42 protein-coding genes and 2 pseudogenes are annotated in these 47,495 nt (G+C 70.8%); 20 read left to right on the forward strand and 24 right to left on the reverse strand.

Annotation, left to right across the window (positions count from 1 at the left end; genetic code table 11):
• Positions 1–119 precede the first annotated feature (119 nt).
• Both FH608_RS49470 and sigJ (FH608_RS49475) read right to left on the reverse strand, forming a co-directional pair.
• Positions 120–998, reverse strand: coding sequence for a sigma-70 family RNA polymerase sigma factor (locus tag FH608_RS49470; RefSeq protein ID WP_139638174.1), 879 nt, complete (start codon positions 996–998; stop codon positions 120–122).
• Between the two features lie 82 nt (positions 999–1,080).
• Positions 1,081–1,968, reverse strand: a complete 888-nt coding sequence (gene sigJ, locus FH608_RS49475; protein ID WP_139638175.1) for an RNA polymerase sigma factor SigJ — start codon at positions 1,966–1,968, stop codon at positions 1,081–1,083.
• Positions 1,969–2,042: 74 nt separating this feature from the next.
• Here sigJ (FH608_RS49475) and FH608_RS49480 point away from each other — a divergent pair, with 74 nt between their 5' ends.
• Both FH608_RS49480 and FH608_RS49485 read left to right on the forward strand, forming a co-directional pair.
• Complete coding sequence (locus tag FH608_RS49480; RefSeq protein ID WP_139638176.1) at positions 2,043–2,495, forward strand: nuclear transport factor 2 family protein; 453 nt, start codon at positions 2,043–2,045, stop codon at positions 2,493–2,495.
• 47 nt (positions 2,496–2,542) lie between these two features.
• Positions 2,543–3,088: a YceI family protein gene (locus FH608_RS49485; protein ID WP_139638177.1), complete on the forward strand. Its 546-nt coding sequence runs from the start codon at positions 2,543–2,545 to the stop codon at positions 3,086–3,088.
• 215 nt (positions 3,089–3,303) lie between these two features.
• Here the strand turns inward: FH608_RS49485 and FH608_RS49490 are convergent, their stop codons facing one another.
• The 10 genes from FH608_RS49490 to FH608_RS49535 form a co-directional block, all read right to left on the reverse strand.
• Complete coding sequence (locus FH608_RS49490) at positions 3,304–4,188, reverse strand: carbohydrate ABC transporter permease (protein ID WP_139638178.1); 885 nt, start codon at positions 4,186–4,188, stop codon at positions 3,304–3,306.
• Entirely contained in the window at positions 4,185–5,102 is a 918-nt protein-coding gene (locus tag FH608_RS49495) for a carbohydrate ABC transporter permease (protein ID WP_226900616.1), read from the reverse strand. The genes FH608_RS49490 and FH608_RS49495 overlap by 4 nt, the downstream gene beginning before the upstream one ends.
• A gap of 98 nt (positions 5,103–5,200) precedes the next feature.
• Positions 5,201–6,562, reverse strand: coding sequence for an ABC transporter substrate-binding protein (locus FH608_RS49500; RefSeq protein ID WP_139638180.1), 1,362 nt, complete (start codon positions 6,560–6,562; stop codon positions 5,201–5,203).
• A 176-nt stretch (positions 6,563–6,738) separates the two neighbouring features.
• Positions 6,739–8,907 (reverse strand): alpha/beta hydrolase, encoded by a 2,169-nt coding sequence (locus tag FH608_RS49505; RefSeq protein ID WP_139638181.1) that lies wholly within the window; start codon positions 8,905–8,907, stop codon positions 6,739–6,741.
• Between the two features lie 183 nt (positions 8,908–9,090).
• A complete protein-coding gene (locus FH608_RS49510) occupies positions 9,091–10,107 on the reverse strand; it encodes a LacI family DNA-binding transcriptional regulator (RefSeq protein ID WP_139638182.1) in 1,017 nt (338 codons plus the stop codon).
• 237 nt (positions 10,108–10,344) lie between these two features.
• Positions 10,345–11,367 (reverse strand): C-terminal binding protein, encoded by a 1,023-nt coding sequence (locus tag FH608_RS49515; RefSeq protein ID WP_193319079.1) that lies wholly within the window; start codon positions 11,365–11,367, stop codon positions 10,345–10,347.
• A complete protein-coding gene (locus FH608_RS49520; protein ID WP_139638183.1) occupies positions 11,354–13,114 on the reverse strand; it encodes an IlvD/Edd family dehydratase in 1,761 nt (586 codons plus the stop codon). Before FH608_RS49520 ends, FH608_RS49515 begins: the two co-directional genes overlap by 14 nt.
• Positions 13,114–14,484, reverse strand: a complete 1,371-nt coding sequence (locus FH608_RS49525) for a glucose-6-phosphate dehydrogenase (protein WP_139638184.1) — start codon at positions 14,482–14,484, stop codon at positions 13,114–13,116. Before FH608_RS49525 ends, FH608_RS49520 begins: the two co-directional genes overlap by 1 nt.
• A 264-nt stretch (positions 14,485–14,748) precedes the next feature.
• The gene (locus FH608_RS49530) at positions 14,749–16,569 is read right to left on the reverse strand and encodes a glycoside hydrolase family 15 protein (protein ID WP_139638185.1); all 1,821 of its coding nucleotides are present in this window, start codon (positions 16,567–16,569) and stop codon (positions 14,749–14,751) included.
• A gap of 249 nt (positions 16,570–16,818) precedes the next feature.
• Positions 16,819–17,496 carry a sulfotransferase family protein gene (locus FH608_RS49535; RefSeq protein WP_139638186.1) on the reverse strand — a complete coding sequence of 226 codons (678 nt, stop codon included), beginning with the start codon at positions 17,494–17,496 and terminating at the stop codon, positions 16,819–16,821.
• Positions 17,497–17,611: 115 nt separating this feature from the next.
• Between FH608_RS49535 and FH608_RS49540 the strand changes: the two genes are divergently transcribed.
• Positions 17,612–18,241 (forward strand): TetR/AcrR family transcriptional regulator, encoded by a 630-nt coding sequence (locus tag FH608_RS49540; RefSeq protein ID WP_139638187.1) that lies wholly within the window; start codon positions 17,612–17,614, stop codon positions 18,239–18,241.
• A 99-nt stretch (positions 18,242–18,340) separates the two neighbouring features.
• Here FH608_RS49540 and FH608_RS49545 read toward each other — a convergent pair whose 3' ends face one another.
• On the reverse strand, positions 18,341–18,970 hold the full coding sequence (locus FH608_RS49545) for a TetR/AcrR family transcriptional regulator (RefSeq protein ID WP_226900620.1): 630 nt from the start codon (positions 18,968–18,970) through the stop codon (positions 18,341–18,343).
• Positions 18,971–19,053: 83 nt separating this feature from the next.
• Between FH608_RS49545 and FH608_RS49550 the strand changes: the two genes are divergently transcribed.
• On the forward strand, positions 19,054–19,998 hold the full coding sequence (locus tag FH608_RS49550) for an aldo/keto reductase (protein ID WP_139638188.1): 945 nt from the start codon (positions 19,054–19,056) through the stop codon (positions 19,996–19,998).
• 454 nt (positions 19,999–20,452) lie between these two features.
• Here FH608_RS49550 and FH608_RS49555 read toward each other — a convergent pair whose 3' ends face one another.
• Positions 20,453–21,058 (reverse strand): TetR/AcrR family transcriptional regulator, encoded by a 606-nt coding sequence (locus tag FH608_RS49555; protein WP_139638189.1) that lies wholly within the window; start codon positions 21,056–21,058, stop codon positions 20,453–20,455.
• Positions 21,059–21,174: 116 nt separating this feature from the next.
• Here FH608_RS49555 and FH608_RS49560 point away from each other — a divergent pair, with 116 nt between their 5' ends.
• The 3 genes from FH608_RS49560 to FH608_RS49570 all read left to right on the forward strand — a co-directional run bounded on the left by FH608_RS49560 (position 21,175) and on the right by FH608_RS49570 (position 24,430).
• Positions 21,175–21,735 carry a hypothetical protein gene (locus FH608_RS49560; protein ID WP_139638190.1) on the forward strand — a complete coding sequence of 187 codons (561 nt, stop codon included), beginning with the start codon at positions 21,175–21,177 and terminating at the stop codon, positions 21,733–21,735.
• Position 21,736: 1 nt separating this feature from the next.
• Positions 21,737–23,176: a dihydrolipoyl dehydrogenase family protein gene (locus FH608_RS49565; protein ID WP_139638191.1), complete on the forward strand. Its 1,440-nt coding sequence runs from the start codon at positions 21,737–21,739 to the stop codon at positions 23,174–23,176.
• 249 nt (positions 23,177–23,425) lie between these two features.
• Positions 23,426–24,430: an MBL fold metallo-hydrolase gene (locus tag FH608_RS49570; RefSeq protein WP_139638192.1), complete on the forward strand. Its 1,005-nt coding sequence runs from the start codon at positions 23,426–23,428 to the stop codon at positions 24,428–24,430.
• A 125-nt stretch (positions 24,431–24,555) separates the two neighbouring features.
• Here the strand turns inward: FH608_RS49570 and FH608_RS49575 are convergent, their stop codons facing one another.
• Together FH608_RS49575 and FH608_RS49580 are read right to left on the reverse strand one after the other, a co-directional pair.
• Positions 24,556–25,002 carry a Clp protease N-terminal domain-containing protein gene (locus tag FH608_RS49575; protein WP_139638193.1) on the reverse strand — a complete coding sequence of 149 codons (447 nt, stop codon included), beginning with the start codon at positions 25,000–25,002 and terminating at the stop codon, positions 24,556–24,558.
• Positions 25,003–25,120: 118 nt separating this feature from the next.
• The gene (locus FH608_RS49580) at positions 25,121–25,429 is read right to left on the reverse strand and encodes an alpha/beta fold hydrolase (RefSeq protein WP_226900622.1); all 309 of its coding nucleotides are present in this window, start codon (positions 25,427–25,429) and stop codon (positions 25,121–25,123) included.
• A 249-nt stretch (positions 25,430–25,678) separates the two neighbouring features.
• Between FH608_RS49580 and FH608_RS49585 the strand changes: the two genes are divergently transcribed.
• The 3 genes from FH608_RS49585 (at position 25,679) to FH608_RS49595 (ending at position 28,851) form a co-directional block, all read left to right on the forward strand.
• Entirely contained in the window at positions 25,679–27,133 is a 1,455-nt protein-coding gene (locus FH608_RS49585; RefSeq protein ID WP_139638194.1) for an MFS transporter, read from the forward strand.
• Entirely contained in the window at positions 27,096–27,935 is an 840-nt protein-coding gene (locus tag FH608_RS49590) for a dienelactone hydrolase family protein (protein WP_226900624.1), read from the forward strand. The genes FH608_RS49585 and FH608_RS49590 overlap by 38 nt, the downstream gene beginning before the upstream one ends.
• A 466-nt stretch (positions 27,936–28,401) precedes the next feature.
• On the forward strand, positions 28,402–28,851 hold the full coding sequence (locus FH608_RS49595; RefSeq protein WP_226900626.1) for a hypothetical protein: 450 nt from the start codon (positions 28,402–28,404) through the stop codon (positions 28,849–28,851).
• Between the two features lie 225 nt (positions 28,852–29,076).
• Here FH608_RS49595 and FH608_RS49605 read toward each other — a convergent pair whose 3' ends face one another.
• Both FH608_RS49605 and FH608_RS49610 read right to left on the reverse strand, forming a co-directional pair.
• The gene (locus FH608_RS49605) at positions 29,077–29,610 is read right to left on the reverse strand and encodes an alpha/beta hydrolase (protein WP_139638196.1); all 534 of its coding nucleotides are present in this window, start codon (positions 29,608–29,610) and stop codon (positions 29,077–29,079) included.
• 312 nt (positions 29,611–29,922) lie between these two features.
• Complete coding sequence (locus FH608_RS49610; protein ID WP_139638197.1) at positions 29,923–32,367, reverse strand: hypothetical protein; 2,445 nt, start codon at positions 32,365–32,367, stop codon at positions 29,923–29,925.
• A 464-nt stretch (positions 32,368–32,831) separates the two neighbouring features.
• Here FH608_RS49610 and FH608_RS49615 point away from each other — a divergent pair, with 464 nt between their 5' ends.
• Positions 32,832–33,332, forward strand: coding sequence for an anthrone oxygenase family protein (locus tag FH608_RS49615; protein WP_193319080.1), 501 nt, complete (start codon positions 32,832–32,834; stop codon positions 33,330–33,332).
• A 365-nt stretch (positions 33,333–33,697) separates the two neighbouring features.
• Complete coding sequence (locus tag FH608_RS49625; RefSeq protein ID WP_139638198.1) at positions 33,698–34,552, forward strand: alpha/beta fold hydrolase; 855 nt, start codon at positions 33,698–33,700, stop codon at positions 34,550–34,552.
• Positions 34,553–34,781: 229 nt separating this feature from the next.
• Here FH608_RS49625 and FH608_RS49630 read toward each other — a convergent pair whose 3' ends face one another.
• The gene (locus FH608_RS49630) at positions 34,782–35,717 is read right to left on the reverse strand and encodes a LysR family transcriptional regulator (protein WP_139638199.1); all 936 of its coding nucleotides are present in this window, start codon (positions 35,715–35,717) and stop codon (positions 34,782–34,784) included.
• A 137-nt stretch (positions 35,718–35,854) separates the two neighbouring features.
• Here FH608_RS49630 and FH608_RS49635 point away from each other — a divergent pair, with 137 nt between their 5' ends.
• Together FH608_RS49635 and FH608_RS49640 are read left to right on the forward strand one after the other, a co-directional pair.
• The gene (locus FH608_RS49635; RefSeq protein ID WP_139638200.1) at positions 35,855–37,090 is read left to right on the forward strand and encodes an MFS transporter; all 1,236 of its coding nucleotides are present in this window, start codon (positions 35,855–35,857) and stop codon (positions 37,088–37,090) included.
• Positions 37,091–37,289: 199 nt separating this feature from the next.
• Positions 37,290–37,679, forward strand: coding sequence for a cysteine hydrolase (locus FH608_RS49640; RefSeq protein ID WP_264372964.1), 390 nt, complete (start codon positions 37,290–37,292; stop codon positions 37,677–37,679).
• A 38-nt stretch (positions 37,680–37,717) separates the two neighbouring features.
• Here FH608_RS49640 and FH608_RS49645 read toward each other — a convergent pair whose 3' ends face one another.
• Complete coding sequence (locus FH608_RS49645) at positions 37,718–38,554, reverse strand: SDR family NAD(P)-dependent oxidoreductase (protein WP_139638201.1); 837 nt, start codon at positions 38,552–38,554, stop codon at positions 37,718–37,720.
• A gap of 42 nt (positions 38,555–38,596) precedes the next feature.
• On the opposite strand from FH608_RS49645, the gene FH608_RS49650 reads away from it, so the two are divergent.
• Both FH608_RS49650 and FH608_RS49655 read left to right on the forward strand, forming a co-directional pair.
• Positions 38,597–39,196: a TetR/AcrR family transcriptional regulator gene (locus FH608_RS49650; protein WP_193319081.1), complete on the forward strand. Its 600-nt coding sequence runs from the start codon at positions 38,597–38,599 to the stop codon at positions 39,194–39,196.
• A gap of 91 nt (positions 39,197–39,287) precedes the next feature.
• Positions 39,288–40,175, forward strand: coding sequence for a GNAT family N-acetyltransferase (locus tag FH608_RS49655; protein ID WP_139638202.1), 888 nt, complete (start codon positions 39,288–39,290; stop codon positions 40,173–40,175).
• 20 nt (positions 40,176–40,195) lie between these two features.
• Here FH608_RS49655 and FH608_RS49660 read toward each other — a convergent pair whose 3' ends face one another.
• Both FH608_RS49660 and sigJ (FH608_RS49665) read right to left on the reverse strand, forming a co-directional pair.
• Positions 40,196–41,359 carry an NAD(P)/FAD-dependent oxidoreductase gene (locus tag FH608_RS49660; protein ID WP_139638203.1) on the reverse strand — a complete coding sequence of 388 codons (1,164 nt, stop codon included), beginning with the start codon at positions 41,357–41,359 and terminating at the stop codon, positions 40,196–40,198.
• Positions 41,360–41,427: 68 nt separating this feature from the next.
• Complete coding sequence (gene sigJ / locus FH608_RS49665; RefSeq protein WP_139638204.1) at positions 41,428–42,300, reverse strand: RNA polymerase sigma factor SigJ; 873 nt, start codon at positions 42,298–42,300, stop codon at positions 41,428–41,430.
• An 87-nt stretch (positions 42,301–42,387) separates the two neighbouring features.
• Between sigJ (FH608_RS49665) and FH608_RS54650 the strand changes: the two are divergent.
• Positions 42,388–42,843: pseudogene (locus FH608_RS54650) on the forward strand (phosphotransferase); the annotation flags it as partial.
• Positions 42,809–44,308: a helicase HerA-like domain-containing protein gene (locus FH608_RS49675; protein ID WP_139638205.1), complete on the forward strand. Its 1,500-nt coding sequence runs from the start codon at positions 42,809–42,811 to the stop codon at positions 44,306–44,308. The pseudogene FH608_RS54650 and the gene FH608_RS49675, both read left to right, overlap by 35 nt.
• 166 nt (positions 44,309–44,474) lie before the next feature.
• Here FH608_RS49675 and FH608_RS49680 read toward each other — a convergent pair whose 3' ends face one another.
• Complete coding sequence (locus tag FH608_RS49680) at positions 44,475–44,708, reverse strand: hypothetical protein (RefSeq protein WP_152315455.1); 234 nt, start codon at positions 44,706–44,708, stop codon at positions 44,475–44,477.
• A gap of 527 nt (positions 44,709–45,235) precedes the next feature.
• Positions 45,236–45,718 (reverse strand): GbsR/MarR family transcriptional regulator, encoded by a 483-nt coding sequence (locus FH608_RS49685; RefSeq protein WP_139638206.1) that lies wholly within the window; start codon positions 45,716–45,718, stop codon positions 45,236–45,238.
• A gap of 122 nt (positions 45,719–45,840) precedes the next feature.
• On the opposite strand from FH608_RS49685, the gene FH608_RS49690 reads away from it, so the two are divergent.
• Both FH608_RS49690 and FH608_RS53620 read left to right on the forward strand, forming a co-directional pair.
• Positions 45,841–46,314 carry a DUF6653 family protein gene (locus FH608_RS49690; RefSeq protein WP_226900629.1) on the forward strand — a complete coding sequence of 158 codons (474 nt, stop codon included), beginning with the start codon at positions 45,841–45,843 and terminating at the stop codon, positions 46,312–46,314.
• 194 nt (positions 46,315–46,508) lie between these two features.
• A pseudogene (locus tag FH608_RS53620) lies at positions 46,509–47,371 on the forward strand (IS5 family transposase); the annotation flags it as partial.
• Between the last annotated feature and the right edge of the window lie 124 nt (positions 47,372–47,495).

The following is a 47,495-nucleotide window of genomic DNA, read 5'->3' on the forward strand; positions in this document are numbered from 1 at the left end:
GTCCGGTGAGTGCACATGAGCGCTTCCCGGCCAGGGCCGACAGATCCCGTTGAGGACCACAAGGTCAGTCAGCCGATGGGTCAGACCCTGCCGGGAAGCGCTCATCTACATCATCACTGTCAGCCGATGAGGCCGGCCAGGTCCAGGCCGGGCAGGCGGTCGTGGTCGGCCAGGATGTCGATCGCGACGATCCGGCCGCCGGCGATGACGAAGCTCATGACCGAGACCGGCCGCCCGTCGATGGTGTTGACCAGGCCGGCGACGCCGTTGACCAGCGCGGGGTGGCCGACGGCCGCCGAGACCTGGCGCCGGAAGGACGCGGCCTGACCGGCCACGGCCGCCGCGCCGCGCACGATCTGCAGGCCGACGCCGGCGTCGGCGCGCAGCACCACGTCGGGGTCGAGGACGGCCAGCAGCCCCTCGAAGTCGCCGCCGCCCGCGGCGGCCAGGAACGCGTCCACCACCCGGCGCTGGGTGGCCAGGTCGGGGTCGGGGCTCGGGGTGGCGCCGCGGACCCGCTGGCGCGCCCGGCTGGCGAGCTTCTTGGCCGTCGCCGGTGTCCGGTCCACGATGGGCGCGATCTCGTCGAACGGCAGGCCGAACATGTCGTGCAGGACGAACGCCAGCCGCTCGGCGGGCGTCAGCGACTGCAGCACCACCAGCAGCGCCAGCCCGACGGAGTCCGCCATCACCGCGTGCTGCTCCGGGTCGACGGCGTCCTCGCGGCTGACCACCGGGTCGGGCAGGCGGTCCTCCAGCGGCTCCTCGCCCCGTACCTTCCTGAGGCGCAGCATGTCCAGGCACACCCGGCCCACCACGGTGGTCAGCCAGCCGCCGAGGTTGTCGATGTCGTCGGCGTTGGAGCGGGCCAGGCGCAGCCACGCCTCCTGGACGGCGTCCTCGGCCTCCGTCAGCGAGCCCAGCATGCGGTAGGCCACGGCCTTCAGGTGGGCGCGGTGGTCCTCGAACTGGACGGCCAGCACATCATCAGGGTTCACGGTCACGTTTCCTCTTCCTCAGGCCACTCGTACAGCTGACGGATCAGACCCGGAAAAGGTGACATCAGCCACTGCGTGGCACTCAGCCGTCGAGGACGGCCAGGTCGAGCCGGGAGAGGCGGTCCTGGTCAGCGACGGCGTCGATCGCCACGATCCTGCCGTGCGCGACGGTGAACCCGATGACCACGAGCGGCCGATCCCCCAGGGTCACGACGGCGCCGGCCGCCCCGTTCACCAGGGCCGGCCGTACGACGCCAGCGGGCTCGTGGAACCGCAGCGCCTGGGCGGCGACGTTCGCCGCGCCGCAGACCACCACGGACGCGTCCGGACGCGCCGTCCCCCCGTCCGAGCGCATCACGACGTCAGGGTCGAGGAGCGCGACGAGCGCGTCGAGGTCGCCGCCGCGCGCCGCGGCGTAGAAGGCGTCGACCACTTCGCGCTGGCGGCCGACGTCGGGCTCGGGGGCCTGGACCTCGGCTCCCCGCACCCGGCGCCTGGCCCGGCTGGCGAGCTGCCTCGCCGTGGCCGGGGTCCGCCCCACCATGGGGGCGATCTCGTCGAAGGGCAGGTCGAACATGTCGTGCAGGACGAACGCCAGCCGCTCGGCCGGGGTCAGGGTTTCGAGCACGACGAGCAGCGCCAGCCCGACCGAGTCCGCCAGCAGCGCCTCGTCCTCGGGATTCGTCCCGTCCGCACGGGTGATGACCGGATCCGGTACGTGGACGCCCATGAGCTCCTCGCGCCGGGTCCTGCGCGAGCGCAGCACGTTCAGGCACACGCGGGCCACGATGGTGGTCAGCCAGGCGTCGAGGCTCTCGACGCCTTCGGCGTTCGACCGGCTGGCCCGCAGCCACGCCTCCTGGACGGCGTCATCGGCCTCCGCCGGCGAGCCGAGCATCCGGTAGGCGACCGCCCGCAGGCGCGTCCGGTTCCTCTCGAAGCCCTCCGCGAGCCATTCGGACTCCGTCATCGGTCACATTCCTCCGCTGCTAGGTGTCACCTGGGTGACCCCTCCCAACCATCTGATGTGACAAGGAGAGACTGATGCGCGATATTTCGGTCATAGCGGACCGCGTCGAGATAGAGGCGCTGCGTGGCGAGTTCACCGACGCGGGGACGCTGCACGACTGGGACCGCTTCGCGGCGCTGTTCGCGGAGGACCGCGCGTGGCGGATGCCCCACATCGGTGTCGCGTTCGTCGGCCGCGAGGAGATCCGCGCCGGGCTCGAACGGCTGCAGGACCTCTGGGACTTCTTCGTGCAGACGGTGCACCCCGGCATGATCCGGCTCGACGGCGACACCGCGACCGGCCGCGCCTATGTCGCGGAGTTCGGTCGCATGCACGACGGCGACTCGCACCTGAACTACGCCATCTACCACGACCGCTACCGGCGCACCTCCGACGGCTGGAGGTTCGCCGAGCGCGTCTACGAGGTCAGATACCTCGACACCACCCCGCTGCCCGGCTCGGCGCCGGCGTCCGCACACATGTCATGACCGGCCCTGAAGATCGACGACCTCTTCCCTTCCTGGAGTGAATCACCATGACGACCATGACCGGGCTCGGCGAGCTGACCGGCGACTACGTCCTCGACACCACCCGTACGCGGATCGGGTTCGTCGCCCGGCACACGATGGCCACCAGGGTGCGCGGGCACTTCGACGCGTTCGAGGGCGGGGCGTACCTCGACGGCGACGACCCGTCGAAGTCCAGCGTCCGGCTCACGATCCAGGCGAACAGCATCCGGACGCGCAAGCGGCAGCGCGACGGCTACCTGCGCGGCAAGTTCCTCGACACCGACCGGCACCCGGCCATCACGTTCGCCTCGACCGAGGTGAGGCAGGCCGGCGAGGCCGCCTACCAGGTCACCGGGAACCTCACCATGCGCGGCGTGACCAGGCCGGTCACCGTGGACTTCGAGCTGACCCGCGCCGAGAAGGACCGCCACGGCACCGTCCGGGCCGGCTTCCGGGGCCGGGTCACCATCGACCGCAACGACTGGGGCGTGAACTGGAACGCCGCGACCACGGTCCTGGTCAGCCCGGAGGTGATGCTGGAGCTCGACGTCACCGCCGTCCGCCGGTCCTGAACGGCGGCGGGACGGGGCCGGCCGCTCACGGTCTGCGCGCCTTTCCGCCCGTCGTGCCCGGCGATTTCAGTCCGCGATAGGCGGGTCGGTCACCTCGGCGAGCCGGTCGCCGTTCGCGCGCCGCGCACAACGACCCGGATCGCCGCGATGACCAGAGCCGCTGTGCACCCACCGCCTGGCGTTCAACCCGTGGTCCCGGTAGGGCCGATCCCGGCCTACCTCAGGCCGCCGACGGACAGCCCTCCGCGCCAGTGTCGCTGCAGGCTGAAGAAAGCGATGACGAGCGGGATGACCGACATGAGCGCACCCATGATGATGAGGCTCCAGAGGGAGGTGCTGCCGGCGTTGTTCGCCGACGCGATTCCCTGCCAGAGGCCGAGTCCGACGGTGACGGGGAAGAGGCGGTTGTCGGAAAGCATGGCGAGGGGCAGGAAGTAGTTGTTCCAGGAGGCCACGGCGGACAGGAGCAGCACTGTGACCACGGCAGGCCGCATCAGCGGGAATGCGACCTGGAGGAACGTCCGTATCTCGCCCGCGCCGTCGGCCCGCGCGGCGTCCAGGATCTCGTCGGGAACGGCGTCGCGCGCGTATACGTGCATCAGATAGACGCCGAACGGGTTGAGCAGTGACGGGAGGATCACCGCCCAGACCGTGTTGGTCAGGCCGAACTCGGAGAACATCATGAAGGTGGGAATCACCAGGGCCGTCGCCGGCACCATCAACGCGCCGAGCACGAGTGAGAAGCTGAAGCGCCTGGCTGCGAATCGGTACTTGGCGAATCCGTAGCCGGCCATGACGGCCAGGATCGTGGCGCCGACCCCGCCCGCGAGCGCGTACAGCGTGGAGTTGAGTATCCACCTGCCGTAGATCCCGTTGTCGTAGGTGAACAGCTGCTCGAGGTTGCCGAGGAAGTCGATGCGGTCGGCGAACCACAGGGTGTTGCCGCCGCCGAACAGGCCGGGTGCGTCCTTGGAACTGTTGACGATGACCCACCAGAACGGTACGAGAAAGTACACGACCAGGAAGCCGAGGAGCACCTGCAAGGGCAGATGACGCTGCGGCCGGCGGCGGGCGCCGGCGCGAGAGAGGTCACTCGTCACAGGAAACTCCTCCGCTTGCGGGTGAGGAACAGGAAACCGTAGACGCCGACGAAGACGACCCCGCCGAGAGCGAAGGAGATCGCCGATCCGTAGTTGAAGTTCGCGAGCGCGAATGCCTGCTGATATGCGTACATGTTGGGGGTGAAGTCCGGCCCGATGGTGCCGGCCGCGAGGGATCGCAAGATTTGTGGTTCGTTGAAGAACTGCAGGGTGCCGATGAGCGAGAAGACCAGGATCAGGAGCAGCGCGGGGGCGATCAGCGGAATTTTGATCCGGAGCGCGATCTGCCATTTGCCGGCGCCGTCCATGCGGGCGGCCTCGTAAAGTGCCGGGTCGATGCCCTGGAGCGCCGCGTAAAGGATGATCATGTAGTAGCCGGCCCACTGCCAGGTGACGATGTTGACCAGGCCGTAGAAGATCAGGTTGCTGCCGAGGAAATCAGGCGGGGTGGCACCGAACAGACCGAAGAGGTCGGTGAGCGGCCCGAAGCTCTTGCTGTACAGAAACCCCCACATGACGGCCCCGATGACCGTGGGGATCGCGTAGGGGAGGAAGATCATGAGGCGGGAGAAGCGACTGAACAGGGAGGTGACGGCGTCCAGGATCAGGGCCAGCGCGAGCGCCATGATGATCTGCAGCGGGATGGAGACCAGCGAGAAGCGGATGACGAACCATGACCCCGAAATGAAACTCGGGTCGGTGAACGCTTTCACATAATTGTCGAGGAAGACGAAGCTGGTGCCACCGATCAGTTTCTTCTGGAAAAGGCTGAGGTACAGCGCGTACGCGAGTGGCGCGATGAGCAACGTGAGGAAGACGATCCCGAACGGCCCGACGAAGAGCCACCCCATCACGTGCTCACGGAGGCGCACCTTGCCGCGCATCCTGTGCGTCCTGTCTTGGGTGCTTGGCACACTTTTGTCGATCATGAGGGTCAGCCTGGGCTCCGGGATGTCGATGTTGGGAGATCGCGGGTGGGCCGGCCGGTGTGAGGACGGCCCACCCTTTTCCGTCACTGAACGGTGAAACCTTGCTCTTCGGCGTACTTCGCCACGTCCTCCTGAAGCTTGTCGGCAGCCTGCACACCGGTGACTGAGCCCTCGATGAGCGCACTGACCTGCTTCGTCATGGCGTCGAAGTAGAACTGGCCGAACGGGCTGTAGGTGACGCCCTGGTAAGCGTTCGCCGCAGGGACGTAGACCTCCTTGTTTGCCTGCTGGCCGTCGAAGAAGGCGACCTTCAAGTTCACGAACTCGGGGTCGTTGAGCGCCTTGAGGTTCAGCGGGAAGATGATCTGGTTGGTCCAGCCGTGGGTGAGCGACTCCTTGTCGGCATAGAGGCCGTACGCCGCCTTCGCCGCGAGTTCAGGGTTCTTTGCCTGGCTCGTCACGGAGAAGGCGGACCCGCCCCAGTTCACCTGTACCGGATTGTCGGGATCCCATTGCGGGAGCGGCGCCACCGCGAACTTGCCGGTGTCCTTGCCCTTGCCGACGCCGGCACCGGTGAGGTAACCGGGCGCCCAGGCCGCCGAGACGTACGTCGCGTACTTGCCGTTGATCACGCCGGAGATGTACTCCGGGGTGAACTGGTCCTGCGTCCCGACCAGCCCCTTCTTCGCGAGGCGCCCCCAATAGTCGAGCACGTCCTTGGAGGCCTGGTCGTTCAGCTTGACGCCGATCGAGCTCTGCTGCGCCGGGTCGTAGGTGAACGGGGCTGCGCCCTTCTGGATCTGCAGCGCCATGGTGAGGGCCGACACGTTCGCGGCGAAGTCGCCGAATGCGGGACCGCCCGCATCCTTCATCTTCTGGGCCGCCTGCTCGTACTCGGCCCACGTCTTCGGCGGCGTGATGTCGTACTTCTTGAAGATGTCCTTCCGGTAGATCATCGCCATCGGGCCTCCGTCGACCGGCACGCCGTAGACCGCGTCACCGACCGAGACGTCCTTCCACGCGCCCTCGCTGTAGTCGGCCTTGACGGCGTCGAAGCCGTACTTCTTGATGTCGACGAGCGCGCTCTGGATCTGGAAGGTCGGGATCCGGTCCATCTCGATCATGATGACGTCAGGCGCGCCGGTTCCAGCAGAGACGGCCGTCTGGAACTTGTCGTACTCGTCGCTGCCCTGGCCGACGTTGGTCCAGCAGACCTGCACCTCGCCGTTCTGCTTGTTGAAGTTGTCGACGACGAGCTGCATGTTGGGGTACCAGCCCCACATCGTCACGACCGGCAGGTTCTTCTTCGGGATCGTGTTCGTGCAGTTGCTGGCGCCGCTGCCGCTCGTGGTGGTCGCGCCCCCTCCCCCGTCGGAGGAGCAGGCGACCAGCGCGGTCGTGGCGGCGAGCATGGCCGCCGCGGCAGAGAGCCGTTTCTTGTTCATTTGCATATTTCCCTTGGGATCGCGGCGCACGTACGTTCATGCGCCGCCGTTGGAACCGAGCGATCGGCTGGACGGGGCACGGGTGACGCGACCCGTGCCCCGCCCTTCGCGCCGAACCCCATGTGAGCGCTAACACAGCCCGCGTCCGGCGGCGAAGGCCGGGCGGACGGGCACGCCTAGCGCTTGAACAGGCGTGGTGCCAGGTCGATGAGGTTCTTCTGCCACACGTCCCAGCCGTGCGGCCCCGGGGTTACTCCGTCGAACTCGTAGCGGATGCCGAGGTCGTTCAGGGTGGTCAGGGATGCCATGAACGACTGGTGGACGAAGTCCGTCTGGTCGCCGACGTACAGGCGCAACAGCTTGGTCCCGTTGTTGATCGCCTCCGCGTCGACGCCCGCGCCGCTGCCGAAGCCGGCCGAGAACGCCGCGACGTAGGCGAACTGGCCCGGATGGGCCTTGAGCATTCCGAACGTCTGCCCGCCTCCCATCGACAGGCCGGCGAGAGCCTGCTGCGACGGGTCGCTGGAGACGTGGTACCGGGCGCGGGCCGCCGGAATGATGTTCTCCAGCAGTTCCTTGTTGAAGTCGGACACGTTGCCGTTGCCCATCACGACCACCATCGGCACCAGGTTCCCGTCCAGGAAGTGGTGGTCGAGGATTTGCGCGGCGCGGCCCATCTCGATCCAGTCCGTGTAGCTCTGGCCGCCACCATGCTGGAGGTAGAAGACGGGGTACGGCTCCGCGCGGTCCGGGTCATATCCCGGCGGGGTCCAGACCAGCGCGGTCCGGTCCTGGTTCGCGACGGTGCTCCGGTACGTCAGGCTCTCGACCTTTCCGGCCTTGTCGGCGGGAACGTCGGTGAGCAGGCGCGCCTCCTCTCCGTTGACGAGGAAGGTGCTCCACATCGGCTCCGAGGTAACCTTCGTCGGGTTCGACACGTCCTTGACCGCGACCCGGTCCACTATCAGCCGGTAGTAGTAGAACCACGGGTCGAGCGGGCCCACGGTCGCGCGCCACCGATCGCCCGCACGGGTCAGCGGGACCCGCAGCCAGCTCCCGTTGGGAGCCCAGTTCGCCCACACCGTGACGTGCTCGGCGTTCTGGAAGTCGGTCGTGGTCTCGAAGGTGACGAAGCCGTCCTCGGTCACGAACGGCGTCGGGGTGGTGCCGGGCGCCGGCGGGGTGAACTCGCCCTTCAGCCGCCCGTGACCGGCGCTCGGCCCGTGGTCCGACACCTTGCGGAACAGCCGCGGCACGAAATCGATCAGATTCTCCTGCCAGGCGTTCCAGTTCGCCCCGGCGTCGGGGTTGACCCCGTCGAATTCGTACGCGATGCGCGCGCGGTCCAGTGCCTTCGTCAGGCGGTTGGTCGCGTTGTACGCGGGGTCCGTCACGTTCCCCGTGTACAGCCGCAGCAGCTTGACGTGGCGGTTTATCGCGTCCGCCCGGCCGCCGCCATCCGTCAGGAGACCGGAGAACGAGCCGGCGTAGGCGTACTGCCCCGGGTGGGTCAGGGCGGCACGCAGCGCCTGCGTCCCGCCCTCGGCCACACCGGCGATCGCCTGATGCGCCGGGTCGCGATGGACGCGGTAGCGCTCGGCGACCGCCTTCCGGAGGTCCTTGTCGTCGCCCGGCCCGTTGCCGCCGCTGATCACGACCACCATCGGCTCCATGGCCTTCTGGACCGACAGGTTGTCGAGGATCTGCTTGGCCCGGCCGAGGTCGAGCCAGTCGGTGGCGCTCACACCGTCGCCGGACCGCAGGTACAGCACCGGATAGGCCATAGGGCCCTCGGCCGCGTATCCCGGCGGCGTCCATACCAGAGCCGACCGCTCCTGGTGCTTGGTCCGGTAGGTCAGGGTTTCGACCTTGCCGCCCTGCCCCTGGGGGACGTCTGCCAGCAGGCGCGCCGCGTCGCCCGGCACGAAGAAGGTGCTCCAGTGGGGTTTGGACGCCACGCCGGCGCCGTTCGTCGGATCCTTGAGGCTCTTGGTGTCATCACCCGTGACCTGGTAGGAGTACAGCCCGGGCTTGAGCGGACCGAGGACCCCTGACCAGACGTCGCCCCGGCGGGTCAGACCGAACTCCGCCCAGGTGGAGGAAGGGCCGAAGTTTCCCTCGATGACGACCTGGGACACCGGGCCCACACTGGCCTCGACGGAGGCCGCCGGAACGCTGAAGGACGCGTAGCCGTCCTCGGAGACATTCAGCCACGGCGTGTCCGCCACCGCCGGCCGCGGCGCGAGCAACACTGCGGCGATCGCCATGACGCCGGCGGCGATCGCCGCTGCGAGCCTGAGCCCGCTCTGGGCGCCTGACCTGCCGTGATAAGGTAAAGAAGGCATGCGAAAACTCCCCTTGATGGCTGGCCACGGTTGATGCCCGAATGGCCGGCCTGATTCATGCGGTGGATCGTTTGTGGTTGGTGTTCGCACCTCCCATCCGTCGTGGGGTCAGCTGCCCACCTGACGTTCGTTGCCCCGAACGTCAGGTGCGGTGAGACGCCGCACCTGTCGGTGGCGTCACGATCACATAGGGTTCCTCGGTTCCGCGGTGGAGCCGCGAACCACCAGGCGGGTCGGAAGCACGATCTGGTGGGGCCCCTCCGAGTCGCCGCACACCAGCGACTTGAGCATGCGCGCGGCCTCGTACCCGAGCCGGTACATCGACTGGTCCACGGTGGTCAGCCCCGGCTCGACCAGCGCGGACTCCGGGATGTTGTCGAAGCCGACCACCGACAGGTCGCCGGGAACCCTGAGCCCCAGGTCCTTGGCGACCTCCAGAACCTTCAGCGCCATTCCGTCGTTCGCGGTGAAGATCGCCGTCGGACGGTCCGCCCTGTCCAGCAGCTCCCGCGCTAGTGGTGCCGCGGACTCAGGGTTGAAGTCCCCTCTCGCGATCAAACCAGGATCGACGGGAACGCCGGCTGCGGCCAGCGCCTTGCGGTAACCCTCCTCGCGCGACCATGCGGCCGCCAGGCTGGACCGGCCCGCGATGAATCCGATGCGCCGATGTCCCAGGTTGAGGAGATGCTCCACCACCACGGTGGCACCCGCGAGGTTGTCGGCCGTCACCGACGGCACCGTCGAGTCTCTTGCCGGATCGATGACCACGACCGGAGCACCGCTCCTTACCTCGCCCGAAGGCGTGACGACGATGCACCCATCCGTGAGCGTGCCCGCCAGGCGGGCCAGATGCCGCTGCTCCCAGCCCTCGGAATAGGTCCCGTAGAGATCGCTGTTGGCGTAGATGATCAAGTCGAAGCCCGACTGGGTCAGCGCGTCCATCACCCCCTTGAGCACCTCGGCCGTATACGACTGAAAGCTGTGGGTCACCAGGCCAAGGACATTGGTGCGGCTGCGCCGCAGGCTCGTCGCCACCAGGCTCGACTCGTAGCCGAGCAGCTCGATGGCCGAACGGACCTGTGCGATGGTGCTCGGGCTGACGCCGTAACGCTCATTGACCACCCGTGACACAGTCGCGGTGGAGACGCCCGCTAGTCGTGCGACATCGCTCATCGTCACCGGCGCAGCGCCTTCGGCCATGACGCCCTCACATGTTGCAATCGTTATCGGTTACGTTTGCAGCGCAAACGTAGGCGATGACGATTGCAGAAACAAGACCTTTTCGGACGGCCGTTCATCAGGTATAGACATTGGCCGGATCATGCGATCCGGCGAGGTGCCGGCGGCGTCCGACCCACACTTTCCGGGCATTTGGCCGCCACTAGAAAATCGGACAGGTTTCATCCCGCCGCCCGGAGATCATCGGCTCGGCGTGGCCTACCCGGGCTCCTCGGGGAGGGAGCCGGCCGTCACGTCGTTGACCGGGTGGCGGGCGCCCTGCCCGGTCAGGACCCGTACGGCCTCCTCCGCGGCGATGCGCCGCACCGTCGTGATGGCCTGCTCGGAGTAGTAGGCGGCGTGCGGTGTGACGATCACGTTGGGCAGCGCGAACAGGGGGTTGCGCGGCAGCCAGTCGCGCTGCTTCGCGGGCTCCTCCTCGAGGTCGTCCAGTGCCGCGCCGGCGATCCATCCCTCTGTGAGCGCCTGGTGCAGCGCCGCGTCCTCCACGATCGGGCCGCGCGCGGTGTTGACGAGCACGGCGGTCGGCTTCATCCTGCGCAGCGTCGTACGGTCGAAGGTGTGGTGCGTCTGCGGAGTGAGCGGCGCCTGGATCACGAGGTAGTCGGAGCCCTCCACGAGCTCGTCGAAGGACACCGGCCGCGCCTGGCGCGACAGGATCTCGGACTCGTCGACGAACGGGTCGTGCGCCCAGACCTCGACGCCGAACGCTCTCGCGCGTTCGGCGACGAGCTGCGCGATGGCGCCGAAGGACAGCAGCCCGAGCACCCGTCCCCGCAGCCGCCAGATCGGCTGCCCGCTCTGCCACTGCCATTCGCCCAGCCGGGTCGCCCGGTCGTACACGCAGATCTTGCGGGCGGCGGCCAGCCAGAGCGCGACGGCGTGATCGGCGACCTCGTCGGCACACCATTCGCTCGGCGCGTTCGTGACCTGGATGCCCCGCCGGGTCGCGGCGTCGACGTCGACGATGTCCACGCCGGTGCCGAAGCGGGCGATCACCCGGCAGCGGGTGAACGCGTCGATGGCGCGGCAACCGACCCGCACGTACTGGGCCAGGACCCCGTCGACGTCCCGGCCCAACTCGATCACCTCGTCCTCGCTCTTGCACTGCGCGGCGAGAAGCTCGAACCCGGCGCCCTCGACGATCGGGCGTTCGATGTCCACGTCGCCGAAGTCGGAGTCGGCGATCATGATGGTGCCCCTGGCATCAGTGCGAGTCACGCGGGATTCCCTTGGTGTGTACGAGGTCCTGGTACGAGAGGGCGAGCTCCATGCAGCCTCCGCTGTCGAGCTGCCCGACCGTGGAGCGGTAGATCTCCTGCCACGGTGTCTGGTTGTCGAGTGCCGGCGGCGTGTGGGCGGCCCACCGGGCGGCGATCTCCTCGTCCGGCAGGAGGAGGTCGACGCGCGCGTTGTCCAGGTCGATGCGGATGCGGTCGCCGGTCCGCAGGATGGCGAGGTTGCCGCCGGCCGCGGCCTCGGGGCTGGCGTTGAGGATGGACGGCGCGTCGGAGGTGCCGCTCTGGCGGCCGTCCCCGAGCGTGGGCAGCGTGGTGATGCCGCGCTGGAGCAGCGCGGCGGGCACCTCCATGTTCACCACCTCGGCCGATCCCGGGTAGCCGATCGGCCCGGTGTAGCGGATGACGAGGATGCAGTCCTCGTCGAGGCCGAGGTCGGGGTCGTCGATGCGGGCGTGGTAGTCCTCGGGCCCGTCGAAGACGACGGCGCGGTAGTCGGACACCGCTCGCGGATCGCCGGTGAGGACCGAGGTCTTCATGACCGCGGAGTCGAACAGGTTGCCCGTCATGACGAGCAGCCCGCCGCGCGCGGCGAGCGGGTCGTCGAAGGGGCGGATGACGGTCGGGTCGACGGGCGGGGCGTCGGCCAGGTTGCCGGCCACGGTGCGGCCGGAGACGGTCATGGCGTCGCCGTGCAGGCGCCCGGCCGTCAGCAGCGACCACATGACGGCGGGGACGCCGCCGGCGCGGTAGAAGTCCTCGCCGAGGAACTCACCGGCGGGGGCGACGTTCGCCAGCACCGGGATGCCTGCGCCGACGCGCTGCCAGTCCTGGATGGACAGCGGCACCCCCACGTGGCGGGCGATGGCGTTGATGTGGACCGGCACGTTGGTCGAGGCGGCGATGGCCGAGGCGACCGCGATCGCGTTCTCGAAGGCCGCCTGGGTCATGATCTTGCGCGGGGTGAGGTCCTCCCGGACGAGGGCCACCGCCCGGCGGCCGGTCTCGTAGGCCATCTGCGCCCGCTGGCGATAGGGGGCCGGGATCGCCGCGCAGCCGGGCAGCGACATGCCCAGGGCCTCGGCGAGGCTGTTCATCGACAGCGCGGTGCCCATGGTGTTGCAGTGCCCGACGCTGGGCGCGGAGGCGGCCACGCGCGCCATGAACTCGTCGTAGTCGATCTGCCCGGTGGCCAGCAGCCGCTTCGACTGCCAGATCACCAGCCCCGAGCCCGAGGAGCCCTCCCGCTGGCCGTGGTGGTAGCCGTTGAGCATCGGCCCGCCGGACAGGACGATCGCCGGGATGTTCACCGTCGCCGCCGCCATCAGGCAGGCGGGCGTGGTCTTGTCACAGCCCGTCGTCAGGACGACGCCGTCGAGCGGGTACCCGTAGAGCACCTCGACCAGCCCGAGGTAGGCGAGGTTGCGATCCAGCGCGGCGGTCGGGCGCTTCCCGGTCTCCTGTAGCGGGTGGACGGGGAACTCCAGCGGGATGCCACCGCCGTCGCGGATGCCGTCCCTGACGCGGTCGGCGAGGGCGAGGTGGTGGCGGTTGCAGGGAACGAGGTCGCTCCCCGTCTGGGCGATGCCGATGATCGGCCGGCCGGACTGGAGCTCCTTCGCGGTCAGCCCGAAGTTGAGGAAGCGTTCGAGATACAGCGCCGTCATCTCCGGATTGCCCGCGTTGTCCCACCAGGCCTGGCTGCGCAGGGACTGCTTCGTCGGCGGCATCAGCTCCCCCTCACTGCGGCCGGCCCGTCCGATCCGGCCGGGTATTCGACGAGCGGCACCAGGTTCCCGGACCAGGCCGACATGACAGGTGCGAGGACCCGCCAGGACTCCTCGGCCTCGTCGCCGCGGATGGACAGGGCCGCGTTCCCGTGCAGCACGTCCAGCAGCAGCCGGCCGTAGGCGGGCAGGTCGGGGGCCGCCGGTCGCGCGGTCAGCACGAGCGGGGCGAGAGTGTGGGCGCCCGCGCCGGCGCCGGTCAGCGCCAGGGTCATGCTCTCCGGCTCCAGCCCGAAGCGCAGCACGTTGGGCGAGGCCTCCTCGCCGAAGCCGGAGGGCAGGTGCGGGACGGGCCGGAAGCGGACCGCGACCTCCTTGCGGTCACGGCCGAGCGCCTTGCCGGTACGCAGCCGGAACGTCGTACCGGACCAGCGCCAGCTGTCGAGCTCCAGCACCACCTCGGCGAAGGTCTCGGTGCGCCGCCGCGGGTCCACGCCGTCCTCCTCGGCATAGGCGGGAACGTCGCGATCCCCGATGCGGCCGGCCGCGTATCGGGCCCGGCGGGTGCGGCGCACGACGTCGTCGTCCGTCAGGGGGCGAACCGAGCGCAGCACGTCGATCTTGCGATCGCGCAGGTCGCGCTCGCCGAGGCTCAACGGCGGCTCCATGGCCACCAGGCACAGCACCTGGAGCAGGTGGTTCTGCACCATGTCCTTCAGCGCCCCGGCGCCGTCGTAGTAGCCCGCCCTCCCCTCCAGCGCGAGCGACTCCTCCCAGACGATCTCCACCTCGGCGATGTGCGCGCTGTTCCACAGGGGCTCCAGCACCCGGTTGGCCAGGCGGCTGCCGAGCACGTTCTGGACGGTCGTCATGGCCAGGAAATGATCCACGCGGAACACCGCCTGCTCCGGCACCACCTCCGACAGCAGCCGGTTCAGCGCCACGGCACTGTCGAGGTCCTCACCGAACGGCTTCTCCAGCACGATCCGGCTGCCCGCCACCAGGCCGGCGTCCCGCAGGGCGGCCACCGTACCGGGGAAGACCGCTGGGGGCAGGGCGAGGTAGACGGCGGCGGGACCGTCGCCTTCGATGGCGGACGCCACGTCGGTGACGTCGGTGGCGTCCGCCCGCACGTAGCGGGCGGGCTCCGTGATCGCCTTCCTGGCCGCGGCGGGCGAGGAGAGATCGTGCCGGTCCAGCTGCTCGGCCGCCCAGCGCCGGAAGTCGTCGCGGGTCCAGTCCGCCCGGTCCACGCACGTCAGCTGGAAGCGGTCGTCGAGGTGCCCGGCGGCCCGCAGGGCGGCCAGCGCCGGCAGCAGGTAGCGCGCGTTGAGGTCGCCGGTGGCGCCGAAGACGACGAGCCGGTTGATCACGCTGTCACGCCCGCCCTCGCTCGTACGGGCGCACCGGCGGCGACGCCGGCGACCGCGGGATCGGGCCGTCCGGCCGGAGGACGCGGCGAAATGGCGGATCTGGATCGAGCATGCGGATATCCCCCGCTGAGCAGGCACGGTGCATCGGTCATGGGCGAGCGCCCGGACGGCCGATGACTGGCCTACCCCCGCCGCAACGCAGGGTAAACGCCGAACTCCACCAAGTCACCGTACGGCCGCGCCGGGCGCCCGATCAGGGCGCGTTCACGCCCGCCTCGCCCGCGCGAGGGTGACGCCGCTGGCGATGACCCCGATGTGGCTGAACGCCTGCGGGAAGTTGCCCATGAACGTGCCCGTCGCCGGGTCGATCTGCTCCGGGAGCAGCCCGAGCGGGCTGGCGCGGGCGCACAGCGAGACGTACAGCTCCTCGGCCTGGTCGACGCGGCCTTGCAGAACGAGGTTGTCGACCAGCCAGAAGCTGCACAGCAGGAACGCGCCCTCGTCGCCGGGCAGGCCGTCGGGCGAGTGGTCGTGCAGGTAGCGGTGGAGCAGGCCGTCGCCGGCGGACAGGCGTTCGGCGATGGCGCTGGTGGTGGCCGCCATCCTCGGGTGGTCGGCCGGGACGACGTGCCGCAGCGGGAGCGCGAGCAGGCTGGCGTCCAGGCTGCCGCCGCCGTCCAGGTGCTCGCTCAGGCACTGCGCGTCCTCGTCCCACGCCTGCTCCAGGATGAGCCGGCGCAGCTGGTCGGCGGTGGCACGCCAGCGCGCGATCGGCCCCGACAGGTTGAGCCGCTCGCCGATCGCCGCCGCCCGGTCCAGCGCCACCTGGCACATCCCGGTGGAGTAGGTGAAGACCCGGCCCGGGCTGCGTACCTCCCAGATGCCCTGGTCGGGCTGCTGCCAGGAGGTGGCGGCGGTGTCGGCCAGGTCCGCCAGGCCGCTCCACAGCGCGGGCTGGATCTCGCGGCCCGAGCGCAGCCACTGCGCGGCGCAGTCCATCACCTCGCCGTAGACGTCGTGCTGGCGCTGGTCGGCGGCGCCGTTGCCCCATCGCACCGGACCCGAGCGCCGGTAGCCCTCCAGGCCGGTGTCCTGGATCTCCTCGGGTACGGGGTCGCCTTGCAGGGTGTACATGATCCGCGGCCGGCGGCTCTGCTCGAAGGCGTCGAGGACCCAGCCGAGGAATGCGTCGGCCTCGCCGCAGAAGCCGATGCGGCGCAGCGCGAACACGGCGTAGGCGGCATCGCGGATCCAGGCGTAGCGGTAGTCCCAGTTGCGGACTCCGCCGATCGGCGCGGGCAGCGAGGAGGTGGGGGCGGCGACCAGCGAGCCGTTGACCCAGTCGTCGCAGAGTTTCAACGTGATCGCGGCCCGCCGGACCAGCGGCTCCTCCGGGCCGTCGTAGCTGCAGTCGCTCATCCAGCGGCGCCACGCCTCGGCGGTGTCGGCCAGCAGCGCCCCGGGGTCGAACCGGTGGTGGCGGTGGATGCGCCCCCACGACAGCACCAGGTCGAGCCGGTCGCCCTGCTCCAGGTCGTGCACGGTGTCCAGGCCGGTCAGGGGACGGTTGGAGCGCAGGTGCAGGCGCAGGTCGGGCCGCCGGGACGCCTGCACCTCCAGACCGCTCGCCCGGAGCTGGCCCTGCCCGCCGCCACGGGGCCGCAGCTCCGCCCGCAGGCGGACGGACCCGCTGACGACCTGGGCGGACCGGACGAGCTCGCTCCTGCTCGCGCCCGCGTCGTCACCGAGGTCCGCGCCGGCGCGTACCGCCAGCGCGTCGGTGATCCTGACCAGCCCGGTCGCGCTGCGCAACTCGGTCACCAGCACCGCGGTGTCGGGCTCGTAGCGCTGCCGCGCTTCCCGCAGGTCCTCCACCGTCAGCGTGAAGTGCCCGCCCCGAGCATGATCCAGCAGGCCGCACAGCAGGGGCTCGCTGTCGAAGCGGGGCAGGCACAACCACGGGATCGAGCCGTCCAGCCCGACCAGCGCCGCGGTGGTGCCGTCACCGATGAGGCCGAAGTCCTCCAGCGGCAGGTAGCCGTCCGGCCTGCGGACGCGGCGGAACGGCGGATCTGGATCGAGCATGCGGAATTCCCCCGCTGAGCAGGCACGTTGCATCGGCCACGGGCGCGCCCTGACGGCCGATGACTGGCCTACCCGCACGACCTCGCCGGGTAAACGCCGCTCTCCTTCCAGGATGCGCAGGTACGCGGCGCCTCCACCGGGCAGCGGGCACCCGAGGCGGGGTGCTGGACGAGATCCGGATTCAGCCCCGAGCGGGAGGAGGGCGACGGCCGCGTGTCCCCCTGACCGGCATCGGACGCCGCGCCGGGATCACCGGCTGTCGATACCGCTGATCCGGGCCTGCACCTGGGCCGTGGTGTTCTCGTGGGGGAACGGCTCGTCGGGAATCGGGAGGTCGAGCGCGGCGCACAGCGGCTCCCAGCCGTCGGCGGGCTGCCATTCCAGCAGCCGGTGGGCCGGCACGGTGGCGCGGACCTCGGCGAGGTGCCGGTCGTAGGCCGCGATGACCTTGTCGCGGTCGTCGAGGTCGTCGAACACGCCGCCGAACAGCGCCCGGATCATCTCCTGCATGGCGCGGGCCTGCTCGGGAGTGGCAGTGGCGAGAATCGGCGGCAGGTTGCCGGTGGCGTCACCGTCAGCGCTCGCCAGGCGGCGTACGCCTTGCAGCAGCGTTCGGTCCATGCTCTGGTACCAGCGCTCGGCGCTTTCCCGCCGGGACAGCAGCACCAGCGCCTCCGGGTATGCGGCGGTCAGGTCGCGCCAGAACCACGACACCGGCCAGTCCACCCCAGCCGCGTAGTCGGCGAAGAACCGGTCCCAGTCCGGCATGGCGCCGGCGCAGGCGTCGCGCCAGATGACGGCGTCCGCCGGCCGCCCGAACACCTCCTCCATGTGATAGCAGGGCGCCCCGAGCAGCCGCTCCAACGCCCTCTTCAGCGACGTCGTCCCCGTACGCGGAAACCCCGCTCCCACGACTCGCAAAGTCATACCGAGCCCTTCCTCTCGCGTATGCCTACCGGCCGGTCAGTAAGCTACTTGCTGACCGGCCGGTAAGCAAGGGGGTAAACTCTGCCGAAAGCTGAACCAGGAGCAAGGAAGAGCGATGGCGGAGAGGGAACGGGCGACGGCCCTGCGGCGCAGGGGCAGCCAGAGGCGGGCCGACATCCAGCAGGCCGCGCTGTCGCTGTTCACCGAGCGCGGCTACGACGCCACCTCGATGCGCGAGATCGCCGAGCACATCGGCATCACCAAGGCGGCGCTCTACTACCATTTCGACAGCAAAGAGGCGATCATCCTCAGCCTCTTCCAGGAGAACATGCACGAGCTCGACGACCTGCTGGACTGGGCCGAGCGCCAGCCGCTCACCCCCGAGCTGTGCTCCGACTTCCTGGGCCGCTGGATCGCCCATGGTGCCAGGCAGGGGCTGCGAACCATGCGGTTCGCCGTGGCCAACCATGCCGCGCTGCGCACCGTGCTGCCACTGCGGCAGGGAGGCCCGCTGGAACGGGTGGACCGGGCGGCACAGCTCCTCCTCGGCCCCGGCGCGCCGCTGCATGACCGCCTGCGCGTCCGCATGGCCCTGCTCAGCGTGCCCAACGCCGTGCTGGCCGCCCGGGGCACCGAGGCCACGGAGGACGACATCCTCGCCATCGCCGCGCAGGAGGCGACACTGCTGGTCGGCAACCTGTTCCCGGCCCCGCGGCTCCCCGTCCCCGAGCAGGCCCCGGAGTAGGCCCGGAGTAGGCCCTGGAGCAGGCGCGGAACAGGGCGGCCGGTTCCCCGATCGCGTCCTGGGGGCGGCCCGGAAACCGTCGTTCGCCGGCTCCGCCGATCACGGGTCCGTACCCGCACCCGCTCTCGGACGCAGCGCGTCGGTGAGGAGGTCGAGCAGGCGGTCGACCCGCTCCTGAGGGGCGCCGGCCGTGATGGCGAGGAACACGCCGACGAGCATCGTGGTGACGTCTTCGGCGTCGACGTCCGCGCGGAGGGTGCCCGCCACGGCGCCCCGTTCGAGGAACGCGGCGACCGTGACGGTGACGCGTTCCCGCGACGGGGGCGCGATGCGCCCGGAGGCCAACCCGGCGCGCAGCGTCTCCATCATCCCGCGCTTGGTGGCGACGAAGGCGGCGTAGCGGCCCATCCAGGCCCGCAGGGCGACGTCGGCGGGGTGCTGGTCGAGCAGGGTGGGGACGATCGCGGTGACGGCGTCGAGCTCAGCGGCGTAGACGGCCTCGACGAGGTCCTCGCGGGTGGGGAAGTGGCGGTACAGCGTCCCGATGCCGACTCCGGCCTGGCGGGCGATGGCCTCCAGCGCGACCGGGCCGTCGGATGCCGCGAAGGCGGCCTGGGCGGCGGCGATGAGCTTGTCGCGGTTGCGTCGCGCGTCGCGGCGGACCGGCCGGTCGGCGGGATCGGGCGGGTCCGGCGGGATTCGGGGCGGTGGCGTTACGGGCCGGCTCAAAACGGAGGGACCTCCGGTAGTGCTACGTTAGATGTAGCGGAGGCTCCTCCGCTTCGGTCATTCTCTCATGAGAGCAGGTAACCATGACCCCCGATCCCGTCCCCGCCTCCGAGGGCGCTCCCGCCGGAGCCCCGCGTCCCGGCGGCCTCGGCGAGCTGGCCGGCCGCACGGTTTCGCGCGTCGGGTACGGCGCGATGCAGCTGGAGCGCCTGCGGGACGACCGCGGCGCCGCCGTCGCCCTGCTGCGCCACGCGATCGACCTCGGCGTCGACCACGTGGACACCGCCCAGTTCTACGGCAACGGCTTCGTCAACGACATCATCCGCGAGGCGCTCCGGCCCCAGGACGACGTCCTGATCGTCAGCAAGGTCGGCGCCGTCTCGGACCCCGGCGGCCCGCGGGCGCTGCGTCTGGCGCAGCGGCCGGAGGAACTGCGGGCCGGCGTCGAGGAGAACCTCGCCACGCTCGGGCTCGAGCAGGTTCCGGTGGTGAACCTCCGCCGCATGGATGCCGGGATCACGATCCCCGTCACGGACGACCAGGTGATCGACCTCGACGACCAGCTCGCGTCGCTGATCGCGCTGCGCGACGAGGGCAAGATCGGCGCGATCGGGCTGAGCAGCGTGACCGCCGACGTCCTGCGACGCGCCCTGCCGGCGGGCATCGTGTGCGTGCAGAACGACTACAGCATCGTGGCCCGCGACGACGAGGACGTGCTCCGGCTGTGCGAGGCGGAGCAGATCGCCTGGATGCCCTACTTCCCCCTCGGCGGCGCGTTCTCGTGGAGGGCGAAGGTGACCGACGAGCCGGCCGTGATCGCCGCCGCCGAGCACCTGGGGTGCACCCCGGCGCAGGTCGGCCTGGCCTGGCTGCTGCACCACTCCCCCCGGACGCTGCTCATCCCGGGCACCGCCGACACCCGCCACCTCGAAGCGAATCTGGCGGCGGGCGCGATCACCTTCGACGAGAAGACCCTCGCCGCACTCGACGAGATCCCGACACGCCCCGTCCACCGCCCTGACCACTGACGACCCCGACCGGCCCTGCCGGCTCGACGGCGGCCCACCGGCCGCACCCCGACCGACCCGGCACCGCGCCCCCGCCACCGCCGCCACGGCCAGCGGTCGTGCCGGCTCGCGCCGCCGGTCCCTGGGGTCACATGAGATCTTGACGGCCTCTGGCGCAGGCAGGATTCTCAGTGCTGAAGATCCAGCGAATCAGGTAGGAGACAACCATGCGTAAGCTGCTCCTCGTTCTGCTCGCCGCCGCTGCCACTCTGGGGCTCCTCGCTGGAACCGCTTTCGCGGAGACGGTCGGCACGTTCGTCCACATGACCTGACATTTCAAGGTTCAGGCGGTCGTGCCCGCATCCGCTGTGCGAGCACGACCGCCTGTCATGTCGTGGAACCATGGCCCCGGCGACGTCGCGGTTCACCCCTCCGCCGACCGCGCCTTGCCATGTGAGTGCGCTGACCGGCGCCTTCAGGCCCCCGCCGGTTCGGTGTCGGTGGCGGCGTACACCTGCAGGAGGCTCTCGACTCCGCGCAGGAAGGTCTCGCAGACCAGCGCCGGGTCGAACAGGCAGCCGGCGGCCATGGCGCCGTCGCGCATCATCACGAAGTGGCGGGCGGCGGGCTCGGCGTCCGACTGCCGGATCCTGGCGAGCAGTTCCGTGACGGTGTCCAGGAACCACTGGCGGTGGGCGAGCACGGCCTGGCGCACCGGGGACTCGGGGGCGGGATATTCGGCGGCGGCGTTGAGGAAGGCGCATCCCCGGAAGCCCTCGGACTGGATGCCCTGGGCGATGGACCTGCTGAGGGCCCGGACGGTGTCGGGGGCCGGCAGCCCGGCGGCGATGGCCTCGTCCGCCTGGCTCCGCATGGCCCGGTCGACCTCGCTCAGATAGGCCAGGACGAGGTCTTCCTTGCCGGGGAAGTGCCGGTAGAGGGTGGCCCGCGTCACCTGCGCCTCCGCGACGATGCGATCGATGCCGACGGCGTGGATGCCCTCCGCGTAGAAGAGCCGGGTGGCCGTGGTGAGCAGCCGGGATCGCGCTTCGGACGGCCGGCCTTCGGATTGGCTGCGCATGCCGTCATCCTAATAGGTAGAACGTTCGGTCTTGACAGCCCGCGTCGAGGATTGCCATGCTCTAGCGAGATAGAACGTTCTGTCTCGCATGAGCGAGGACTCCTGAAAGGATCATCATGACCACCATTGCTGCTTCGCCCGGCGTCTCCGGGACCGCGTCCGTGCTGCGGCGGCTGTACTTCGTCCGGTTCGCGTTCGCCATCGTCTGGGCCCTGGTGATGTTCACGACCGCCGCGACACTGGGCCCGGTCGCGGTCGCTCTGCTCGTCCTCTACCCGCTGTTCGACGTGGCCGCCGCCATCATCGACGCCCGCGCGTCGCGCGCCGGCGGATCGCCTGCCCTGCTGTACGTGAACGTCGCGGTCAGCCTCGTCACCGCCATCGGCGTGGCCATCGCCTGCATGTCCGGCATCCCGGCGGTGCTGCGCGTGTGGGGCGCCTGGGCAATCGTGGCCGGGCTGGTCCAGCTGATCGTGGGCGTCACCCGCCGCGCGATGGGCGGCCAGTGGCCGATGATCCTCAGCGGCGGCATCTCCGTCCTCGCCGGCGCCTCGTTCGTCCTCGGCGCCTCCGCGCCGAACCCGACGCTGGTCAACGCGGCCGGCTACGCCATCCCCGGTGGCATCTTCTTCCTCATCTCGGCCTGGCGTCTCGGCCGCGCCGCGAAGGCACGCTGACATGGACACCGACACCTACGACGTCGTCGTCATCGGGGCCGGCCCGGTCGGGGAGAACGTCGCGGACCGGGTCGTGCGGGGCGGGCTGAGCGCCGCCGTCGTGGAGCGCGAGCTCGTCGGCGGGGAATGCTCCTACTGGGCCTGCATGCCGACCAAGGCACTGCTGCGCAGCGCGGCGGCGTTGCGGGCGGCGCGCCAGGTGCCGGGAGCGCGCGAGGCGGTGACCGGTCATCTCGACGCGGCCGCGGTGCTGGGCCGTCGCGACCACTTCGCCTCCCGGTGGAAGGACGACGGCCAGGTCGCCTGGCTCGACTCGGCCGGGATCGCTCTGCACCGTGGTCAGGGCCGGATCGTGTCCGCGAACGTGGTCGAGGTGACCGGCGACGGCGGCGTCCCGGTCACGCTGACGGCCCGGCATGCGGTGGTCATCGCGACCGGAAGCGGCGCGCTGCTGCCCGACATCCCCGGTCTGCGCGAGGCCGCGCCGTGGACCAGCCGGGAGGCGGCCGCCGCGAGCAAGGTCCCCGGCCGGCTCGCGATCATCGGTGGTGGCGTGGTGGCGTCGGAGATGGCCACCGCCTTCGCCGCCCTTGGCTCCTCGGTGAGGATGCTGGCCCGTGACGGTGTGCTGTCACGGGCCGAGCCGTTCGCCGGCGAGCGCGTCACCGAGTCGTTGCGGGCTGCCGGCGTGTCCGTACGCCTCGGCGCGCAGGCGACGTCGGTGCGCCGCGACGAGTCCGGGACGGTGCGCATCACGATGACCGACGGCGAGCAGGTGGAGGCCGACGAGGTGCTGGTGGCGGTCGGCCGGACCCCGAACACCCAGGACATCGGTCTCGGCGCCGTCGGCCTGACGCCGGGCGCCTGGCTCACGGTGGACGACACGCTGCGCGTGCTCGGCGACGACGGGGCGCCGATCGGCGACGGATGGCTGTACGCCGCCGGCGACGTCAACCGGCGAGCACTGCTGACCCATCAGGGCAAGTACCAGGCCCGCGCGGTCGGCGACGTCATCGTGGCGCGGGCGAAGGGCGAGGCGGTCGATGAGGGCCGCTGGGGCCGGCACGTGGCCACGGCCGACGGGCGCGCGGTGCCCCAGGTGGTCTTCACCGACCCGGAGATCGCGTCGGTGGGGCTGACCGCGGCCGCGGCCGAGGCCGCCGGGACGCGGATCCGCGTCGTCGACTACGACCTGGGCGCCGTCGCCGGATCCGCCCTGCACGCCGACGGCTACCAGGGGCACGCCCGCATGGTCGTCGACGAGGACCGCGAAGTGGTCGTCGGCTTCACGCTCGCCGGCCCGGACGTCGCGGAACTGCTGCACGCCGCGACGATCGCGATCGCCGGCGAGGTTCCGCTGGACCGGCTCTGGCACGCGGTTCCGGCGTACCCCACGGTCAGCGAGGTGTGGCTGCGGCTGCTGGAGGCGTACGGCCGCTGACCGGCCCGCCCGGCGGCTCCGTGCCCGGCCGCGGTGGGGTCACACGCCGCATGGAGGGTCTGACGGCGAACCCGCCAGACCAGGGACGAACGGGGCCGAACCAGCGGTGATATCCGTTCCCGCACTGCAAGGCCACCGATATCGATATTGGACGGATGAAGATCTGTTCTGGTCTGCTGGGCGGGCGTCGAGGTCCGTCCGGGCCGAGAGCGCGTCCGCGTCGTCGGCCACGAAAGCAGGTGTTCGCCCATGCCGCTTGGGCAGTCCGTGTCTCGCCGTGCGTTGCTGGGCACCGCGGCCCTCCTCCCGCTGGCGGGAGGCACGGCCGAGGCATCGGCCGTCACCAAGCGCGCCCAGGACTACTACGATCGCGCGACCAGGATGGCCGGCCGTGACCCGGTCCTGCAGGCCCTGGTCAAGGCGCTCATGCCGGACCTCGCGATGCCGACCGCCAAGCCGCTGCGGCCGCTGCGGATCTTCGACGACGTCGCGGTGGTGGGCACCACCTTCGTCCAGGCCACGGCGCTGCTCACCTCCAGGGGCATCATCCTCATCGACGCGCTGGGCTCACCGGACGACGCCGAGAAGATCATCATTCCGGGGCTGCGCGCGGTGGGAGCGGATCCGTCCGCGATCAAGTACGTGGTGCTGGCGCACGGCCACGCCGACCATTTCGGCGGCGCACAGCTCATCGCCGACCGGTACGGCGCCCGCGTCATGATGAGCCGGGCCGACTGGGACCTCGTCGCCGCCCAGCGCCCAGCCCACGCGCCCAAGCGTGACCTGGAGATCGCCGACGGGCAGCGGCTGACCCTCGGCGGCACCACCGTCACCTTCCACCACACGCCCGGGCACACTCCCGGCACCGTGTCACCGATCTTCCCGGTGCGTTGGAAGGGGCGGCGGCACACCGCGATGCTGTGGGGCGGCACCAACCCGCCCGCCGCGACCGCGGACAAGCGCGCCTACCTCTCCTCCGTACTCGCCTTCGCCTCCGCGATGCGGCGGGCGGGGGTGGAGGTCGAGCTGAACAACCACGGCGGCGCCGACCACGGCCTGGCACGCATCGAGGAACTGAGCGCCGGCACGGCAGGAGCGGGCAACCCGTTCGTCATCGGTCGCTCCCGGACGCAGCGCTTCATGAAGGTCATGGAGGTCATGGTGCGCGGGCGTATCGTCCAGGACCAGGAGCGGGGCACCGGCGCGGGCGCAGCCGTCGGCCCCTCCGGGCGACCGGCCCCGCGCTGCTGCTGACGGAGGCCCGGGAGGCCGCGCCCTGACCTCGCGGCGGGGGCGGTGCCGGCGGCTCCCCTGGCGGTCGTCCTGCGGTTGGATCGGCTTGACTGCTACGGCAACAACCCGTCCTCCGCCCTGAGCGGCTATTTGGCCACGTGCCGCTGGACGAGTTCGTCCGCGGCGCGCCTGACACGTCCGAGGTCGGCCCCGAGCTCGACCAGCACCTGGGCCGCCGTGCTCGCACCATCCCGGACGAGCCCGAGCAGGAGGTGTTCGGTGCCGATGTAGTCGAGGCCGCGCTCCAGGGACTCCTCGTTGGACGACTGGAGGGCTTCGGAGGCCGACGGGGTGAACGGAAGCTGTGCCGACGCGGCGGACTGGCCTCGGCCCCGGCTCTCCTCGATGTGCCGGCGCACGTCTTCAAGGCTCAGGCCCAGGTTCTTGACGACCGTGGCGCCTACGCCCTCACCCTCACGGATCAGTCCGAGGAGAAGATGCTCGGTACCGATGTAGTCGTGGTTGAGCATTCTGGCCTCGTCCTGGGACAGGACCACGACGCGCCGCGCCCGGTCGGTCAACTTCTGGAACATGCCGCACTCCTAGCAAAGCAGTTCGTCACGCCGGTGAACGTTGATCCATCCTTCCGTATCCCGCGGAGGGTCCGACACATGATCGACAGAGGTCGGCCGTGTCCGCCACCACTGAGAATTATGCGAGTGCCCCGGAGATCCAGGCGGCGGCGGTGGCCAGCCAGTCGGGGCGGGCATTGCCGAGCAGGTGGTCGCCGTGCGGGACGAGCAGGTGGTGCCCTTTCGGGGCCAGGCGGGCCAGCGGCTCGCCGTTGGTCACGCCGGGGATGACGTCCCGGCCGCCGTCGACCACCAGCAGCGGGCAGGTGATCCGCGGCGCGAGGAGGGACAGGTCCACTCGGCCGGCGAAACGGGTGCTGGAGTCCAGCCCCGGAACGACCACCACCGGCCGCCCGGCGCCGTGCTCGGTGCCATCGAGCCGGGTCATTCTCGACGATCCCGTCCGGGTTCGACCGCGGGTTGAGGCCTTCCCCGCCATCGGCCCGGGTGCCGGTGGCCGACGGAGCAGAAGTTTCCGGGGACGGTTCAACGACATCGTGGAACCCATGAGTACTGGCTACAACGAGCGGGCCGGTGGCGTACAGGCCCCCGGCGGGTCATTCGCCCGCCCGCCACGACGCGGACCGGCCGGTGGGTTCGACCACGCGAAACCGCAGAGCGCTCCGGGGGTGAGCCGGTGACCGCCACGGCGTCCTCCGCCCCGCCCGCCTGGCGGGAACTGCTGGGCCGCGAGCATCTCGGCTCGGCGATCGTGCTGGCCGGCGGGGTGCTCGTCGGCGCGATCAACATCTACCTGGCGGCGAGCCTGCTGCCGACGGCCGTGACCGAGCTCGGCGGCGCGAGCTTCTACGCCTGGAACATGACCGTCTACCTCGTCGCCATGGTGATCGCGACCATGCTCACCGGCCGGTTCCTGTCCCGGTGGGGCAACGTCGGCGCCTACCTCGCCGGTTTCGCCACGTTCACCGCGGGCTCGCTGGCGTGCGCGCTGAGCCCGGCGATGGCGGTGCTCCTGCTCGCCCGGGGCGTCCAGGGGCTCGGCGCGGGGCTGCTGTCCGGGCTGGGATTCGCCGTCATCCGGGCTGCGCTGCCGTCCCGGCTCTGGACGCGCGGCGCGGCGCTGATGTCGGCGATGTACGGCGTCGGCAACTTCGCCGGACCTGCACTCGGCGGCCTGTTCGCCCAGTTCGGATCATGGCGGCCGGCGTTCGCGGCGATGGCGGTGATCGGCGCCGGATGCGGCGTGCTCGTCCCCCGCGTCCTGCCGCGCAGCCAGGGCAGCAGGAAGCGGGTGCCGATCCCGGCAGGGTCGCTGCTGCTGATCACGGCCGCCGCCGGAGCCGTGAGCGTGGCCGGGGTCGTGGCCGGCACGCCGCAGAAGGTCGCCGGGATCGTGGTGGCGCTGCTGCTGGTGGCCGCATTCGTCGCGCACGAGCGGCGCAGCGCGCAGCGGGTCTTCCCGCGTACGACCTACCGGCCCGGCTCGTCGTTGAAGTGGGTGTACCTGACGCTCGCGCTGCTGGCCTTCGGCGTCGCGGTGGAGTCGTTCCTGCCGCTGTTCGGCCAGCGCCTGGCCGGGCTGCCGCCGCTCGTGGCGGGGTTCTTCGCCGCGGCCGTCTCGCTCGGCTGGTCGGTGACCCAGATCGCGAGCTCGTCGGTGACCGGGCAGCGCGCGGTGCGCCGGATGCGCGTCCTCGGCCCGCTGCTGCTCGCCGCCGGCCTCCTCCTTCAGGGGCTGTTGCAGCGTACGGACACGCCGAGCTGGTTGGTGCTCGTGTGGGTGCCGGTGCTGTTCGCCGCCGGGGCCGGGATCGGCCTGGTCTACCCGCACCTGTCCGTGGCGGCGATGTCGAGCACCCGGGACCCTGAGGAGGGCGGACGGGCCGCGGCCGGGATCGCCACCGTGACGAGCCTCGCGATCGCGTTCGGCACTGCCGTGGCCGGGATGCTGATCAACCTGGGCGGCGACTCGACGCTCGACGCCGCGCGGTACACGCTGTTCGGGCTCGGGACCGTCTGCGCGTTCGGCGCCCTCACCGCCCATGCCGCCAACCGTACTGGTCCGCAGCGGCACCATGTCGCCGGCGGCGGGCATGACCGTCGTCGCCAGGCCCGGTCGCCCGGAAAATGACTGGCCGCGTCCGCGGGAATGCCGATGTAATGCCGCCATGCGCATCACCTCAGAGACGATCTCCGACGGCATCCGCGAACAGCTCTTCACCATCGGAGACATTCCCGGGGTGCTCTGGACGCCCGCCGGAAGCTCCGGTCCCCGTCCACTGGTCCTGATCGGGCATGGCGGCGGCCAGCACAAGAAGGGATGGGAGGTCGTCTCCCGGGCCTTCCCCTACGTCACCACCTGCGGCTTCGCGGTCGCCGCGATCGACGCGCCAGGGACCGGCGACAGGCCGGAGCACCCGGAGATCCGGCGGCTCGTCGCGCTCATCCAGGAACGAGAGGCCGCGGGCGAGTCATTCTGGCTCGCCCCGGAGTGGCCCGCCCTCAACGAGACCGTGGCGGCGCAGCTCATCCCCGACTGGCAGACCGCCCTGGACGCGCTCCAGAAACTGGACCACGTCGGCGACAGCCATCCGGTCGGATACTACGGCCTGTCCCAGGGCGGCGAGATGGGCATCCGCCTCGTCGCCGCCGAACCCCGGATCACGGCCGCGGTGCTCGGCCTCGTCGGAAGCGACTGGCTCATCAACACCGCGGCTCGGATCACGATCCCGGTCGAATTCGTGCTGCAGTGGGACGACGACAGCAATCCGCGGGACTCAGTCATGAAGCTGTTCGACGCACTCGGCTCCGCCGAGAAGACCCTGCACGCCAACCCTGGCAGCCACTTTCGAGTCCCGTCCTTCGAAATCGACAGCTCGATCCAATTCTTCGCCCGGCACCTGGGCAGCGCCGGCACCGCGAGCGACTCCTGACACCACCGGCGCCACGCCGACGCGCGGTCCGCCGCCAGTGCCACGCCCACTTCCACCGCCGGCTCGCGACCAGGGGGCGAACACGGTACTCGCCGCCGCTCTCCTGGCCTCACTGCCCCGCGAGGCCGTTCATCTGTCAACGACGCTCGAGCTCCATGCGAGCCGGTCTCGTGATCTCAGTGCGGTGGTACGGTTGTCGCCTGGTGCTGATCCAGCACCTAACCTCCTTCGGCTCTCCCCGGCAGAGCCGCTCGGCGGAGGCAAAGGGGACTGGTCTCCTCGGATCGCTGGTCATCCGCCCATCACGGGCTCCTCGCCGGGGGTCGGGTTCCGTGTGGTGTCGAGGGCCTTGATGACAGCGAACAAGCACTTCAAACGCCGCGTCCGTGAACGCGCCCGCCGTACGGGAGAGTCCTACACCGCTGCTCTCAGGCACCTTCGGCACGCTGACGCCAAGGAGCACCTCATGCAGTGGCAGCGCATCGAGAAACCGGATTTCGGCTACGCGGTCCATGTCCCGCAGGGCTGGGATGAGTCACTACCCGACATGAAGATCAGCCCGTGGGAAACCGCGCGGTTCGGGGACCCGGCCGACCGCCGGCACAACTTCACCGTCTATCGCGCGCCGACGCCGCCGATATGGACCGCCTCTGAGACGGCCGAAAGGGTCCAGGCCCGCCTGAAGGCGACGGGATTCGGTGAGTTCCAGATCACCAGCGCCGAGATCGACGGCCGGGCCGGGACCAGACTGGACGGGGTGAAGCGCGATGCGGGCCGCACTTGGGCCATCCGCCAGTACTTCGTCGTCGCCCACGACGTGTGCTTCACCCTCGGCTTCGGCTCCTTCATGCCCGAAGAAGACGACTGGCTCTTCACCGCCATGGCCGAACGCTTCGAGATCTTGGCACTCGCCTGACCACTGTCCAGGGGTGGTGGGCGCCGGCGTCATGCTGCTGCCCGCCATGAGAAGATCACGCTGACGTTTCCTTCGCATCAGCCGGCGCTTCCGCTCTGGGCTCCGGCGCCGAGATCAGGAGCACGGCCGCGAGAACGGCGCCCGGGCGGGCGCCGGGCACGTGGCGGCGCGCAGCGGGAGACACCTCGATCGACGCGAACCGCTGGAGGGTGGCGGGGTCGCCGCTCATGGTGTCGCCCATGGCGGCGGCGTCGTTGGGCAGCGAGGGTGCGATCTGCTGCAGGCCCGCCCAGTAGGGCTCGGCGCGCATCTCCTCGACGGCCTGTTCGGGGAACGCGCAGGCTTCGACGAAGAACAGGGGGCCGCGTCGCCGGGACGGCCGTCGGCCAGCGCCTGCTGGACCCGCTCCCGGTAGCCCTCGGCGAGCGGAGGGCGGGCGTCCGTGACGATGAAGGGTGGCTCCCACAGCGCGAGCGCGGTGATCGGCAGACCCGCCTGTACGCCGTGCAGCGCCAGCACCCCGCCGGAGGAGAATCCGAGCACGGCGGCCGTGCCACCGACCTGGTCGATCAGGGCGGCGATGTCGGCGACCTCCGCCCGGATCGCTGCGTCCACCGTCAGGGACGGATCGGTGGGACCGCTCTCCCCCCGCCCGCGCCGGTCATAGGTGATCACGGTGTGGTGGTCCGCCAGCCCTCGCGCGAGGTCGCCCTCGGTGGACTGGGTGTTCCGGTAGTCCATGGCACCGTTGACGATCACGATCCCCGGCCCGGAACCGACCGCGGTGAACGCGATCTCCGTTCCGTCCGCCGAGCGGGCGGTGGCACAGCATCGGCTACCAGGTTCGTAAATGGGCCAGAGGATGGACGAGACACGACAATCCGCAAGGCAGCGCGTGGATCGACCCACCTTGGCAGAAGCCCGCGGGACCGTTCCCCTGGTGACCGTCGGCACGACGCGGTAGAAGGACGGCCCAGTCGGTGGACTGGGCCGTTTCTCTCCACCAAGGTGGCGGCGGGGCGAGGCGATCCACCGCCGCTACGAGGAGCTGTTGCCGGCGAGGCGAAGCCGTCAAAGAAGGCCCGGTACGACGTCCAGCGCGAGGGTTCCGCCCTGCCAGCTGCTCACCAACCAGGGCACGACGGCGTTGCAGAGCCCTGTCCCGAGCACGAGTCCCAGCACCAGGCCCCCGGCGGACCACCAGGCCCGTCCGCGGCTCCCGGCGGAGGCGCCGAGCAGCAGGCCGAATCCGGTCACCAGGACCAGGGCGAGCGCTTCCGGCAGCAGGCCAGGGGGCACGGCCATCAGGTTCCGCGGGTCAATCACCGTGACGTCCCAGCCGGATCCGGCCACCGCAGCGCGGACCCCGCTCACGTCCCCGGCGAGCCACCAGTCGGTGGCGGGCAGTGGCGGGCGTGCCAACGCCAGGTTCCACGCCTGCAAGGACGGAAGGTCCACCAGGGCGCCGGGCTCATCGAGCGGAATGCCTGGCATGTGCTCGACGACACCGGCGAGCTGAACCTGCACCCGCTGCCGGCCCAGGGCCAGGAAGCCGGTCTCGCCCGTGGAGAGCTTCGCGGAGGTGGCCAGCTCGGGCGTGAGCACGATGGGCAGCGGGCGGTCAGGGGAGGCGTCCACCGGCACCGGCCGCACGACGGCCACGGCGGCATTCACCTTGAGCGAGAACAGCCCCGTGCCGTCCTGCGCGCCTTCCGACCAGCGCTGATCCTCCGGCAGGGCCACCTCCCGGCCGTCGGCGCGCAGCGCGGTCACGGTGACCACATGAGGGGAGTCGTCGATCGAGTCCGCCAGGAAACCACGGACGGCGAGGGGGTAGGCGATCTTGCTGCCCGGCCCCGCCAGACCGGCCAGGTCCACGTCGGCCTTTGTGGTGCCTTCGCTCAGCGGTGCGACGGGCAGGTGGTGCCAGACACCGAGCGCGTCGGAAAGCACCACACGCAACCGCGGCGGGCCGGCGGGCGCCACCGTCTCGACGGTGAGCGTACGAGGGGTGCCGGGGAGCGGCAGGGCGCCGATCCTCGGACGACCGGCGGCCATCGCGGCCGCCATCTGGGTGACGCTACGGTCCGACAGACCGGACCCTAACCGCATCACGTCGGCGAGGTGGTCCGCGTCGATGCCCAGGAGCGTGCTGCGCCGAAGGTCGACGTCGGTGCGGTCGCGGTGGCCCGCCACGGCGGCGGTGACGCCGGGCAGCGCGGCGAAGGCCGTGCCACGGCCCAGTACGTCCGGCTCGCCGCCCGCGGCGGGGCCGGTCAGCCGCAACTCCGCGCCGGTCAGGTGGGTCGCCTGATCCACCTGGGACGTACGCCAGGTCGCGGCGCCTCCGGCCGCGACCACGGCCGCTGTGACAGCTACTACGGCGGCGATCGCCGCCGTACCCGGTCTCGGCACCTTGACCTCGACGAGCAGAAGCACCGCCGCGAGCAACCCCATCGCCATCGCCGGCAGGAGCGACCCCGCATCGAGGCCCGGCGGCGGTGGCCGCAGCCCCGAGGCGGGCCACCATGGCAGTGCACCGGCCAGGATGAACAGCGGCCGGGCCGCGAAAGGCGCCACGATCGCGCAGCACGCGACCAGCACCGCCGTCCCCGGATGCGGCTTCCTCTGCCCGGGGCTGGGCAACAGCACCAGCGCCAGGGCCAGGGCCGCCGTCAGGCTGAGGACCGTCCATCGGGCCGCCGACGCGCCGGCCTCCTGCCGAGCGAGCGTCTCGGGAAGGGCGCTGAACGGCGCGCAGTCGGGACATCCGCTCGCCTGAAACCGCTCCCGCAGGCCGGCCAGCCGGGTGGCCGCCTCACGCAGCCGCCCGAGCGACAGGCCGCGCAGATCGGGGGTGATGGTCCAGGTCGCGTCGACCGTTGTTGCGAAGTGGTCGAGGAACGTCGCCTGGTTCACCATGAGCGGGCCGTAGGTCGTGTAGCCGTCCCGCTGGACACCGGGGCCGAACATCGGGTCGTCGGCCCAGCGTGGACCACGCGGGTCCTCCGGCACGAACACCCCGGTGATCCTGACCTTCACCGGCTTGGCATCGATGCGACCGACCGTGGTGAACACCTGCCCGGTCTTCAGCCCGGTGTACGAGGCAGCGGCCTGGGAGATCGTCGCCTCGATCGGCTCGGTGCGCGAGCGCGGCCAGGAACCGGACACCAGCCTGGCATGCTGCTGGAACCCGTCGAAACTGTCGAACCTGAGCCGTTCCGGCGGCCGGTATCGCACATTCTCCTGGCCCGGCATCGCGTAGCCGTCGGAGCGGAGCAAGGTGGTCATGTGCCTGGGCTCGCCACCCAAGGCCCAAATCGCCTGTTCCCGAACGATGCGGTCAAATGTGGCGAAGTTCTCCGCGTTGACGACTCCGGCGACCTTGACGTCGACAGCCTGCGGTGACGCGGTCTCCATGGCATGCCGCACTCCCCCGTCGCCCAGGGAGAAGGCGCACAGGCCGAGCCCGCCGAACACCGTGGCCACGAGCAGGATCAGCAGGGCGAGTCGCAACCCAGGCGCCGCGCTTGATCCGCATTCACGTGTTCCCATGGCCGGCCGGCCCCCTTGGTGTCGAGACGATCGGGTTGGTCGGACATGTAGGCGGGTTTCGTCGGAGCCAAGTGCTTGACGTCCGCCCACGCGGCGAGCGCCTCAACGTCCACGCAGAGACTATGAGCGTAGGTGGGGACATCGCGAGGGTATTTGCGGACATTTGCGGGCCACCGAGCTTTGTGTCGTGAGAACCGCGCTACCGTCCCGATCATGGCCGAATTGGAGCACCCCGGCCGGTACACGCTCGCGCGGCCGGCCTATCTCGGAGGCGCCCGATGTCCACCGAACGGACGGCGAGGCCGCCGGTGACTTCCTGGACGACTACCGCCGCACGCCGGCGAACGACGCGCGGATCCCGTTCATCGGCATCCTGGTGCGGCCCGGCCGGCACGGTCGTACGCGAGATGCGAGAGGCAAGAAGGATGTTCGTTCTGCGTACTGCCGTGCTCATCGCGGCGACCATGACGACCGGCCTCGTGGCGGGAGTGTGCGGGCTCTACCAGCACACCATCATGCGCGGCCTCGCCCGCACGGACGACCGTACCTTCGTAAGCGCCTTTCAGGCCATCGACCGGGCGATCATGAACGCCTGGTTCATGATCGGCTTCATGGGGGCTCTGGTCTTCACCGGGTTGGCGACGGTGCTCCACCTCGCGCAGGACGTCCGCTCGGTGCTGCCCTGGCTGATCGTCGCGTTCGCCCTCTACCTGGTCACCTTCGGCCTCACGATGGCCGTCAACGTGCCGCTCAACGAGGCCATCAAGGCAGCCGGCGATCCGGCCGGGATCGCGGACCTCGGTGAGGTGCGCCACGAGTTCAACGAGGCGAAGTGGACCGCTTACAACCTCGTCCGCACGATCACCACCGCCGTGGCGTTCGGCGTCCTGTGCTGGGCACTCGTCATCAGCGGCAGCGCCGACTGACGGTTCCGCGCCCGTGCGGCGCCCCGCCGACCGTGAATTCGTCACCGTCGGCTCACTACGACCGGCGACGCGGCGATGGAGACCGACACTCCAGCGCGCTACGCAACCCCTTCAACCGCCTGCTCGGCTGCCTTCACCACTGCCTGCGAAAGGGCATGACCTACAACGAGCACGTCGCCTTCCCACCGCGATCGAAAGCCACAGCTTGACAACTCAGGCAGATCGGATGTCTGCGACCGTCGGATGGGAAGTCCGATGCCGGAAGGGCCCGACCGGCGTGTCGAGCCGGTGTTCCACGGCCCGCCTCGGACAGGCTCGGACATGAGCGCAGGTGAGCGCAGGAAACGCTTTCGGGGGGTCTGCTCATGGTGGCCGTGCATCATCGTTACGCCAGTGTGCGGGGGCAGCGGTTGTTCTACCGCGAGGCCGGGCCGGCCGGGGCGCCGGTTCTCGTGCTCCTGCACGGCTACCCGACCAGCTCGTTCATGTTCCGCCACCTCATCCCGGAGCTGGCCGACCGCTACCACGTCATCGCCCCCGATCATCTCGGCTTCGGGCTGTCGGACGCGCCGCCCGCCGACGCGTTCCGCTACACGTTCGACGCGCTCACCGAGCTCACCGCCGGCCTGCTCGCCCATCTCGGCATCACCCGCTACGCCATCTACGTGCAGGACTACGGCGCCCCGATCGGCTGGCGGCTCGCCCTGAGCGATCCCGCCGCCATCACAGCGATCATCACGCAGAACGGCAACGGCTACGAAGCCGGCTTCGTCGACGCCTTCTGGCGGACCGTCTGGAACTACCAGCGCGAGCAGACCGGGGAAACCGAGGCGGCCATCCGCCAGGCCCTCACCCTGGACGCGATCAAATGGCAGTACGTCACCGGCGTGCCCGACCCCACCCTCGTCAGCCCCGACACCTGGCACCACGACCACGCCCTGGTCAGCCGCCCGGGCAACGACCGCATCCAGCTCGACCTGTTCCTCGACTACGCCACCAACCTGCCGCTCTACCCGCGCCTGCACGAATACCTGCGCTCCCACCGGCCGCCCCTGCTGGCCGTCTGGGGCGAGAACGATGAGATCTTCGGTCCCGCGGGCGCCCGCGCGTTCGCCGACGACGTGCCCGACGCGCGCATCCACCTGCTGGACGGCGGCCACTTCCTGCTGGAGAGCGCCCTCGACGCGGTGGTGCCCCTGATCCGCGACTTCCTGGCGTAACGCCGCGCTGTCAGTCACGACGACGATCACGCCGGCGCGGCAGAGCGCGAGGACCGGAATGCTGTGCCGCTCCCGATCGTCGGGGTCGCCCGGAGTCCCGCCCGCCGCACGGGCGCGCCGGTTCGGCCCGGTGGACCGGACGCTGGTGCCCGCGCGCCGGACGCTGGTGCTCCTGCGGGGAGGAGGGGCACGCCTGGCTCCTGAGTCCCGGCCCCCCGGGGGGCAGCGTTCAGTGCGGGATCGCCCAGGGCGGTGCCCAGATCCCGTCGGTGTCGCGGCCGGCCGCGGTGGTGGCGAGGTGGGCGCGGAGGGTGGCCAGCGCGGGGTGGGGGTTGTCGCGGTGCCACAGGAGCGAGTGCGGGTAGACGGGCATGGGCCCGGTCACCGGGATGCGGCGCAGGCCGTGGTCGGCGGGCCAGACGAGGCGGGTGTGCCCGCCCATGAAGGTGGCCAGGGCCGGGGTGTCGGCGATGGTGTCGAGGAGCGCGTCGGAGCCGAAGTTGGGCCCGGTCGCCTCGATGGTGAGGCCGAACGCCGCGACGAGGTCGTCGTAGTAGGCGGCCCATTCCGTGCCGGGGACGATGCCGGGCATCCAGATCCGGTGCCCGGCGAGCTGGGCCAGGGTCACCGAACGGGCGCCGGCCAGCGCGTGGGCGGGGCCGGTGAGGAGCTGGAGCGGCTCGTCGAGAACCCGGACGGACTCGATGTCCTCGGGGAGGGGCCGGCCGGGCACGCCGACGGCGCGGAACGACGCGTCGATCGTCCCGGACCGGATGGCGGCGACGGCAGTCTCGATGTCGAACAGCATCACCACGTCGAGCTCGATCTCGGGGTGCGCGCGGTGGAAGCCGCGCATCAGGCCGGACGCCGCGCCGCGCGAGGCGATGATGTCGACGCGCAGCGCTCGGGTGCCGGTGCGCACGGACGCGACCGCGCGCTCGGCGACCCGTAGCAGCTCGCGGGCATGGGGCAGGAACGCCTGCCCGTCGATGGTGAGCTCGGCGCCGCGCGGGGTGCGGGTGAACAGCCGCACCCCGAGCTTGCGTTCCAGGGCGGCGATGCGCTTAGAGACGGCCTGCTGCGTGACCGCCAGCTCGGCGGCGGCCTCCTGGAACTGCCCCGCGTCCGCGGCGGCGACGAAGGTACGGACGGTGTCGAGGTCCATGTGGACACCTTAGGGATACAACCACACGTTGTGGCGAGATGGCCCCATGGTTGTTTGATCCCAGGCGCTGCGCTCGCTTTGATGCTTCCGATCGCGGATCGGTTGTGCGGGCGAGTGAGTGACGAGGGGCATCGGGCATGGAGAACGGGCGGCGGTTCGGGTGGCTTTGGGGCGCGTACGGGACCAGCGCGCTCGGCACGTGGCTCGCCTTCGGCGCGTTCCCGCTGATCGCGATCCAGGTGCTGCACGCCGGGCCGGCGGAGGTCGCGGCGCTGTCGTCCGTGGGGGCCTTGGTGGGCGCGGCCGTGGCGGTGCCGCTCGGCCCGTGGGTGGAGTTCCGCCGCAAGCGGCCGGTGCTGATCGGGATGGACCTGGTACGGTTCGCGGCGCTGCTGACGATCCCCGCCGCGTTCGCGCTCGGCGTGCTCTCCTTCGTCCAGCTCCTGGTGGTCTCGGTCGTGGTCGCGGCGGCCGACATCACCTTCCGCGCCGCCTCAGGCGCGTACCTGAAGACGCTGCTGCCGGCCGAGGACCTGCTCGTCGCCAACGCCCGCTTCGAGTCCACGGCCTGGACGACCACGATCATCGGACCGCCGCTGGGCGGTGCCGCGATCGGGCTGCTCGGCCCGGTGGCGACGGTGGTGGCCGACGCGGTCAGCTACCTGCTCTCGGCCCTGGGCATCCGCGCGATGGGCGGCCAGGAGCCGCGGCCCGAACGCCGGAAGGCCGCGGGCCTTCGGGCCGGGGACCTGCTCGACGGCTGGCGGCACATCCTCGCCGACGCGACGCTGCGTCCGCTGTTCTTCAACACCGCCCTGTTCAACGGCCTGGTGATGGCCACCGACGCGCTGCTGGCCGTTCTGATGCTCGGCCAGCTCGGGTTCGCCCCGTGGCAGTACGGCCTCGCCTTCGCCGTGCCCGCGATCGGCGGGTTGCTCGGTTCGCGGCTGGCGCGGCCGCTCGTCGTCCGGTTCGGGCAGCACCGGATCCTGGTCGTGGCCGGGGTGCTGCGCGCGATCTGGCCCGTCGGGCTGGCCTTCGTGGGGCCGGGGACCGGAGGGCTGCTACTGGTGATGGGCGTCGAGCTCGGGCTGATCTTCTGCTGCGGGGTCTTCAACCCCGTCCACGCCACCTACCGCCTCGAGCGCACCTCGACCGACCGGGTCTCCCGTACGCTCTCCGCCTGGTCGGTGACGACCAAGGTCTCGACCGCGCTCCTGACGGCCGGCTGGGGCGTGCTGGGCACGCTGCTCGGTCCGCGCCCGGCCATCGGCCTGGCCGGCGTACTCCTGCTGGCAACCCCGCTGCTGCTCCCGCGGCGCGCCGCGGCGCCCCTCACCGCCGAGCTGGAGCCGGCAGCCCGTCGCACCTGACACGCCGCCTCCATGTGTCATCGGCCCCGCGCATCAGGGCCGCCCTCATCCCAAGGAGAGACATGACCCTCACGACCCCGGCGCTGGACCCCCGCACGGCCGCGCTGCTCGTCATGGACTACCAGCAGGGAATCCTGGCCTCGCTCCCCGGCCTGGCGGACCAGGATGTGCTGCTGTCGCGCGTGGCCGGCAGCGCCTCATGCACCACGAGGATCCCGCCACGGACGTCCACCGCCGACTCGCTCCCGAGCCCGGCGACATCACCGTCCGCAAGACCCGCTACGGCGCGCTGTCGACGACGGACCTGGACCGGCGGCTGCGGGATCGCGGCATCACCGCCCTGGTCATCGCCGGCGTCACGACCAGCGGCGTCGTGCTGTCCACCGTCACGGACGCCGCCGACCGCGACTACCAGCTCTACGTCCTGTCCGACGGCGTCGCCGACCCCGACCCGCAGGCCCACCAGACCCTGATGACCAGCGTCTTCCCGAGAATGGCCCACATCATCGATACCGCCGAACTGCGCTCGCTCCTGCACGGGAGCCGTCCCCATCAAGGGCGAGGACCGGCAGGGCGTGATCGTCAGTGACGTTCGGCGGTCGCTGCCGGCAGCGGGCATGACCCGGGCTAGGGCGTCGCGTGATCGGTGACCGCGGCCGCCGGTTCCAGGGCGTCGAGCTCGGCCAGCCGGGCCAGGTAGTGGGCGCGGAGCACGGTGAAGGCGTCGGGGCCGAGCGGCAGCCGCCGTGGCGGCCGCGGCGCGAGGACGGCGTCCACGACGGCCCGCGCCGCCCGCTCGGGATCGCCGCGCTGCATGCCGTGGTGGGCGACGAACGCGTCGCGGGGCGGCCCGACGATCGGTTCGTACGCGGGCAGCCGGTCGGTCAGGCGCAGCGACCGCCCGCCGAAGTCGGTACGGAACGCGCCCGGCTCGACGATCGTCACGTGGATGCCGAACGGCGCGACCTCGGCCGCGATCGAGTCGGACACCGCTTCGAGCGCGGCCTTGGGGCCGGCGTATCCGGCGCCGCCCAGCCCGGAGGTGACGCCGATGATCGAGGACATCTGCACGATCCGCCCCCACCCCCGCTCGCGCATGCCGGGAAGCAGCGCGCGGGCCAGCTCCAGCCCGCCGAACAGGTTGACCTCGAACGCTTCGCGCAGCCGCTCGTCGGTGGCCTCCTCGAAGGCTCCGATGAGCCCGTAGCCGGCGTTGTTCACGAGCACGTCGACACCGCCCCGGGCGATCTTCTCGCCCGTCGCCCTGGTGCCCGTGCGGTCGGACAGGTCCAGCGCGACCGGGCGCACGCGGCCGGGGGCCTTCGCGGCCAGCCGTTCCAGCCGTCCCACGTCACGAGCCGTGACGATCACCTCGTCCCCGCGCGCGATCGCGGCGGCGGCCATCGCCGCGCCCAGCCCCGAACTGGCACCTGTCACGAGCCAGCGCAGCCGTCTTTCCATCATTCGTCCTTCCACAAAATCTACCATGATGATAAACTTACTATCATGGTAAGTCTGCGGGAGCGCAAGCGGTCGGAGACCCGGCAGCGGATCTCCGACTGCGCGACACGGCTGTTCGAGCAGCGCGGATTCGAGTCGGTGACGCTCGCCGACGTGGCCGCCGCCGCCGAGGTGTCGGTCAAGACGGTCGTCAACTACTTCGGCGCCAAGGAGGACCTGTTCTTCGACGCCGAGCCGGCCGTGCTGGACGGCCTGGTGGCGGCGATCGCCGACCGCGGGGACGCCTCGCCGACCGCCGCGCTCCGCCCCCTGGTGGTGAACGGCCCCATCCTCAGCGGCCCGTGCACCTGGGACGTGGTCGACGACGCGATGTGGGAGGCCATGCGCACCTTCGCCGCCTGCGAACGCGACTCCCCCACCCTGACCACCCGGCGCGCCGCGATCCTCCAGTCCTGGCTCGCGCCGCTCGGCGAGGCGAGCGGTTCGACGGCCTGGGCCGCGGTGGCGACCGGCGTGCTCATCGTGAGGCACTCGATCGTGCAGGAAGGGCTGCTCACCGGCTGCTCGCCGGCCACCGTCCGGCGGCGGCTCCACGACACCGCGGGCGCGGCACTCGACGCCCTGGAGCGCGGTTTCGAGCGGTGACCCGGGCTCGGAGGCGCCGGCCGAGGGCTCCGACCTGAAAACATGTCGAGATACGGCCCCCGCGCCGCTCCCCTCGACCAAGGAGACCTGCTTGCCGATTCACATCACCCCGCTGACCGACCCGCGGCCCACGTCTGCCGGCCGGCGCCTGGCCTGGCTGGCCACGGCCGACACCGGCGTGCCCGTCGGGTCGGCGTTCCTGCGCCTGTTCACCAGGGCGGGCCAGGGCCACCTGGCCGAGCTCGACGTCCAGGTCCACCCGGCCGAGCGGCGCAACGGCGTCGGCTCACGCCTGCTGGCGGCCGCGCTGGCCGCGGCCGAGGAGGAGGGCCGGCGGTGCGTCACCGGCCAGGCGGAGGCCGGCTCACCCGGTGACGCCTTCGGCGCGGCGCGGGGCTTCCGCCCCGTCCTGAGGTTGACGTACGCGCGGCTGCCGCTGGCACAGGCCGATCTCACCGGCCTGGCCGAGCGGGCGGCCGCGCCGCACCCCGGCTACCGGCTGCTGTCGTGGGACGGGATGGTGCCCGACGAGTGGGCCGCCACCTTCGCCGCCTCCCGCCGCGCCATGGACGACATGCCCATGGACGATGTCGACTACGGCACCGTGACCTGGGACGTCGAGCGCGTACGGGCGGCGGCGCTGGCGGTCGAGAGCCGGGGCGACCTGCTGCACACCGTCGCCGCGGTCGACGAGTCCGACGGTTCGATCGCCGGGTTCACCGAGCTGGTCGTCCCCGGCGACGGCGCGGGCGACGGCCGGCACTACGGCACCGGCGTCCTGTCCGAGCACCGCGGGCACGGCCTGGCCCGCTGGATGAAGGCCACGATGATCCTTCGAGCCGCCGCGCGGCACCCGGACCTCGCCGGCCTGGTGACCGACACCGCCGACAGCAACCACCACATGCGCGCCGTCAACGACGCCCTCGGCTACCTGCCGACCCACCAGACGGTGATGCGCCAGTTCGACCTACCCGGCTAGGCCGCCGGCCCGGGGCTCACTCACGCCGTGAGCACCTCCTCCTCGTCACGGGGGAAGAAGGGCAGTTCCAGGGCGACGTTGTCGGCGGCGGCGAGGATCTGCGCGGCGTCGTCGACCGGCGGGTGGATCCACTGGTTGATCTGCTTCTTGACCTCCTTGGCCGCGGCGCCCGAGGCCATCACCCTGCGGTCCCAGCCCCTGGTGAAGACGGCACCGGCGGCGCCCAGGTCCAGGCAGGTGACGTACGGGCCGGCGACGAACTCGCGCGGCGCCATGCCGAGCAGGTCGGCGGCCGCGTTGTATCCGGCGACCTTGCCCAGCGGGCTGGCGTGCTGGCAGGACTGCATGACGGTGTGCTCGGCATCGAACGGCGCCGCGGCGGTGTCCCCGGCGGCGAACACCTCGGGGAGGGCGCGCAGGTGCCGGTCCACCGGCACGCGGCCGAGGTGGTCGAGCCCGTCGGAGATCTGCCGGGTGAGCTCGCTGGCCCGCATCCCCACCGACCAGACCACCGCGTCCGCGTCGACCCTGCTGCCGTCGGACAGGACGGCGTGGCCGTCGCCGACCCGCGTCACCGTCGTTCCGAGGCGGCGCTGGACGCCCAGCGCGTCCAGCGCCGCCTCGATCTCCTCGCGCGGGCCGGGGCCGAGCTGGTCCCCGACCACCTGTGCCCGGTCCACCAGCAGCACCCGGCCGCGGGCGGCCAGTTCGGTCGCGGCCTCCAGGCCGGTGAAGCCGGCGCCCACGACCACGGCGGAGTAGTGCTCCCGGCCCCGCAGATGCTCGGTGAGCCGCCGGGCCCCCTCCAGGGTGTCGATGTCGAAGAGCCGGTCCACACCGGGCAGATCGCGGGGCCGGACGAGCTTGCTGCCCGCCGCCAGGACGAGGCGGTCGTAACCGACCTCCTCGCCGTCGGCCACCACCACCCTGCGGCCGGTGTCGATCGTGCTCACGAGAGCTCGCAGGTGTACGACGCCGATCGGATCGAGGATCCTGCGCAGCTCCACCTTGGCCAGGTCCGGCTCCGGCTCGTACATGCGTGGCCGCAGCACCAGGTGGTCGCCCGGCGTGATGAGCGTGATGCGCAGGTCAGCGTCCCCGCCCGCGCGCTCGCGTGCCAGCGCCGCCCCGGCCGCGCTCCACACGCCCGCGAAACCGCCTCCGATGATCACAATGTGGGCCATCGTGTTTCCTCTCTCAGCCTCACTCCCCCGGGGTGTCCGGGATTCGGCAGGGAGACAAAATGGCGGGCTCAGATGTGACCGGCGCGGGCGAGCTTGTCGGGATTGACCAGTCGCCGGATCTCCGTGATGCGCCCGTCGGCGATCTCCATGGTGTCGAGCCAGATCAGCCTGCCGCCACGGTAGGTCGCCAGGGCCGGATACCCGTTCACCTCGATGATCTCGAACGTGTCGGGGCGCCCGATCTGGATCTGCCTGACCGCCAGCAGGGCGATCGTCTCGGCGCCGCGCACCGGCCTGCGCGCGGCGGTGGCCTTGCCGCCGCCGTCGGCGACGTACACGGCCTCGGGGTGCAGCAGCTCGACGAGCGCGGCCATGTCGCCGCCGTCGGCGGCCGCCTTGAACGCCCTGAGCGCGCGTTCGGTCTCGGCCCTGGACGCCCGGGGCCGCTCCTTGACGGCGGCGACCCGCGACCGCGCGCGGGAGGCGAGCTTGCGGCTGGCCGCGGGCGTGTTGCCGAGCACCTCGGCGATCTGGCCGAACGGGAAGTCGAAGACGTCGTGCAGCACCAGCGCGACCCGCTCGGCGGGGGTGAGCCGCTCCATCACCACCATCATCGCGGTGCTCACCGACTCGTCCATGAGCACCCGGGCCGCGGCGTCGGGTCCCGTCAGCAGCGGCTCGGGCAGCCAGGGCCCGACATAGGACTCCCGCCGGACGCGGGCCGACCGGAGCACGTTGTACGACGTCCGGGCGGCGAGGGTCACCAACCAGGCCCGCAGGTCGCGCACCTCGGACAGGTCGGCGGCGGAGGCGCGCAGCCAGACCTCCTGCGTCACGTCCTCCGCCTCGGCCACCGTGCCCAGGATCCGGTAGGCCGCCCCGAAAACGGCCGGCCGATGCGATGTCCAGTCGGTCTCCGCCGACGTGCCCCCGAGTTCCACCCTCCACCTTCTTCCTGCTTCGACGTCCGATCGCCGATGATAGGCAAGCAGGGCCGCCGGAGGCGTCCATAGCCGGCCTGGCCGCACCCGCCGGCCTGGCTCCACGGCGATGTCGCCGTCGGCGACCTGCTCGCCGCCGACAGCCCGCTCCTCGCGGTCATCGACTTCGGCGCCTGCGGTGTGGGAGACCCGGCTTGCGGCCTGGTGATGGCCTGGACCGGCTTCGGCGGCGACGGCGACGAGCGGCAGGCCTTCAGGCAGGCCGCCGCGCTGGACGACGACACCTGGCGGCAGGCACGCGGGTGGGCGCTGTGGAAGGCCTTGGTGAGCAGGACCGGCCTGTCCAGCCCCGGCCCGGAAGGCTTCCACAGCCGGGTCCTCGTCCGCGTGCTCCACGACCGTTGGCCACCCGTCCGGGTGCCTGGCGTTCATCCGCGCGGTCCGGGGAATGGAACCAGCACTGACCTGCGCCGATCCGTGAGCGAGGCAGCAAGATCGGGGAGATGTGATGAAGGGGTACGACTTCGAGGGGCCGGCGCTTGAGCTCGGGGCCCTGGTGCGCGAGGACGGCGCCGCCGACGCCTCGGAGCAGATCCGGATCCCCCTGAGCACGCTCAACCGGCACGGGCTCGTGGCCGGGGCCACCGGATCGGGGAAGACCAAGACCCTTCAGCTCATGGCGGAGCAGCTCTCGGCCCAGGGCGTTCCCGTCTTCCTCGCCGACGTCAAGGGCGACCTGTCGGGGCTGGCCTCCCCCGGCACGCCCTCCGAGCGCGTCACCCAGCGTGCCGCCGAGGTGGGGGAAGCGTGGCAGCCCGAGGCCCGTCCTGTGGAGTTCTTCTCCCTGGGCGGTCTGGGAGAGGGCGTCCCGATCCGCGCGACCATGACGGCTTTCGGGCCGACCCTGCTCTCGAAGGTCCTCGGGCTCAACGAGACGCAGGAGTCGTCGCTCGGGCTGATCTTCTACTTCGCCGACAAGAATGGGCTGCCCCTGCTGGACCTGAAGGACCTGATCGCGGTCATCCAGTACCTGACGGGCAATCCCGAGGCGCTGAGCGGGATCGGCGGGCTGTCGGCGGCGACGGCGGGAGTCATCCTGCGCGCGTTGACCACGTTCGAGGCGCAGGGGGCGGAGGCGTTCTTCGGCGAGCCGGAGTTCGACGTGCGCGACCTGCTCCGGGTGACGCCGGACGGACACGGGCTGATCTCCGTGCTCGAACTGCCCGCCGTGCAGGACCGCCCGCAGCTCTTCTCCACCTTCCTCATGTGGCTGCTCGCCGATCTCTTCCACGAGTTGCCCGAGGTGGGCGACGTCGACAAGCCGAAGCTCGTGTTCTTCTTCGACGAGGCGCACCTGCTGTTCGACGAGGCGTCCAAGGCGTTCCTGCAGTCGATCACCCAGACCGTGCGGCTGATCCGGTCGAAGGGCGTGGGCGTGTTCTTCGTCACCCAGACGCCCAAGGACGTGCCGGGCGACGTGCTCGCCCAGCTCGGCGCACGCGCGCAGCACGCCCTGCGCGCCTTCACCCCCCAGGACGCCAAGGCGCTCAAGGCCACCGTGTCGACGTTCCCCGCCTCCTCCTACGACCTGGAACGGCTGCTCACCGAGCTCGGGATCGGCGAGGCGGTCGTCACGGTCCTGTCGGAGACAGGCGCGCCGACCCCTGTGGCCTGGACGCGCCTGCGCGCCCCTCAGACGCTCATGGCGCCGTCGAGCCCGGAGATGATCCAGAAGGTCATCGCCGCCTCGCCGCTGCAGCAGAAGTACGGCAGGGCGGTCGACCGCCAGTCGGCCTACGAGATCCTGTCGGCGAAGCTGGCGGAAACGCCGGCCGCCGAAGCCCCGCGCGCGCCCGAGGCCAAGCGGGAGCGCAAGCCGGAGCCGACATTGCTGGAGAACGTGCTGGAGTCGAAGGAGTTCCGCTCGTTCGCGCGCTCTGCCGCCTCCGCCCTCGGCCGGGAGATCACCAGATCCATCTTCGGCACCGCCCGCCGAGGTCGACGCTGATCTCTCTTTGCCTGCCGCCGCGGTCGACCTGGCGCGCCTGGCCGTCCTTGGCGTCCGCTCCGCCGTCGTCGGCCAATGGGCCACGACAGGAGCGTGACCAGGCGGAAAGTCTGTCAGGCTACCTGCCCAGGCCGGCTACGGACCTCCAGCGGCGCTGTGGGCAACGTCACCAGGCCGCGCAATCGACACCATCCATGCCAGGGACAGCTCGCTCGCGCTCACGTAGTCCGGCGCCGAATGAAGTCACCCGAAACCGCAGGGTCGAGGTGACCCGCTCAACACCGGCTATCCAGAGCGCGTCGCGGATGGTCTCGCGCAGCCAGCGCTTCTCGCCGGCCGGGCCGTCACGGGCGTCGGCGCCGCCGCCGTGCTGCCCAACACGCTCGCTGTCCTGCTGCACGCCGTACCGGCCGAACGCAAGGGCGCGACGATCGCGATCTGGGCCTCGATGGGGTGCCAGTAAGAATGGGGTGCCAGTAAGAAACGTGTCAGTGCTGAGCCCCAAACAGGCGTCACTGGGAGAGCAACAACCACTGGGACCATGCACTTCCCTCATCCACCAGAGGACCGGCTTCGCCCTGTTCGCCGGGCTCAGCGCAGCCGCGTTCGTGCTGACCCGGCGCCTGGCACAGGCAAGGCACGCATGGGCCGTTCTACTCGCGCCTGTCTGGCGCTCTGATCATCGCCTTCGCCTTCGCCGCCGGTGTCGCCTACCACCTCGACGCTCTGGGCCTCTGGCAGCCGGCCCCTGTGGGCTTGCTCGAACACCTCTCCCTGCTGACCGGCTTCGATTGGATCATCGCCGTGGGCGTTCACCTCCTGCGCGGCCACGTCCCGGCAGGCCCGAGCACGTCCGCGGCGGGCGCTCAAGAGTTCGGACCTGTCAGTTCCGGGCTGGATGACTAGAAAGCAGGCGGTTGACAGCCGCTACCGGGGAGCGTCGGTGTGCTGGGCGGCATAGCGTTCGCGCCAGCTGTCGATGAGCGGGATCAGCTGCTCGGTCATGTAGGCGTAGAAGTCCTTCATCTCGTGAAGGCGCCGGCCGGTGATGCCGTCTTCGCCCGCCGCGTCCAGGCCTTCCTGGGCGGCATCCCCCATGGTGGCCAGCATCGCGTTCTGCTGTGACATCAAGCTGGCCCAAGCCCCCTGGCGGAAACGATAGTGGTCGCGGCGGCTGCCGGGGGCCGGCACCCGTTCGATCAGGCCGAGCGGGATCAGCTGCTTGACCGCGGTGGACACCGCTCCCGAGCTGATGGACAACTCCGCGCACAGGTCGGCGGCGGTCATCGACTCTTGCCGGGTGTAGAGCAGCGCCGTCATCACCCGGGCGGTCGTCTTCTGCATGCCGCCCTGCGCCAGGGTCAGCGCCAGCTTCTCGGCGGCCTCGCGCAGCCGCTGGTCGGTGTCCATACGCCAAGCCTACCAAGGAATTCGAGTTCTCAGAGAATTCACAAATCTCTGAAAGTTCTATATGATCTGAAGCGTGGAGATCGTGCTACGGCGACCTCCCCGACGCCAAAGGAGAGCCAGCAGTGAAGCCCAAGAACGTGGTCGCAGGCGCGCACGGCATGACCGACCAGGCGTGGGAGAAACACGCCAACCCATGGAGCGTCTGGACCCGGTTCGCCGCTATTCCCGCCTTCGAACTGGCCGTTTGGAGCCGCGAGTGGATCGGCTGGTGGTCACTGGCCGGTGTTGCCCTCGTCGTCATCTGGCTCTGGCTGAACGTCCATCTATTTGCGGCGGTCGAGCCGACCAGCTGGGCGGCGCGCGGCATCTACGGCGAGCAACTCCACGTCGACGGCAAGGCTCCGGCGGCACATCGCGTGGTGCTACGGCTGCTCATCGTGGCCGGCCTGATCGGTTTCGCCTTCATCGCCTGGGGACTGATCGCCCTGGAGATCTGGCCGCTCGTGCTGGGCACCGTACTGCTCGTGCTGGCCCAGCTGTGGCGGATCGACCGTTACGGCCTGCTCTACGAACAGCACCAGAGCGAAAACCTGTGACCCGGTACGGCCGGCGCACCACAGCACCGGCTGTACCGACACCAACCCTCGACCCGCCCCTACGTGTGGAGAGCCTCATGCACGTCCCCGGCACCGCGCACCCGCGCCGCTGGTGGATCCTCCTAGAGCCTGTACGGAGTTGAGATCAAAGGGATCGCCTGCGACATGGTCGGCAATCCTGGTAGGCCATCGACATGGCGCGTGGAGACCTCACCGACGAGGAGTGGTCCTTGATCGAGCCTCACTTGCCGTTGGGTGAGCGGGGCCCGATCCCCGATCTGCGGCGACAGTTCAACGCGGTGATGTGGCGCTTTCGTACGGGCAGCCCGTGGCGGGACCTGCCGGTCGAGTATGGGCCATGGTCCACCGCCTATGACCGGTTCCGCTCCTGGGCGCTGAACGGCGTGTTCGAGCGGCTGATGCAGGCGATGATCGCCGAAGCTGCGGCTCGTGGGCAGGTCGACCTCGACTTGGTCAGCGTGGACTCCACCACCGCCCGCGCTCACCATCATGCCGCCGGGATGGTCTTGGACGGCGAGTTGTCCGCAGCGCTGCACGAGGCCGTCGAACGGGAAAGGGGGCTACGCCAAAGCGGCAAAACGCCCGCGACGGCGACCCCGGCGAAGACGGGCACGGCGACGGGGACGGACGACGACGGATACGCCGCCGGCACCGGTTCCGGCTGAAGACGGCCAAGCTGGGCCGCTCGCGGGGCGGGCTGACCAGCAAGGTGCACCTGTCGGCCGACCGGCGCTGCCGTCCGTTGTCCTTCGTCCTCACTGCTGGTCAGGCTGGAGACAGTCCACAGTTTCGCGCCGTGCTGGAGCGCATCAAGATCCGTTTGCCGGTGGGTCGTCCGCGCACCCGGCCGGGCGCGGTGGCCGCCGACAAGGCCTACTCCTCCCGCGGCAACCGCGCCTACCTGCGCCGGCGCGGGATCAAGACGGTCATCCCGGAAAAGGCCGACCAGGCCGGCCACCGCAAGAAGCGCGGCTCCCGCGGTGGCCGGCCGGTCCGTCATGATCCCGAGCTCTACAAGCAGCGCAACACGGTGGAGATCTGTCAAGCACAATGCACCGATAACTACAGCCTGGCCGTATAGGGCGAGTGCTCAGCTGTCGGTGACTGATTCGTCGGGTGGGGAGGCGTTCGTCTGCTGCCAGCGTCTGCGGTTGTGGTAG

The organism is Nonomuraea phyllanthi, from assembly GCF_006334985.2.
In the GTDB taxonomy this organism is placed as follows: domain Bacteria; phylum Actinomycetota; class Actinomycetes; order Streptosporangiales; family Streptosporangiaceae; genus Nonomuraea; species Nonomuraea phyllanthi.

Excerpts from the sequence above, each read along its gene's own strand:
- sigJ (WP_139638175.1), bottom strand. The coding sequence starts at position 1,968 with ATGACGGAGTCCGAATGGCTCGCGGAGGGCTTCGAGAGGAACCGGACG.
- FH608_RS49480 (WP_139638176.1), top strand. The coding sequence starts at position 2,043 with ATGCGCGATATTTCGGTCATAGCGGACCGCGTCGAGATAGAGGCGCTG.
- FH608_RS49485 (WP_139638177.1), top strand. The coding sequence starts at position 2,543 with ATGACGACCATGACCGGGCTCGGCGAGCTGACCGGCGACTACGTCCTC.
- FH608_RS49500 (WP_139638180.1), bottom strand. The coding sequence starts at position 6,562 with ATGAACAAGAAACGGCTCTCTGCCGCGGCGGCCATGCTCGCCGCCACG.
- FH608_RS49505 (WP_139638181.1), bottom strand. The coding sequence starts at position 8,907 with ATGCCTTCTTTACCTTATCACGGCAGGTCAGGCGCCCAGAGCGGGCTC.
- FH608_RS49510 (WP_139638182.1), bottom strand. The coding sequence starts at position 10,107 with ATGGCCGAAGGCGCTGCGCCGGTGACGATGAGCGATGTCGCACGACTA.
- FH608_RS49520 (WP_139638183.1), bottom strand. The coding sequence starts at position 13,114 with ATGCCGCCGACGAAGCAGTCCCTGCGCAGCCAGGCCTGGTGGGACAAC.
- FH608_RS49530 (WP_139638185.1), bottom strand. The coding sequence starts at position 16,569 with ATGCTCGATCCAGATCCGCCGTTCCGCCGCGTCCGCAGGCCGGACGGC.
- FH608_RS49535 (WP_139638186.1), bottom strand. The coding sequence starts at position 17,496 with ATGACTTTGCGAGTCGTGGGAGCGGGGTTTCCGCGTACGGGGACGACG.
- FH608_RS49540 (WP_139638187.1), top strand. The coding sequence starts at position 17,612 with ATGGCGGAGAGGGAACGGGCGACGGCCCTGCGGCGCAGGGGCAGCCAG.
- FH608_RS49550 (WP_139638188.1), top strand. The coding sequence starts at position 19,054 with ATGACCCCCGATCCCGTCCCCGCCTCCGAGGGCGCTCCCGCCGGAGCC.
- FH608_RS49555 (WP_139638189.1), bottom strand. The coding sequence starts at position 21,058 with ATGCGCAGCCAATCCGAAGGCCGGCCGTCCGAAGCGCGATCCCGGCTG.
- FH608_RS49560 (WP_139638190.1), top strand. The coding sequence starts at position 21,175 with ATGACCACCATTGCTGCTTCGCCCGGCGTCTCCGGGACCGCGTCCGTG.
- FH608_RS49565 (WP_139638191.1), top strand. The coding sequence starts at position 21,737 with ATGGACACCGACACCTACGACGTCGTCGTCATCGGGGCCGGCCCGGTC.
- FH608_RS49570 (WP_139638192.1), top strand. The coding sequence starts at position 23,426 with ATGCCGCTTGGGCAGTCCGTGTCTCGCCGTGCGTTGCTGGGCACCGCG.
- FH608_RS49575 (WP_139638193.1), bottom strand. The coding sequence starts at position 25,002 with ATGTTCCAGAAGTTGACCGACCGGGCGCGGCGCGTCGTGGTCCTGTCC.
- FH608_RS49580 (WP_226900622.1), bottom strand. The coding sequence starts at position 25,429 with ATGACCCGGCTCGATGGCACCGAGCACGGCGCCGGGCGGCCGGTGGTG.
- FH608_RS49590 (WP_226900624.1), top strand. The coding sequence starts at position 27,096 with ATGACCGTCGTCGCCAGGCCCGGTCGCCCGGAAAATGACTGGCCGCGT.
- FH608_RS49595 (WP_226900626.1), top strand. The coding sequence starts at position 28,402 with ATGCAGTGGCAGCGCATCGAGAAACCGGATTTCGGCTACGCGGTCCAT.
- FH608_RS49615 (WP_193319080.1), top strand. The coding sequence starts at position 32,832 with ATGTTCGTTCTGCGTACTGCCGTGCTCATCGCGGCGACCATGACGACC.
- FH608_RS49625 (WP_139638198.1), top strand. The coding sequence starts at position 33,698 with ATGGTGGCCGTGCATCATCGTTACGCCAGTGTGCGGGGGCAGCGGTTG.
- FH608_RS49630 (WP_139638199.1), bottom strand. The coding sequence starts at position 35,717 with ATGGACCTCGACACCGTCCGTACCTTCGTCGCCGCCGCGGACGCGGGG.
- FH608_RS49635 (WP_139638200.1), top strand. The coding sequence starts at position 35,855 with ATGGAGAACGGGCGGCGGTTCGGGTGGCTTTGGGGCGCGTACGGGACC.
- FH608_RS49640 (WP_264372964.1), top strand. The coding sequence starts at position 37,290 with ATGCACCACGAGGATCCCGCCACGGACGTCCACCGCCGACTCGCTCCC.
- FH608_RS49645 (WP_139638201.1), bottom strand. The coding sequence starts at position 38,554 with ATGATGGAAAGACGGCTGCGCTGGCTCGTGACAGGTGCCAGTTCGGGG.
- FH608_RS49650 (WP_193319081.1), top strand. The coding sequence starts at position 38,597 with ATGGTAAGTCTGCGGGAGCGCAAGCGGTCGGAGACCCGGCAGCGGATC.
- FH608_RS49660 (WP_139638203.1), bottom strand. The coding sequence starts at position 41,359 with ATGGCCCACATTGTGATCATCGGAGGCGGTTTCGCGGGCGTGTGGAGC.
- FH608_RS49675 (WP_139638205.1), top strand. The coding sequence starts at position 42,809 with ATGAAGGGGTACGACTTCGAGGGGCCGGCGCTTGAGCTCGGGGCCCTG.
- FH608_RS49685 (WP_139638206.1), bottom strand. The coding sequence starts at position 45,718 with ATGGACACCGACCAGCGGCTGCGCGAGGCCGCCGAGAAGCTGGCGCTG.